This window comes from Streptomyces sp. NPDC058221, assembly GCF_042882365.1.
Taxonomy (GTDB): Bacteria; Actinomycetota; Actinomycetes; order Streptomycetales; family Streptomycetaceae; genus Streptomyces.
Map to the genome: position 1 here is coordinate 1 of NZ_JBHVWF010000003.1, position 54095 is coordinate 54095.

The 54095-nt window shown below is 71.1% G+C and carries 57 protein-coding genes and 2 pseudogenes (1 of these 59 running past the window's edge); 30 read left to right on the forward strand and 29 right to left on the reverse strand.

Going from position 1 to position 54095, the window contains the following annotated elements:
* Positions 1-228 precede the first annotated feature (228 nt).
* The 3 genes from ACFVW8_RS01635 to ACFVW8_RS01645 form a co-directional block, all read right to left on the reverse strand.
* On the reverse strand, positions 229-1599 hold the full coding sequence (locus tag ACFVW8_RS01635; RefSeq protein ID WP_389685551.1) for an NAD-dependent succinate-semialdehyde dehydrogenase: 1371 nt from the start codon (positions 1597-1599) through the stop codon (positions 229-231).
* Between the two features lie 73 nt (positions 1600-1672).
* Positions 1673-2110, reverse strand: coding sequence for a GFA family protein (locus tag ACFVW8_RS01640; protein WP_389685552.1), 438 nt, complete (start codon positions 2108-2110; stop codon positions 1673-1675).
* Between the two features lie 68 nt (positions 2111-2178).
* Positions 2179-3390 (reverse strand): MFS transporter, encoded by a 1212-nt coding sequence (locus ACFVW8_RS01645; protein ID WP_389685553.1) that lies wholly within the window; start codon positions 3388-3390, stop codon positions 2179-2181.
* 191 nt (positions 3391-3581) lie between these two features.
* On the opposite strand from ACFVW8_RS01645, the gene ACFVW8_RS01650 reads away from it, so the two are divergent.
* The gene (locus ACFVW8_RS01650) at positions 3582-4562 is read left to right on the forward strand and encodes a helix-turn-helix transcriptional regulator (protein WP_389685554.1); all 981 of its coding nucleotides are present in this window, start codon (positions 3582-3584) and stop codon (positions 4560-4562) included.
* Between the two features lie 301 nt (positions 4563-4863).
* Here ACFVW8_RS01650 and ACFVW8_RS01655 read toward each other — a convergent pair whose 3' ends face one another.
* The 6 genes from ACFVW8_RS01655 to ACFVW8_RS01680 form a co-directional block, all read right to left on the reverse strand.
* Positions 4864-5256 (reverse strand): hypothetical protein, encoded by a 393-nt coding sequence (locus ACFVW8_RS01655; protein WP_389685555.1) that lies wholly within the window; start codon positions 5254-5256, stop codon positions 4864-4866.
* 103 nt (positions 5257-5359) lie between these two features.
* Positions 5360-6562 (reverse strand): MFS transporter, encoded by a 1203-nt coding sequence (locus ACFVW8_RS01660; RefSeq protein WP_389685556.1) that lies wholly within the window; start codon positions 6560-6562, stop codon positions 5360-5362.
* 5 nt (positions 6563-6567) lie between these two features.
* Positions 6568-7128 (reverse strand): GNAT family N-acetyltransferase, encoded by a 561-nt coding sequence (locus ACFVW8_RS01665; RefSeq protein WP_389685557.1) that lies wholly within the window; start codon positions 7126-7128, stop codon positions 6568-6570.
* The gene (locus ACFVW8_RS01670; RefSeq protein ID WP_389685558.1) at positions 7125-8315 is read right to left on the reverse strand and encodes a type III PLP-dependent enzyme; all 1191 of its coding nucleotides are present in this window, start codon (positions 8313-8315) and stop codon (positions 7125-7127) included. Before ACFVW8_RS01670 ends, ACFVW8_RS01665 begins: the two co-directional genes overlap by 4 nt.
* Positions 8316-8420: 105 nt before the next feature.
* Positions 8421-9551: a protein phosphatase 2C domain-containing protein gene (locus ACFVW8_RS01675; RefSeq protein WP_389685559.1), complete on the reverse strand. Its 1131-nt coding sequence runs from the start codon at positions 9549-9551 to the stop codon at positions 8421-8423.
* 89 nt (positions 9552-9640) lie between these two features.
* Positions 9641-10039: a hypothetical protein gene (locus ACFVW8_RS01680; RefSeq protein WP_389685560.1), complete on the reverse strand. Its 399-nt coding sequence runs from the start codon at positions 10037-10039 to the stop codon at positions 9641-9643.
* Positions 10040-10158: 119 nt separating this feature from the next.
* On the opposite strand from ACFVW8_RS01680, the gene ACFVW8_RS01685 reads away from it, so the two are divergent.
* From ACFVW8_RS01685 to ACFVW8_RS01705, 5 genes are all read left to right on the forward strand, one after another.
* Entirely contained in the window at positions 10159-11082 is a 924-nt protein-coding gene (locus ACFVW8_RS01685) for a hypothetical protein (RefSeq protein WP_389685561.1), read from the forward strand.
* Positions 11079-11312 (forward strand): hypothetical protein, encoded by a 234-nt coding sequence (locus ACFVW8_RS01690; RefSeq protein ID WP_389685562.1) that lies wholly within the window; start codon positions 11079-11081, stop codon positions 11310-11312. Before ACFVW8_RS01685 ends, ACFVW8_RS01690 begins: the two co-directional genes overlap by 4 nt.
* A gap of 94 nt (positions 11313-11406) precedes the next feature.
* Positions 11407-12366: an NADP-dependent oxidoreductase gene (locus tag ACFVW8_RS01695; protein ID WP_389685563.1), complete on the forward strand. Its 960-nt coding sequence runs from the start codon at positions 11407-11409 to the stop codon at positions 12364-12366.
* 65 nt (positions 12367-12431) lie between these two features.
* Positions 12432-12683, forward strand: coding sequence for a DUF2630 family protein (locus ACFVW8_RS01700; RefSeq protein ID WP_389685564.1), 252 nt, complete (start codon positions 12432-12434; stop codon positions 12681-12683).
* A gap of 25 nt (positions 12684-12708) precedes the next feature.
* Positions 12709-14664 carry an FUSC family protein gene (locus tag ACFVW8_RS01705; protein ID WP_389685565.1) on the forward strand — a complete coding sequence of 652 codons (1956 nt, stop codon included), beginning with the start codon at positions 12709-12711 and terminating at the stop codon, positions 14662-14664.
* Positions 14665-14758: 94 nt separating this feature from the next.
* On the opposite strand, the gene ACFVW8_RS01710 is transcribed toward ACFVW8_RS01705, so the two are convergent.
* Entirely contained in the window at positions 14759-15160 is a 402-nt protein-coding gene (locus ACFVW8_RS01710; protein ID WP_389685566.1) for an RNA-binding S4 domain-containing protein, read from the reverse strand.
* Positions 15161-15449: 289 nt separating this feature from the next.
* Here ACFVW8_RS01710 and ACFVW8_RS01715 point away from each other — a divergent pair, with 289 nt between their 5' ends.
* Positions 15450-16826 (forward strand): VWA domain-containing protein, encoded by a 1377-nt coding sequence (locus tag ACFVW8_RS01715; RefSeq protein WP_389685567.1) that lies wholly within the window; start codon positions 15450-15452, stop codon positions 16824-16826.
* Here ACFVW8_RS01715 and ACFVW8_RS01720 read toward each other — a convergent pair.
* Positions 16775-17079: pseudogene (locus tag ACFVW8_RS01720) on the reverse strand (ATP-binding protein); the annotation flags it as partial. The gene ACFVW8_RS01715 and the pseudogene ACFVW8_RS01720 overlap by 52 nt on opposite strands.
* Positions 17007-17345: pseudogene (locus ACFVW8_RS01725) on the reverse strand (response regulator); the annotation flags it as partial. The pseudogenes ACFVW8_RS01725 and ACFVW8_RS01720, both read right to left, overlap by 73 nt.
* A 57-nt stretch (positions 17346-17402) precedes the next feature.
* Here ACFVW8_RS01725 and metG point away from each other — a divergent pair.
* From metG to ACFVW8_RS01740, 3 genes are all read left to right on the forward strand, one after another.
* Positions 17403-19013, forward strand: coding sequence for a methionine--tRNA ligase (metG, locus tag ACFVW8_RS01730; protein ID WP_389685568.1), 1611 nt, complete (start codon positions 17403-17405; stop codon positions 19011-19013).
* Positions 19014-19681: 668 nt separating this feature from the next.
* Positions 19682-21550 (forward strand): bifunctional metallophosphatase/5'-nucleotidase, encoded by a 1869-nt coding sequence (locus tag ACFVW8_RS01735; RefSeq protein ID WP_389685569.1) that lies wholly within the window; start codon positions 19682-19684, stop codon positions 21548-21550.
* A gap of 166 nt (positions 21551-21716) precedes the next feature.
* Positions 21717-22610 (forward strand): phosphatidylinositol-specific phospholipase C domain-containing protein, encoded by an 894-nt coding sequence (locus tag ACFVW8_RS01740; RefSeq protein ID WP_389685570.1) that lies wholly within the window; start codon positions 21717-21719, stop codon positions 22608-22610.
* A gap of 9 nt (positions 22611-22619) precedes the next feature.
* On the opposite strand, the gene ACFVW8_RS01745 is transcribed toward ACFVW8_RS01740, so the two are convergent.
* Positions 22620-23897 (reverse strand): amidohydrolase, encoded by a 1278-nt coding sequence (locus ACFVW8_RS01745; protein ID WP_389685571.1) that lies wholly within the window; start codon positions 23895-23897, stop codon positions 22620-22622.
* Positions 23894-25312 (reverse strand): MFS transporter, encoded by a 1419-nt coding sequence (locus ACFVW8_RS01750; RefSeq protein WP_389685572.1) that lies wholly within the window; start codon positions 25310-25312, stop codon positions 23894-23896. The genes ACFVW8_RS01745 and ACFVW8_RS01750 overlap by 4 nt, the downstream gene beginning before the upstream one ends.
* A 107-nt stretch (positions 25313-25419) precedes the next feature.
* Between ACFVW8_RS01750 and ACFVW8_RS01755 the strand changes: the two genes are divergently transcribed.
* Positions 25420-26439, forward strand: coding sequence for an Lrp/AsnC family transcriptional regulator (locus ACFVW8_RS01755; RefSeq protein WP_389685573.1), 1020 nt, complete (start codon positions 25420-25422; stop codon positions 26437-26439).
* Between the two features lie 51 nt (positions 26440-26490).
* Here the strand turns inward: ACFVW8_RS01755 and ACFVW8_RS01760 are convergent, their stop codons facing one another.
* The 7 genes from ACFVW8_RS01760 to ACFVW8_RS01790 form a co-directional block, all read right to left on the reverse strand.
* Positions 26491-27897, reverse strand: coding sequence for a sensor histidine kinase (locus tag ACFVW8_RS01760; protein ID WP_389685574.1), 1407 nt, complete (start codon positions 27895-27897; stop codon positions 26491-26493).
* Positions 27894-28622: a response regulator transcription factor gene (locus ACFVW8_RS01765; protein ID WP_389685575.1), complete on the reverse strand. Its 729-nt coding sequence runs from the start codon at positions 28620-28622 to the stop codon at positions 27894-27896. Before ACFVW8_RS01765 ends, ACFVW8_RS01760 begins: the two co-directional genes overlap by 4 nt.
* Before the next feature lie 82 nt (positions 28623-28704).
* Complete coding sequence (locus ACFVW8_RS01770; RefSeq protein WP_389685576.1) at positions 28705-28905, reverse strand: hypothetical protein; 201 nt, start codon at positions 28903-28905, stop codon at positions 28705-28707.
* 10 nt (positions 28906-28915) lie between these two features.
* Positions 28916-30073, reverse strand: coding sequence for a S1C family serine protease (locus ACFVW8_RS01775; RefSeq protein WP_389685577.1), 1158 nt, complete (start codon positions 30071-30073; stop codon positions 28916-28918).
* A 111-nt stretch (positions 30074-30184) separates the two neighbouring features.
* Entirely contained in the window at positions 30185-30871 is a 687-nt protein-coding gene (locus tag ACFVW8_RS01780; protein ID WP_389685578.1) for a DUF4232 domain-containing protein, read from the reverse strand.
* A gap of 194 nt (positions 30872-31065) precedes the next feature.
* Positions 31066-32112: a LacI family DNA-binding transcriptional regulator gene (locus tag ACFVW8_RS01785; RefSeq protein WP_389685579.1), complete on the reverse strand. Its 1047-nt coding sequence runs from the start codon at positions 32110-32112 to the stop codon at positions 31066-31068.
* Between the two features lie 24 nt (positions 32113-32136).
* Positions 32137-32940, reverse strand: coding sequence for a response regulator transcription factor (locus ACFVW8_RS01790; protein WP_389685580.1), 804 nt, complete (start codon positions 32938-32940; stop codon positions 32137-32139).
* A gap of 302 nt (positions 32941-33242) precedes the next feature.
* Here ACFVW8_RS01790 and ACFVW8_RS01795 point away from each other — a divergent pair, with 302 nt between their 5' ends.
* The 8 genes from ACFVW8_RS01795 (at position 33243) to ACFVW8_RS01830 (ending at position 39148) form a co-directional block, all read left to right on the forward strand.
* Entirely contained in the window at positions 33243-34139 is an 897-nt protein-coding gene (locus ACFVW8_RS01795) for an alpha/beta hydrolase family protein (RefSeq protein WP_389685581.1), read from the forward strand.
* A gap of 61 nt (positions 34140-34200) precedes the next feature.
* Entirely contained in the window at positions 34201-34455 is a 255-nt protein-coding gene (locus ACFVW8_RS01800) for a MoaD/ThiS family protein (protein WP_389685582.1), read from the forward strand.
* 10 nt (positions 34456-34465) lie between these two features.
* Positions 34466-35944, forward strand: coding sequence for a hypothetical protein (locus ACFVW8_RS01805; RefSeq protein WP_389685583.1), 1479 nt, complete (start codon positions 34466-34468; stop codon positions 35942-35944).
* A gap of 171 nt (positions 35945-36115) precedes the next feature.
* The gene (locus ACFVW8_RS01810) at positions 36116-36805 is read left to right on the forward strand and encodes a DUF2993 domain-containing protein (protein ID WP_389685584.1); all 690 of its coding nucleotides are present in this window, start codon (positions 36116-36118) and stop codon (positions 36803-36805) included.
* Positions 36806-37183: 378 nt separating this feature from the next.
* Positions 37184-37291 carry a putative leader peptide gene (locus ACFVW8_RS01815; RefSeq protein ID WP_353962123.1) on the forward strand — a complete coding sequence of 36 codons (108 nt, stop codon included), beginning with the start codon at positions 37184-37186 and terminating at the stop codon, positions 37289-37291.
* Positions 37292-37448: 157 nt separating this feature from the next.
* Positions 37449-38294 carry a sulfurtransferase gene (locus ACFVW8_RS01820; protein WP_389685585.1) on the forward strand — a complete coding sequence of 282 codons (846 nt, stop codon included), beginning with the start codon at positions 37449-37451 and terminating at the stop codon, positions 38292-38294.
* A gap of 50 nt (positions 38295-38344) precedes the next feature.
* Positions 38345-38632 carry a DUF1416 domain-containing protein gene (locus tag ACFVW8_RS01825; RefSeq protein ID WP_018490348.1) on the forward strand — a complete coding sequence of 96 codons (288 nt, stop codon included), beginning with the start codon at positions 38345-38347 and terminating at the stop codon, positions 38630-38632.
* Positions 38633-38788: 156 nt separating this feature from the next.
* Entirely contained in the window at positions 38789-39148 is a 360-nt protein-coding gene (locus tag ACFVW8_RS01830) for a DUF3099 domain-containing protein (protein WP_389685586.1), read from the forward strand.
* Between the two features lie 51 nt (positions 39149-39199).
* Here ACFVW8_RS01830 and ACFVW8_RS01835 read toward each other — a convergent pair whose 3' ends face one another.
* Positions 39200-39562, reverse strand: coding sequence for a DsrE family protein (locus ACFVW8_RS01835; protein WP_389685587.1), 363 nt, complete (start codon positions 39560-39562; stop codon positions 39200-39202).
* Positions 39563-39937: 375 nt separating this feature from the next.
* Here ACFVW8_RS01835 and ACFVW8_RS01840 point away from each other — a divergent pair, with 375 nt between their 5' ends.
* From ACFVW8_RS01840 to ACFVW8_RS01850, 3 genes are all read left to right on the forward strand, one after another.
* Complete coding sequence (locus ACFVW8_RS01840) at positions 39938-40510, forward strand: FABP family protein (protein WP_389685588.1); 573 nt, start codon at positions 39938-39940, stop codon at positions 40508-40510.
* A gap of 88 nt (positions 40511-40598) precedes the next feature.
* Complete coding sequence (locus ACFVW8_RS01845; protein ID WP_389685589.1) at positions 40599-41060, forward strand: Fur family transcriptional regulator; 462 nt, start codon at positions 40599-40601, stop codon at positions 41058-41060.
* 21 nt (positions 41061-41081) lie between these two features.
* The gene (locus ACFVW8_RS01850) at positions 41082-42047 is read left to right on the forward strand and encodes a YgfZ/GcvT domain-containing protein (RefSeq protein WP_389685590.1); all 966 of its coding nucleotides are present in this window, start codon (positions 41082-41084) and stop codon (positions 42045-42047) included.
* Between the two features lie 28 nt (positions 42048-42075).
* Here the strand turns inward: ACFVW8_RS01850 and dtd are convergent, their stop codons facing one another.
* Positions 42076-42525 carry a D-aminoacyl-tRNA deacylase gene (gene dtd / locus ACFVW8_RS01855; RefSeq protein WP_389685591.1) on the reverse strand — a complete coding sequence of 150 codons (450 nt, stop codon included), beginning with the start codon at positions 42523-42525 and terminating at the stop codon, positions 42076-42078.
* Positions 42526-42642: 117 nt separating this feature from the next.
* Between dtd and ACFVW8_RS01860 the strand changes: the two genes are divergently transcribed.
* From ACFVW8_RS01860 to ACFVW8_RS01870, 3 genes are all read left to right on the forward strand, one after another.
* A complete protein-coding gene (locus tag ACFVW8_RS01860) occupies positions 42643-43266 on the forward strand; it encodes an ABC transporter substrate-binding protein (RefSeq protein ID WP_389685592.1) in 624 nt (207 codons plus the stop codon).
* Positions 43267-43311: 45 nt separating this feature from the next.
* Complete coding sequence (locus tag ACFVW8_RS01865) at positions 43312-44295, forward strand: asparaginase (RefSeq protein ID WP_389685593.1); 984 nt, start codon at positions 43312-43314, stop codon at positions 44293-44295.
* Positions 44296-44381: 86 nt separating this feature from the next.
* A complete protein-coding gene (locus ACFVW8_RS01870) occupies positions 44382-45635 on the forward strand; it encodes a GNAT family N-acetyltransferase (RefSeq protein WP_389685594.1) in 1254 nt (417 codons plus the stop codon).
* Between the two features lie 22 nt (positions 45636-45657).
* On the opposite strand, the gene ACFVW8_RS01875 is transcribed toward ACFVW8_RS01870, so the two are convergent.
* Entirely contained in the window at positions 45658-45828 is a 171-nt protein-coding gene (locus ACFVW8_RS01875; RefSeq protein WP_389685595.1) for a hypothetical protein, read from the reverse strand.
* A 245-nt stretch (positions 45829-46073) separates the two neighbouring features.
* On the opposite strand from ACFVW8_RS01875, the gene ACFVW8_RS01880 reads away from it, so the two are divergent.
* From ACFVW8_RS01880 to ACFVW8_RS01890, 3 genes are all read left to right on the forward strand, one after another.
* Complete coding sequence (locus ACFVW8_RS01880; protein ID WP_389685596.1) at positions 46074-46946, forward strand: winged helix-turn-helix domain-containing protein; 873 nt, start codon at positions 46074-46076, stop codon at positions 46944-46946.
* A gap of 134 nt (positions 46947-47080) precedes the next feature.
* Positions 47081-47812, forward strand: coding sequence for an HAD family hydrolase (locus tag ACFVW8_RS01885; protein ID WP_389685597.1), 732 nt, complete (start codon positions 47081-47083; stop codon positions 47810-47812).
* A 126-nt stretch (positions 47813-47938) separates the two neighbouring features.
* Complete coding sequence (locus ACFVW8_RS01890; protein ID WP_389685598.1) at positions 47939-49003, forward strand: phosphotransferase; 1065 nt, start codon at positions 47939-47941, stop codon at positions 49001-49003.
* Between the two features lie 13 nt (positions 49004-49016).
* Here the strand turns inward: ACFVW8_RS01890 and ACFVW8_RS01895 are convergent, their stop codons facing one another.
* Positions 49017-49751 (reverse strand): ABC transporter permease, encoded by a 735-nt coding sequence (locus ACFVW8_RS01895; protein WP_389685686.1) that lies wholly within the window; start codon positions 49749-49751, stop codon positions 49017-49019.
* Positions 49752-49821: 70 nt separating this feature from the next.
* Positions 49822-50775 (reverse strand): ATP-binding cassette domain-containing protein, encoded by a 954-nt coding sequence (locus ACFVW8_RS01900; RefSeq protein ID WP_389685599.1) that lies wholly within the window; start codon positions 50773-50775, stop codon positions 49822-49824.
* 62 nt (positions 50776-50837) lie between these two features.
* Here ACFVW8_RS01900 and ACFVW8_RS01905 point away from each other — a divergent pair, with 62 nt between their 5' ends.
* Both ACFVW8_RS01905 and ACFVW8_RS01910 read left to right on the forward strand, forming a co-directional pair.
* Entirely contained in the window at positions 50838-51671 is an 834-nt protein-coding gene (locus tag ACFVW8_RS01905; protein WP_389685600.1) for a TetR/AcrR family transcriptional regulator, read from the forward strand.
* A gap of 42 nt (positions 51672-51713) precedes the next feature.
* A complete protein-coding gene (locus ACFVW8_RS01910; protein WP_389685601.1) occupies positions 51714-52388 on the forward strand; it encodes a TetR/AcrR family transcriptional regulator in 675 nt (224 codons plus the stop codon).
* A gap of 33 nt (positions 52389-52421) precedes the next feature.
* Here the strand turns inward: ACFVW8_RS01910 and ACFVW8_RS01915 are convergent, their stop codons facing one another.
* The 3 genes from ACFVW8_RS01915 to ACFVW8_RS01925 all read right to left on the reverse strand — a co-directional run.
* Positions 52422-52880, reverse strand: a complete 459-nt coding sequence (locus ACFVW8_RS01915) for a DUF2199 domain-containing protein (RefSeq protein ID WP_389685687.1) — start codon at positions 52878-52880, stop codon at positions 52422-52424.
* Positions 52881-53034: 154 nt separating this feature from the next.
* Complete coding sequence (locus ACFVW8_RS01920; RefSeq protein ID WP_389685602.1) at positions 53035-53568, reverse strand: pyridoxamine 5'-phosphate oxidase family protein; 534 nt, start codon at positions 53566-53568, stop codon at positions 53035-53037.
* A 68-nt stretch (positions 53569-53636) separates the two neighbouring features.
* Positions 53637-54095 carry the 3' portion of an MFS transporter gene (locus ACFVW8_RS01925; protein ID WP_389685603.1) on the reverse strand. 1086 nt of this gene lie beyond the right edge of the window, so only the last 459 of its 1545 coding nucleotides appear in the window; its start codon lies beyond the right edge, outside the window — the gene reads right to left on this strand; the stop codon is at positions 53637-53639.

Here is a 54095-nt window from a genome sequence, read left to right on the forward strand (position 1 = left end):
CCTCCGGTGCGGTGCAGTCCTAGACAGCTCCACCACACCGGAGGTCTTCGCCTTTGATCAAGACCCTGGCGTCAACAACGCTCGTGGTTAATACAGCTAGCCGCTCGGCTGGAGGTGGCCACGACGACTGTAAGCCTGGGAAGCAGATCGCTGTGCCACGGAGATGCGCTGTCCGTTGAAGCCTGGCCCGGCCGCGAGCCGCCAGGCCAGGCATTGGTCGAGAGAGCGCTACGGGGCAGTCCTCACCAGCTTGCGGTTAACGAATTCTCCGATGCCCAGTTCTGACAGCTCGCGTCCGAATCCGGAGTTCTTGACACCCCCGAAGGGCAAGTTCGGGGAGTCGGCGAAGCAGGAGTTGATGTACACCATGCCGGCTTCGATGCGGGTCGCCACCTGCTGGGCATGTTCGACATCGGCGTCGAAGACGTAGCTGCCCAGGCCGAACCGGGTGGCGTTGGCCAGCCGGATGGCTTCGTCCTCGCTTCCCACAACGTAGAAGGACAGCACCGGGCCGAAGGCTTCTTCGTGGAAGAGCGGGTTGTCCTCGGTGATGTCGGTGATGATTGTCGGTTCGAGGTAGAAGCCAGGCCTGTCGACGCGATTGCCGCCGTACACGATGCGGCCACCGGCGTCCTCCGCTTCCTGGATCTGCCGGAGCAGCCCTTCCAGGGCGCGTTCGCTCGCCAGGGGGCCTACGTCGGTGTCGTCGTCCTTGGGATCGCCCACCTTGATCTCGGCGAAGCGCTTCTTGAGTGCGGTCAACATCTGCTCACCATGTTCGTGGCCGACCACGATGACGCGCTTGATGTTGACGCAGCCTTGGCCCGAGTTGTAGGTGCGGCCCATGACGATCTGCTCGACCGCGTGATCCAGGAGTGCGCCTTCCAGGATCAGGGCCGGGTCGCTGCCGCCCAGTTCGAGGACAGCTTTCTTGAGGTTACGGCCGGCGCGTTCACCGACCGAGGTGCCCGCCCGTTCGCTGCCGGTGAGAGTGACGCCACGCACCCGGAAGTCGTCGACCAGCTTGCCGATCTGCTCGATGCTGCAGAAGAGGTTCGTGTAGGCCCCTCGCGGAGCCCCCGCCTGTTCGAAGAGGCGGGCGAAGGCCAGCGCGGACTGGGGGACGCTCTCGGCGTGCTTCATCAGCACCACATTGCCCGCGACCAGCTGGGACGCGGCGACGCGGGCCAGCTGGTAGTACGGAAAGTTCCACGGCTCGATCGCGAGGATGACGCCGACGGGTTCGGTGAGCAGCTTCGCGCCGGGCTCACCGGGCAGTTCCTGCTCGGCGAGGAACTTCTCTCCGTGCTCGGCGTAGTAGTCGAGGATGTCAGCCACCAGGTCGACCTCGAAGTAGCCGAAGCGGGTCACCTTCCCCATCTCGAGGGTCAGGTATTCCACATACTCGTCGCGCTTCTCTCGCAGGATTTCTGCTGCGCGGGCGACGATGCGGGCGCGTTCCGCGACCGGCCTGAACTTCCAGTCCTCGCGGTAGAGCCGGTGCGCCGTGTCCAGAGCCGCGAAGACCTCCTCGTCCGGCTGGAGCGGGTATTCCTTCACCAGTTCGCCGGTGGCCGGGTTGATCGTTTGAAAGCTCATGGTGTGTTCCTTGCCTGTGGGAGGTTGGACGGCGTCGCTCCCCTCGGGGGCGCGACGCCCAGGATGAGTTCTGCTACTCCGCGTCGCCATCGAACCGCGCCCGATGCTCGCCCGGCGCGACCCAGTCCTGGGCGCGGCGCAGCCAGACCTCGGCGGACGGCTCGATGCCGGTGTGGTCGTCGAAGGTGCCGGCCTTGACGATCATGAGATCGGGCCGCTCGTGCAGGACGGTGAAGATCGGCGTACCGCAGTCGCCACAGAACAGCCTGTCGCGCAGGTTGCCGTTCTCCACTCCGATCGTCCGGTAAGACCTCGGTGCTCCCTTGATCGCCAGGGAGTCACGCGCGATCAGGACGTTCACCGAGAACGCGGAGCCGGTGTGACGCTGACAGTGGCCGCAGTGGCATACGACGACGGCCTCGGGCTGTGCGTCGAACCGGTAGCTGATCGAGCCGCACAGGCAGTGTCCGGTTCGCACGTGGCTGGCGGATGCAGGATCGGTGGTGCTCATCTTCTTGATTCGCTTTCACTTGGATGGCCGGGTTGGCCCGGATCGTGGGAGCGGCGTGTGCCGCGACATCACCTGCTTGCCGGGAAGGCATGCCGCTTACCGCTGATGACCGTGACGGCCGCGGCGATGAGGAGGATCAGAGCCGCCCAGGTCAGCGAGGCGGTGCCAAGTCCGGCGATGAGCAGACCGCCCAGGAAGCTGCCCACGGCGATGGAGGCGGAGAAGACTGTGATGGTGATCGACTGGGCGACATCGGCGGCATCCGAGGTGGCGTTCATGGCTGCCCCGACGAACAAGCTGGGGGAGCTGCCGAACGCGAAGCCCCACGCGGCGACCGCGACGTAGACCAGGACCGGGGCCCCTGACACCGCGCCCAGGACGAGGACGCCGACCCCGAACACCACAGTGCTGCTCACCGTGAGCTTGCGCAGGTGACGGTCGATGTGCGCGCCGACCACGAGCACGCTCAGCACAGAGGTGACGCCGAAGGTGAACAGCACCCAGCCGGTCTGGCCGGCCATCCCCATGTAGGACAGCAGGTCCGTGACGTAGGTGTAGAGAAGGTTGTGCGCCACCATGTACGCGGCCAGCGCGAACAGGATGGGACGCAGCCCGGGGATGACCAGGACCTGCGACAGCTTCAACCGGCTCTCGACCGGCTGACCGGGAAGATTCGGGACAGCCACCAGCACCCAGGCCATGGACAGCGCCGTCATGGCCGCCGCGGCGTAGAAGGCCGACTCCCAGCCGCCCACGCTGCTCAGCAACGTCCCCAGCGGGATTCCAAGGGCCAGGCCGATCGGGGTGCCCGCCAGCGCGATGGCGATCGCGCGGCCCTGCCGTCCTTCCGGCGCGAGGCGCGCGGCGTAGCCGCCGAGCAGCGGCCAGATCAGTCCGGTGCCCAGGCCCGCGACGAAGCGGAGCACCATGGTCAGCGTGTAGTCGCTGGACAGCGCGGTGAGCGCGTTCGTCACGGCGACGACGGCCAGGGCGAGCTGCAGCACGTGCTTGCGCCGCCAGGTTGCCGTCACCCGAGCCAGGGGAATGGCGCCCAGGGCGGTGGCCAGCGCATAGAGGGTGACGGTCTGGCCGGTCAGCGAGATGCTCGTGCCCAGCGTGCGGCTCATCTCCGGCAGCAGACCGGCCGGGAGGCACTCGGTGAGGATGCTGATGAATCCGGCCAGGAAGAGGCCCAGCAGGGCCTTGATCGGAAGAGGGCTGTGGCGCGCAGGCGCCGAGACGGGTACCGGAGCTGGGGATGTGGCGAGGGTGTCGGTCATGGTGCTTTCCAAGCGGTGAGGGAAGCCCTGACGGGCGGGCCGTACCTGAAGGGGGCTGAAGCCGCCTATCAGGACAATTCGAGAGTCCCTCGAGCGCACGGGGTTAGCCAGACACCCATCTCGTCTACGTTTCGCGGAGCTATCACTCACAGGGACAGGCTGAGCTGCAAAAACCGCGTGATACTCGGAATATGGCAACCCACCACGCTGCTGGCACCGGCACATCGGGAGCGGCGAATTCAGGCCCGCGACCAGAAGAACCTCAGGAACAGCGATCTGAGGGCATCGACCCGCGCGCGGAACTGAGCGAATTCCTGCGTACTCGCCGGGGGCGCCTCAAGCCGGCCGATGTCGGCCTCACCGACCACAGCCGACGGCGCCGCGTGCCGGGACTGCGGCGCGAGGAACTGGCACACCTCGCCGGGGTCTCTGCCGCGTACTACACGCGGTTCGAGCAAGGCCACGCACGCAACGTCTCACGCGAAGTGATCGACGCCCTCTCCCGCGCGCTGCAGCTCTCCGACCCCGAGCACGCCCACCTGCTGCGTCTGGCTCAGGCTGAACGGACCCGGCAGCAGCCGAAGCCACCGCGCCAACAGGTCAGGCCCCAGTTGCAAGAGATGCTGACGGCCATGGAAGGCATGCCGGCCTACATGTGGGGCCGGCGCAGCGATGTGCTGGCATGGAACCAGACCGCATCCGCCCTCTTCGGGGACTGGGCAGCACGCACCCCGCAAGACCGCAACTGGGGCCGGATCCTGTTCCTGGACCCGGCATCGCGGAAGCTGTTCGCGGACTGGGAGACCACGGCGTACGACGTCGTGAGGCAACTGCGACTCGGAGCCGGCCAGCACCCGGACGACGCGCTTCTCGCGTCGCTGATCAGCGAACTCGCCATGAAGAGTGACGACTTCCGCAGACTGTGGGCAGCCCACGACGTCAAGGGCTACACCCACGGAGACGTACGTTTCTCCCACCGCCTGGTGGGAGAACTGACGCTGCGCTACCAGACCTTCGCACTCGCCGACGACCAGGAGCAGTACCTGACCACCTACCACGCCGAGCCCGGCTCACCCTCGCAGGAGGCGCTACACCTGCTGTCCTGCTGGGGAGCCGACGCCGCACACGAGCGGGCACACCCCTCTGCAGAGGAAGAAGCCCCAGACAGCTGACACGCGCAAGGACGCCCAGAGCCCGACCACTGTCTTGTGTGAGCAGGGCCTGATTCGTCGCTCGGCCAACGAGACCGCGCCATGCCGAGGAAGCGAGGTACTGCCGGACCGTCGGTGTGGGTGATCTCTTTCTGCGCTCCGGCGACGCTGGGTAGGACGCCCGCACCGTGGTGACCAGCAGCGCCTTGCCGGCGCGGTCGACGAATGCCTCCTCCACGGTGCCATCGGGCGCTTGCGGCGGTGGAGGCGCGGGCAGGCCGCGAAGCCGGCCACTCGACGGCAGCGAGATCGTGTACGGGGCTCACGCCCCCCTGAGCGGACCGCCATGTGGCGATGTGGCGACCCACCTCCGTGCCCCGCCCGCCTCGGTGCGTACGAGAACTGGCGGCTTTCCCAGGCTGGCCGGAGCCTCGATGACCCCCTCCCACCCGGTGCGCGCGGAGAAGAAGCCGACATCGGCCCATCCTCCGCGGAAGAGAGTGACCTCCAACTCCGCGCTTTCTGCGCCCACGATGCGCACCCCGACCGAGTCCGGATCCCGTACCCGGCCTCGGTCCGTCTCCAGCGGCTGAGGCCACGTGGCAGCTTCGTCCCGCCAGGTGACCGCCCCCACCTCAAGTCCCGCCCCGGCCCACACACCGCGCCGGCGCTCGATCTCGGTGGCGGCCGCGTCCAGATCTACGATGCGCTCCACGCAACCATTCTCCCCCGCACGCCCACCGCGAACGTCGGCCGGACAGCGCCTCCGGGTTCCGCAGACCGAGCCGGTGCCGGGATGCAGCGGCAGGTGAGAACGCTCAGGCGGCGGGGGCGTTCTCCGGGACGGGGGCGGTGCCGGCTTTCGGTGCCGGCCACTGGATGCGGGTGCTGCACAGGGCCACCACGTAGGCGGCCCCCGCCACGCAGGCGAATCCCCACAGCAGGCTGCCGGCGCCGGCCACGAACCCGATCAGCGGAGGACCGGCCAGCAGGCCCGTCGTCCCCATGGCGGCGACGAGTGTGAGCGCGTTTCCACCCTGCTGGGCCGCCGCCACGTAGACGCAGGGAGTGACCGCCGCGACGCCGAGGCCGACACAGGCGAAGCCGAGGAAGGCCGGCCAGGTCCCGCCCGCCACGAGCGCGAGGGCGAGCCCGCTGCCGGCCAGGGTGCTTCCCGCGAGGACCACCCGGCGGTCGCCCCAGCGCTCGCGCCAGTTGTCCGCGCGCAGGCGGGCGAGGACCATGACGCCCGAGACGACGACGATCCCCAGCGGTGCGACCTGTTCGGAAGCGTCGGCGACGTCCTTCAGGTAGAGAGCGGACCAGTCGTTCATCGCGCCTTCCACGATCGTCCCGAAGACCATGGCGCAGCACATCCACCACACGGCCGCGGTGGGCAGGGACCACCGGCGCGGTCGTGCCGGTTCTGCCGGCACGGCGGCCGCCGGTTCCTCGGTCTCGGCGAGGAGCCCGGTCGAGGCGCCCGCGGCGAGGAGGACCAGGAGTACGGCGGCGACGGCGAAGTGCGCCGTGAGCGAGGAGGTCACCAGATGCACCGCTGAGGCGAGTACTCCCGCGAGGAAGGAGCCACCGCTGAAGACGGCGTGCAGCTTGGCCATCGTGTGGCGCTCGTGCCGGGCCTCCAGCGCGGCCCCCTGCGCGTTCATCGCCGTGTTGAGGCAGCCGACGAAGACACCGTCGACGCACACCACCAGGAGCGCGACGGGGTAGTTGGGGGCGACGGCGAGAGCGAGGAGCACGACCGCCAGCGCCGTGGTCGAGGTCAGGGCGAGGAGACGCGAGCCCAGGCGCCGCATCAGCAGTGCGACGAGGGGGAAGGCCACGCAGGAGCCGACACCCGCCGCCATCAGCAGGAAGCCGACCTCGGCGGCGTTCAGCCCGAGTCCCGACTTGAGCGCGGGTATGCGGGAGGCCCAGGTGGCGTACTGGAAGCCGAGGGCGCAGAAGAGGGCGGCGGTGGCGAACTGCCCGCGCCGGAAGGAGGGGAGAGAGGAGGGCACGGGGGTCAACTCCGTGAGTGAGGAGGCGAGAGGACGGGGGTGTTGTGGAGACCGGGCAGCCGCCCTTGCGGCCTGAGAGAGCGGGACATGTACACGGCCGCTGCGTCGTAGTCGGTGACTGCCACGAGTGGTTCGGCCGAGTAGCCGCGCGCGGCCCAGAAGCGGTCGGCACCACCCACGGCGACGAGCGAGACCGACGTGTGGCCCCGGCCGCGCGCGGCGTCCTCCAGGTGGCCGACGAGCCGGCGCGCGAGGCCGCGTCCGCGCAGGAGCGGGCTCACGACGAGGTCGTGGATGTGCAGGTTCTCCGAGACGACGCGGCCCCCCTCCGCGCGCCCCCACGTCGGAGGCAGCCGCGGCGGGCTGGGCAGTGCGAGCAGGTATCCGCCGACCGTCGCCTCCTCGGTCCGCAGAACGAAGCACGTGCCGGGTGACGCCGCCGCCTTCGAGCGCAGGACCGCCTGGTCCTCCGAGAGGCCGAGCGGCGCGTACGCCTCGCGTTCGAGGGCGAGGATCCCGCCCCAGTCCGCCGCGGTGAGGCCGCGTATCACGGGGTGAGCCGTCATCTGCCGTCGCTCTCCGGGGCCGGCGGCGCACCGGTGAAGGCGACGGGCAGGGGGGAGAAACCGTTGAATCCGCGCGTGGTGTAGCTCAGCGCGTAGGCCCCGCACGAAAGGACTTCCACGGGGTCGCCCGAACGGAGGTCCTCGGGAACCTCGACATGGCCGCGATCGTGCGCGTAGGAGTCGTCGCTGTCACAGGTCGGCCCGGCGACGACCGCCGGCACCCGGGGCCCCGCCGGACGCGTGGGGAAGCGCAACCGGTACTGGATGGCGTCCATCTCGTACAGGCCGTTGAACTTCCCGCAGCTCAGGAAGAGCCAGCGCTGGCGTGTGCCGTCCGGCATGCGCCGTTGCGTGAGGCGGACGACGCGGGCGTGGATGGTGCCGTGATCGGCGACCATCCAGCGTCCGGGTTCGACGACGATCCGCAGGTGCGGGCCGTGGACGGAGCGGAGGTGCTCGATGCCTTCGCGGAGCGTGGCGAAGATCTTGTCCAGTGGCGGGTCGAGAGGCACGCCGTCGGCGTCCAGGTAGCCGCGTGCCGGCAGTCCGCCGCCGAGGTTCACGTGGTCCAGGACGACGCCACGCCCGGCCAGGGTCTCCAGCACCGCCGAGAGCCGTTCGAAGGCGTGCCGCCAGGCGTCCGCGTCCATCTGCTGCGACCCCACGTGCACCGAGAGCCCTGAAGGCACGAGACCGAGGGAGCGCGCCTCCTCCATGAGCTGTGCGCCCTCGTCCGGGGAGCAGCCGAACTTGTGCTTCAGTCCCCACAGCGCGCTCCCGCTCTCCACGGCCAGGCGGCAGAAGACGCGCGCGCCGGGAGCGTGGCGTGCGAGGGCCGCGAGATCCTCCCGGCTGTCCGTCACGAAGAGGCGGACGCCCAGGGCGTAGGCCTCCGCGATGTCCTTGTCGGACTTCACGGTGTTGCCGTAGTGCGTGGCCTCGACAGGGACACCGGCGCGCAGGGCCTGCCGCAGTTCCTGTGGACCTGCGGCGTCCACCCCCGCACCGACGGCCACGAGAGCCCGCAGGATCTCGTCGTCGGGTGCCGCTTTCAGGGCGAACCGGACGGTGACCCCAGGGATTTCACGGCACAGCTCCGCATACCGCGCGCGCACGCCGTCAAGGTCGTAGACGAGCCGGTCGTGGCCTCCCGGGTCCCCCGGGCGTGGTTGCTGCGTGCTCTTCATGCGTCCTCCCCTGCGGCACGAAGCCGCGTCGGCCCGGGGGGGGGCGCCCCCGCCCCCCCGGGGGGCGGCCGCCGCCCCCCCCGGGGCGCCCCCGCCCCGGTGCCGTCACAGCGCCACGACGTCCGCCACCGCGCAGGCCACGTTGTCGGGGGCGCCCGCCGCCCCGGCCAGTGCGAGCAGTTCGCCGACCGCCGTGCCGGGGCCGTCCGCCCCGGCGAGCACCCGGGCCAGGTCCGTACCCTCGACGACCGCCGAGAGCCCGTCCGAGCAGAGCAGATAGCGGTCACCGGGCCGGGCGTCCCGCACGTCCAGATCGGGTCCCGCTCCCGCCGGACCGCTGCCGCCCAGCGCCTTGAGCAGCATCGCCCGCTGCGGGTGCGAGAACGCCTCCTCCTCGGTGAGCGAGCCGTCGTCGATCATCGACTGGACCAGGCTGTGGTCGTGCGTGATCCGGAACAGTTCGCCGTCGCGCAGCAGATAGGCCCGCGAGTCCCCGATGTGTACGAGCCCCAGCTGCGAGCCCGTCCACACCATCGCGGTCAGTGTGGTCCCGGACTCGTCCGGTGCCCCGCTTCCGACGCTGCCCGCGACCGCGTCCCGGACCGCCCGCGCGGCCTGCTCCGCCGCGTCGTGCAGCACGTTCAGCAGTTCCGCGGCCGGCACCGCGCCCCGCGCCACCGGTTTCAGGGCGTCGATCGCCGCCGCGCTGGCCCCCGCCCCGCCTTCCCCGAACCCGTCGGCGACCGCGAGCAGCCGGGCCCCCGCGTACGCCGCGTCCTGGTTGGTCTCCCGCACCGCACCGATGTCGGTGCCTGCCGCGTACCGGATTCCGAGCGTTCCCACCTGTGCCATGACTTCCTCCGTCGACAGCTGGTCGATGAGGAAGGCCGCGAGGTCACGCCGGGCTGCCGTTTCGGCCTCCACCTGCGCCCAGTAGGCCCGGATCGCTGCGGCGGCCGCCCCGGAGTCCAGCGCGATCACCTCCGTGATCCGGGCGAGCGGCATCCCGATCCGGCGCAGCCAGGCCACCAGCCTGGCGGTCGGTGCCTGCGCAGGGTCGTAGTACCGGTAGCCGTTCGCCGGGTCGACCAGGGCGGGCGCCAGCAGGCCGAGCTCGTCGTAACGGCGCAGCGCCTTGGCGGACAGCCGGGACAGCCGGGCGAACGCCCCGATCGTCATCAGCGCCGCTTCGGGCCGCCGCCCCTGCCCCTGGTCCGTCACCTCGTGCCTCCTCATACCGGGCGGTGCTCGCCCGGCACGCCGATCGTTGGCCTTCCCCTGTGGAGAAGGTCAAGGATGGCTCATGGAGGGACGTGGCGGGGCGCTCAGTCCTCGTGGGTGTAGAAGGCGTAGAACGCGGCCAGCAGCATGCCCGCCCCCGTCAGCAGGCCCAGCACCGAGGCCGCGAGCACGCTCTTGTCGGAGAGGCTGTAGAGGAAGCCGATCGAGCCGCCGAACAGGGCGCCGTAGGACGCTGCCGCGAGCACGGTCGGCAGCCGCTTCTGTACCCGGCCCAGGCCGAAGCAGAGCGCCGCGAGAACGGCGCCGGAGATCAGTCCGAGGGCCAGCTGCCCGCCGGTGAGCACACCGCCGCCCCGGACGATGGACGTCGCGTACCAGCCGAGGATCACCCCGAGCGTGACGGGCAGGGCCCAGCTGAGGGTGGAGTGGTGCCGTGCACGGGCGCGCGTTCCGCGTGCCTGCACCGAAGCGTGTGCGGCCATGGCGGGAAGCTCCTTCCGTCGCCCCCTCTTTCCTCCAGAGCACACCTGGCCGGGCCGACCGGCAACTCGAATGGCTCATGGCCCGGGCGCCCCCGGCCCATCCGGGATTCCCTGGTGGGGTGCGGACCTACTTCTCGACGGCGCTCTCGGCGGCACTGCTGGTGCTGCTCGCCGTCCTGGTGCCGTTGAGCGCGCTCTCCGCCTGGGTGGATCTGGAGATCGACGACACGGACCGTTACGTCGCCGCGGTGGCCCCGCTCGCCTCCGACCCCGATGTGCAGAACACCGTGGCCGATCTGATCACCGACGAGGCGATGAAGCAGATCGACGTCGGTCCGCTCAAGGACACCGTCCGCGACTTCCTGCACCAGGCCGTCGAGTCCTTCACCACCACGGACGCCTTCCGGGCCGCCTGGAACGCCGCCAACCGCACCGCCCACGAGGCCGTCACCGCCGCGCTGGACGGCCGCAGCGGCGAGAGCGTCACCATCGACCTGGCGCCCGTGACGGAGCAGGTGCGGCAGAACCTGCTGGACAACGGGGTGCCGTTCGCCGACCGGGTCCCCGTCGAGCACACCGACATCCAGATCATCTCCGCCGACCGGGCGGACCAGCTGCGCCAGAGCTTCCGATGGCTGCGGGCCGCCAGTATCTGGCCGGCGGTCGGCACGCTGGTGTTCGCCCTGCTGGCCGTGGTGCTGGCCTGGGTGCGCGGCGGGCCAGGACGCCGGGGTTCCGCACTGGCCGCGCTGTCCGCCACGGCCGTCGCCGGCACCGGCTTCGCGCTCGGCGCGCTGCTGCTGCGCGGGGCGCTGGCCTTCGCCCGCAACCGGGTGCTCGCCGAGGTGCCGGGCAACGAGACGGACGGCGCGGCCGCGGTCTACGACGCGCTGACGGCCTCGCTTCGCACCACGGTGTGGATCGTCTTCGGTACGGGTCTCGCCCTGGCGGTATGCGCGGTGGCGGCACGGATCTGGGCCCAGCGGGTCCTGCCGGCGCCCGCCCCGGTGGCACCGGTGGCGCCGGTGGCACCCGACGCATGACGGTTCCACCCCGGCGTACGACGGCTCCGCCATGGCGGAGCGACGGATCGACCGCGCAGGTCCGGGACGGTGCCGCTGCGCCGCCGACTCGCGTTCTGCGGGGCCGCGCCCGGATCGACCATGTGCTGGTCGGCGGCGACTTCTCGGTGCGCCCCGCCCGCTTCCTGCGGCTGGCCGGCACCGACCACCGGGCGCTGCTCGTCGCCCTGGAACTGCACGACGGCCGCTGAGCGACCGGGCCCGCGGGCGCCGACGTGCGGGCGCGGGCAGGCCGGGGAAGAGTGGATTGCGTGCACTGCCGGGGGCGACTGGAAGGTGTTCCGTATGCGAGCCGTCGCCGTCGGCGCCTTCCGGGCCGGCCCCGCACTGGTCGAGGTCCCCAAGCCTGAACCGGCGGCCGGCGAGGTGCGGGTGCGGGTCGAGTACGCCGCCCTCAACCCGTACGACTGGCAGACCGCCGACGGCTCGCTGGACGGACAGGTCCCGCATGTCTTCCCGCTGGTCGTCGGCGTGGACTTCGCCGGCCGGGTGGACATGATCGGCAGCGGCGACAACCGTTTCCGGGTCGGCGACCGGGTCTTCGGCCGGGCCGGGCCGCCGGTCGGCGCCGGTACGTACTGCGACTTCGTCTGCGTGCCGCAGGACGCCGCCATCACACTCGTCCCGCGCGGCCTCGACGCCCGGATCGCGGCGGCGCTGCCGTCCGCCGGGATGGCGGCCGCGCAGATCCTTGAGGCGGCCGTGCTCCGCGGCCACGAGAGCCTGCTGATCATCGGTGCGGCCGGTGGCGTCGGCAGCTGCCTGACCCAGCTCGCCAGGGCCCGGGACGTACGGGTGGTCGCGGGGGTGCGCGGCGACGAGCGGTCCAGGATGGGGTCGTTGGGCGCCTCGGTCACCATCGACACCACCCTGGGCCCGACCGCCGACGCGATACGCGCGGTCTGTCCGGACGGCATCGACGCGCTGGCCGACCTGGTCTCCGACACCCCGGAGGCGTTCGCCGGCCACGCCGCGCCGCTCCGGCCGGCCGGCGTCGCGCTCAGCACCCGCGGCGTCGCGGCCGGGGCGGCGCTCCCCGACGGCGTGCGCGGCATCGACTTCAGGCTCGACCCGAACCCCGTCCTGCTGGACGTGCTGGCGGCGGGCGCCGCGGAAGGCGTGCTGCGCGTGCCCATCGACATCGAACTCCCGCTGGAGAAGGCCCCGCAGGCCCTGGACCGCAACCGCACCGGAGGGGCCCGCGGCAAGACCCTCATCGTGCTGCGGAACCACGGACACCGCTGAACCCCACGGGCGCCCGCGTACCGAACGGCAGAGAACAGAGAAACGAAGAGGACGAAGGGGACACCATGGACGACCAGGAGCGGGACATCATCGGGTCCATCGACGGACTCGTCGCGGAGGAGCGCGGCCTGCGTGACCGCAGCGGCAAGGATCCCGGCCTCACCGCCGAGGAACAGGCACGGCTGCGTACGGTTGAGGTCAGGCTCGATCAGTGCTGGGACCTGCTGCGGCAGCGCCGCGCACTGAGCGAGTTCGGCCAGGACCCGGAGCAGGCGCGGGTCCGCCCGGCCGACGAGGTCGAGGACTACCGCAGCTGACAGCCGAACACCACAGGGGGACGCATTGGCCGGTACCGGGTCCGAGGCGGCTCCGCGACGGGGCACACCGCCCGTCTGGCTCCGCTACGGACTGCGCCCGCAGCCCACGCCCGTCCCGTGGGCGGCCGTCGCCCGCGCTTCCGTCGCCCTGGCCGCGCCGCTCGCCGCCGGATTCGCGGTCGACCGGCCGGTGTACGGGGCGCTCGTCTCCATGGGCGCGCTCTCCGGCGTGATCGGCGACACCGCCGACGCGTACCGGATGCGCATCCTCAACATCGCCGTGCCGCAGCTGTTCGGCGCCCTCGGCGTCATGATCGGCACGCTCGTGTTCGGGACGGGCTGGGCCGCCGTCGCCGTGCTCACGGCCGTCGGGCTGGTCTCCGGGATGATGTCGACGATCGGCGCCGTGGCCTCCGTCTCCGGTCTGCTGCTCCTGCTCAACTCGGTGGTGGGCGCCGGACTTCCGATGCCGAACCCCTGGTGGGTGGCGCCGCTGCTGCTGACGGTCGGCGGCCTCTTCGTCCTCGTCCTGACCCTGCTCGCCTGGCCGTTGCGGCGGAAGGCGCCGGAACGGGTGTCGGTCGCGGGGACGTACTGCGCGGTCGCCGATCTGCTCGCCGCCGCCGGCACCGACGCGTACGAGGAGAAGCGGCAGTCCGTCACCCACTCCCTGAACACGTCCTACGACCTGATCCTGGCCCGCCGCGCCCGCTACCACGGCCGCAGCGGGGCCATGGTGCGGTTGCTGTCCCAGCTCAACGTCGTCATCCCGCTGGTCGAGGCGGCGCCGGCCGTGCACGTACGGCGGATCACGCTGCCTCCCGAGATCCCGGCGGCGGTACGGAAGCTGGCCGACGACATCGAGGAGAGCCGCACCGGCGACGGCGAACCCGGCCTGCCCGCACCGGACTCGCCCGCCACCCGGGCGGTGGACAGCGCCCTGCGGCACGCGGCCGCCGTCGTCCACAAGGCCGAACCCGACCCGTACAACGTCGACGACCGGCTCGGCCGGCCCGCCGCACTCGGTGTACGCATCCGGCGCGCCACCCGCAACGTCCTGCTCTCCGGGCCCTCGTGGCGGTACGGGCTGCGCCTCGCGCTCTGCATCGGCCTGGCCCAGTCGCTGACCTCACTGGTCGACGTACCGCGCTCCTACTGGGTGGCCCTGACCGTCACCTTCGTGCTCAAGCCCGACTTCGGTTCGGTGTTCTCCCGTGCCGTGCTGCGTTCGGTGGGCACGGCCGCGGGCCTCGTCATCGCGGCGCCGGTCCTGGCGGAGGTGCCGATCGGCTGGTGGGACGTGCCGGTGATGACGCTGCTCGCCGCGCTGATCCCGGCGTTCACGGCGAAGGGTTACGCGTTCCAGACCGCGGCCGTCACCCCGGTGATCCTGCTCCTGTCCGACCTGCTGAACCACCAGGGCGTGGACCTGGTCCAGCCACGCTTCCTGGACAGCCTGATCGGCTGCGGCATCGTGCTGGTGGCCGGATACCTGCTGTGGCCGGAGAGCTGGCACACCCGGATCGGCCACCGTCTGGCGGACGCGGTGGCCGACATCGCGGACTATGTGGCCTACGCCTTCGAACCGGAGACACCGGGCGACCGGGCGGAGCGGGTGCGGGCCAGGCGCCGCATCTACCGCGATCTGTCGTCCGTACGCTCCGAGTTCCAGCGCGCCCTGACGGAACCGCCCCCGACCGGCCGCCGGGCTGCGGCCTGGTGGCCCCTGGTCGTCGCGGTGGAACGCATCGTGGACGCCACGACGGCGGCCCGGGTCCGCGTCAACCACGGGGCTCCGGAACCGGAACCGGCGGAGGTGGCCGAGGTGCAGCAGCAGCTCCGCGAACTGGCGGCGGGTATCAGGGCGAGCAAGGTCCTGGTGGAGGTACGCACCGAACTCCCGGGCGACGAGGAGGGCGTACTGGCCCCCCTGCGCCAGGAGGTAGCGGCAGCAAGAGCAATCGCCTCCCCACAGCCGTAACCACCCGCCCAATCAAGCCCGCCCGGCGATTGAGGGCATCTTTTCAAGCCCGTCCGGCGATTGAGGACACAGCGGCCACACCGGACGCCCCCGGTCACTCGACAGGCGGCTCCCCCCGCAACCGCTCCATCTCCCGCCGATCCCGCTTCGTCGGCCGCCCCGCCCCCCGATCCCGCACCGGCACCTGAATCGCGGTCTCGCGCGGCGGCGGAGGCGGGCTGTTGTCGACGAAGCACTCCGCCGCCACCGGAGGACCGACCCGCTTCTTCACGATCTTCGACACGACCACCACCCGGTCCCGCCCCGCATGCCGCAACCGCACCTCGTCGCCGACGCGCAACGCCTGCGCCGGCTTGGCGCGCTCACCGGCGACCCTCACATGACCCGCACGACAGGCCGCGGCCGCCTGCGCACGCGTCTTCGTCAGCCGGACCGACCAGATCCAGACGTCGACCCGAACGCTGCCCGCCGCCTGCGGCGCCTCACCGGAAACCATGCTTCCGACTCTAGTGCGCCGACCGCACAGGGACCCCCGGCTGCTCGTGTCAACCCGTCAACCCGGTAACCCGGCACTACAGGAGTACAGGTGAATGACGTACAACAGGCCACCACGGCACGGTGACAGGACTCGGTCCGGGATCGGTTTCGGCTCAGTTGTCCCACAGGTGGGCCGCGCCAACGAACGGCCGGATCCGGCCGCTAACCTTACGTATCCGCCCTGGCCAGGGATCAATTCCCGCAGTACGGACATTCATCGCACCCAACTCACGCGAAAGGCCTCGCCCATGGGCATTCGGAGCTTGCTGCGCAAGGTGTTCGGCCGTGACGCCACGGAGCAGGACGGCCCGACGACGGGTACGGTCCCGCCCCAGGCCGAGCGCACCCGGCCCACGGAGTCGGAGTCGGTGTCGGTGGACGAGCCGGTCGCCCGGCCCGATTCGGAGACCGAACCCGAGCCGGCCGCCAAGGCGTCGGTACCGGCCCCGGCCTCCTCCACCACGTCCCGGCCCGCAGCGTCCCCGTCCGCCAAGGACGACGGCGACCGGGCGACGGACCTGGTGGCGGCCGCCTTCGACAAGGCCGCCACTCCCGCACCCAAGGCCACTCCCACGGTTCCGTCGCAGGGCTCCGGGCCCAGGACGAAGGCCGCGGAGGCAACGGCGGAACCGGCCGAGGCCAAGGCGGTTGCCGAAGCCGAAGCCCCCGCCGCCGAGCCGGTCACCGCGGACACCACCGCCGAACCGGTCGCCGCCGACCCGGCCGTCACGGAGACCACCCCCGAGCCGATCACCATCGACATGGACCCGGAGCCCGAACCGGCACCGGAGCCCGAACCCGAACCGGCCGCTGCGGCAGCCCCCGCGCCCGCCCCGGAACCGGAACCCGCGCCCGCTGCGGCCGAGTCCGCACCCGAGCCGGCACCGGAACCTCTCACCGCGGCGACCACCGAAGCCGCTCCGGCAGCCCCCGCGGCCCTCGCCGACGGCAAGCCCGCGCTCCCCCTCGCCCGGGTCAAGACCCGCGCGCCGGAGCTCGTCGCCCCGTACAAGGCCGCCCAGGCGGCGCTGAAGGCGCACGGGCTGACCGGTCTGCGGGCCACGGTCTACCTGGTCCTGGACCGCTCCGGCTCCATGCGGCCGTTCTACAAGGACGGCAGCGCCCAGCACCTGGGCGACCGCACCGTCGCGCTCGCCGCGCACCTCGACGCGAGCGCGGCCGTCCAGGTCGTCTTCTTCTCGACGGACATCGACGGCACCGGCACGGTCGAGCTGGACGGCCACGCGGGCCGGATCGACGAGCTGAACGCGGGCCTCGGCCGGCTCGGCCGGACGAACTACCACCGCGCCGTCGAAGAGGTCGTCGCACTTCACGAGAAGTCCGGGGGCACCGGCCCGGCGCTGGTGATCTTCCAGACGGACGGCGCGCCGGACGCCAAGCAGGCGGCCCGGCAGGCGCTGACGGAGGCCGCACGGCTACCGCTGTTCTTCCAGTTCGTCGCGTTCGGCGAGCAGGACGCGAAGGGCTTCGACTTCCTGCGGAAGCTGGACGCCCCGAACGCCGGCTTCTTCCACGCCGGCCCCGCCCCGCGCGAGGTGCCGGACGCCGCGTTCTACCGCGAGGTGCTCGCCGCGCTGCCCGCCTGGGTCGCCGCCGGCGCCTGATCCACCGGCAGACGCACGGTCACGGCGAGGCCGCCCTCCGGGCCCGGCACCGCCGTGACCGTGCCACCGTGCGCCACCGCTATAGAACGTATGATCGAAAACCCGAGTCCCGAGCCGGGCCCATCCGGTCCCCCCGCACCGCGCACGGCACGGTCTCCACGGTCACCCCCGGATGCCGCCCCGCCTCCTCCGCCACCACCTGGGCCAGGTCCACGGCCTCCCGCTCGCCCTCGGCGAGCCCAGGTCGAGCCCGGAGACCCGGTCCTCCATGGACCCGGCGGCGGTGAGCATCAGGATCCTGGTCCGGGAGCCGGAGGCCACGAGTCCGCGGGCCACGTCGTCGCCGTGCACCCGGGGCAGATCGCGGTCCAGGACGACGACGTCGTAGTCGTGCAGCCCCAGATAGGCCTGGGCGGCATCACCGCTGTACACCGTGTCGACGGCGAACCCGGCCCGCCGCAGCCCGGTGGCGACCAGCTCCGCCAGGATCTCCTCGTCCTTTCGCAAAGCTCTCCGCATCCGCTCCCACGTTTATCGGTGTGAGTGGATCTCCCACGGACCGTTAGGATTTCGACCATGGCGGCCACTGGATCAGAGAAGCAGGGGGGCGAGGACGTGAAGAGTTTCTACGTCTCCACCCCCATTTACTACGTCAACGACGCTCCTCACCTGGGCCACGCCTATACGACCGTCGCAGGCGACGTGCTCACCCGCTGGCACCGCCAGCGCGGCGAGAAGGTGTGGTACCTCACCGGCACGGACGAGCACGGTCAGAAGATCATGCGCACGGCCGAGGCGAACAACGTCACGCCCCAGGCGTGGTGCGACAAGCTCGTCGAGGAGGCCTGGAAGCCCCTCTGGGAGCACCTCGACATCGCGAACGACGACTTCATCCGTACGACGGAGAAGCGGCACACCGACCGTGTGCAGGAGTTCGTGCAGGACCTCTACGACAAGGGCGAGATCTACAAGGGCGGGTACGAGGGCCCCTACTGCGTGGGCTGCGAGGAGTACAAGCTCCCCGGCGACCTCATCGAGGCCGAGGACGGCACGAAGCTGTGCCCGATCCACAAGAAGCCGGTGGAGCTCCTCAAGGAGGAGAACTACTTCTTCAAGCTCAGCGAGTACGGCCCGAAGCTGCTCGAGTTCTACGCGGCCAACCCCGGGTTCATCCAGCCCGAGTCGGCGCGCAACGAGGTCGTGAACTTCGTGAAGCAGGGTCTCCAGGACCTGTCGATCTCACGCTCGACCTTCGACTGGGGCGTCCCGGTGCCGTGGGACGACAAGCACGTCATCTACGTGTGGGTCGACGCACTGCTCAACTACGCGACGGCGGTCGGCTACGGCGCCAACCAGGAGAAGTTCGACTCCACGTTCCCGGCCGATGTGCACCTGGTCGGCAAGGACATCCTGCGCTTCCACGCGGTGATCTGGCCCGCGATGCTGATGGCCCAGGGTCTGCCGCTGCCGGGCAAGGTCGTCGCCAACGGCTGGCTGATGGTCGGCGGCGAGAAGATGTCGAAGTCGAACCTGACCGGCATCAAGCCGCAGGACCTGACCTCGCACTTCGGCGTGGACGCCTACCGCTGGTACTTCCTGCGGGCCATCGCCTTCGGCAGCGACGGCTCGTTCTCCTGGGAGGACTTCACCGCCCGCTACACCTCCGAGCTCGCCAACGACTACGGCAACCTGGCCTCGCGCCTCGCGGCCATGGTCGGCAAGTACTACGGCGGCGTGCTCCCCGAGGCCACGGCCGCGGGCGAGGCCGAGCAGGCCGTACGGGACGGGCTGACGAAGGCCGTCGCCGCGGCCGACCTGAAGATCGGCGAGGAGCTGGACTTCCAGGCCGGCATCCTGGCGATCTTCGACTTCGTGAAGCAGGTCAACGGCTACATCACGGAGCAGGAGCCGTGGAAGGTCGCCAAGGACGAGTCGCCGGAGGGCCGGGCCCGTCTCGCGACGATCCTGTACACGGCCGCCGAGGCGCTGCGCGGTGTCGCGGTCCTGCTGAACCCCGTCATGCCGGACACCTCGCAGAAGCTGTGGGAGTGCCTGGGCGCCGAGGAGTCCCTGGGCGCGCTGTCCGACCAGCTCGTGCGGGAGGCCGCCGACTGGGGCCGGCTGTCGCCGGGCGCGACGGTGACGAAGGGCGCGGTGCTGTTCCCGCGCCTGGATGAGAAGCCGTAGGCCCCTTCGGGGCCGGGTCTTCGGGTGGGGCGTCGGGCCCCGTGTCGTTTGCCCCCTTCCGGGGTGCGGGGTTCCGTCCTCAATCGCCGGACGGGCTTGGTTGTGCGGGTGCCCCGCGAGGGCGCCTGCCCGGTGGGTGGGGGTTCGGGGTCCCTCCGGGGCGTCTCCTCAAACGACGAACGTTCCGCGGGTACGCGGAGGACCCGGGTATCTGTTCGTCGTCCTGCGGGGACTCCCCTGCACGCCCCCGAACCCGCCCGTCGCGCGTCTGCGACAGTCGCGAAGCCGGTGTGCAGACGCGAGTGGCGCTGGGGTGGGGACGTGCAGGGGAGTCCCCGCAGGAAATGGCGTACGACCCGGCCCCCCTCTCGGACCCGGGTGAACACGCCATTTTTGAGGAGACGCCCCGGAGGGGCACCGCCCCCCACCCACCGGGCAAGGCGCACCCCGCGGGGAACCCAATCAAGCCCGTCCGGCGCTTGAGGACAAAAGGCCGGCACCCCGGAAGCCCGCCCCCGTATGGGTGAATGGCCCCGTTCCGATCGGGCGGCAACCAGTTCGTAACCCCGGACACCTGTTGCGCTACGCGCGTTGACTCTAGGCTGCGGCACGCAGTCTCCAGACTCGTCACCACTCCCACAACTCCCGCTGAACTCACAAGGGGACCGATGTCAGCGACACCGCAGAAGAACCGTGCGTCCCGGCGGGTGCTCGCCGCCGCGGCCGGTCTTGCCACCGTCGGAGCACTCGTCGCGGCCATGCCGGCCGGCGCGCAGGAGCGCGGGCACGGGCACGGCAAGGGCCACGGCCATCACGCGCCGGCCCGGACCGTCGACGTGCAACTGCTGTCCTTCAACGATCTGCACGGCAACCTGGAGCCGCCGGCCGGCTCGGCCGGCACGGTCGACGAGACGCAGGCCGACGGCACGACGAAGGCCGTTCCGGCCGGGGGCGTCGAGTACCTCGCCTCCTCACTGCGCACCGCGCGCAAGGGCCACCCGTACTCGATCACCGCGGCCGGTGGCGACATGGTGGGGGCGAGCCCGCTGCTGTCGGGGCTCTTCCACGACGAGCCGACCATCGAGGCACTCAACAAGATCGACCTCGATGTGACGAGCGTCGGCAACCACGAGTTCGACGAGGGCGCCACCGAGCTGGCCCGCCTCCAGAACGGCGGCTGCCACCCGGTCGAGGGGTGCTACGAGGAGGGCAAGACGTTCAAGGGCGCCGACTTCCCGTACCTGGCCGCCAATGTGACGGACGAGAAGACCGGGAAGCCGATCCTCAAGCCGTACACGGTGTGGAAGAAGAACGGCGTCAAGGTCGGCTTCATCGGGGTGACCCTGGAGGGCACGCCGGACATCGTGACGGCCAACGGCGTCAAGGGCCTGAAGTTCCACGACGAGATCGAGACGGTCAACAAGTACGCCAAGGAGCTGGACCGGCAGGGCGTGAAGTCCATCGTCGCCCTGATCCACGAGGGCGGCGCCCCCGCCTCGTCGTCGTACAACTACGACTGCGACAGCCCGGGTGCCGGTGACGGCGTCTCCGGACCGATCACCGACATCGCCAAGGGCATCTCGCCGAAGGTCGACGCGCTGGTGACGGGCCACACCCACCAGGCGTACGTGTGCACGATCCCGGACCCGGCGGGCAATCCGCGCCTGGTCACCTCGGCCTCGTCGTTCGGCAAGCTGTACACGGACACGACGCTCACCTACGACCGTCGCACCAAGGACATCGTGCGCACCGCGGTGAAGGGTTCCGGCACCGCCTCAAAGCACCCCGCGCCCGCCAACCCGGTCTCCGCGAACCACATCGTGAGCAGGGACCAGGCGCCGGCCACGGACCTGACGTCCCTCATCGCGCGCTGGAACACCCTCGCGGCGCCGATCGCGAACCGGCCACAGGGTTACATCACGGCCGACATCAACGGCCGCGGCTCCACGGCCCCGGAGAAGCCGCTCGGCGACCTGATCGCGGACGCGCAGCTGGAGGGTCTCGCCCCGGCGGACAAGGGCGGGGCGGTCCTCGCCCTCATGAACCCGGGCGGCATCCGTGCCGACCTGGTGCACAAGGCGTCGGGCAGTGAGGGCGACGGTGTGGTGACGTACGGGGAGTCGTTCACCGTGCAGCCCTTCACCAACATGATGAACGTCCTCGACCTGACCGGTGAGCAGCTGGTCACCGCGCTCCAGCAGCAGGTCAGCGGCTCGAACGAGGCCAGCCCGAAGATCCTTCAGGTGTCCAAGGGCCTCACGTACACGCTGGACATGACGAAGTCGGGCGCCGACCGGGTGGTCACCGACACGGTTCGGTTGAACGGCGAGGCGATCGACCCCGCCAAGACGTACCGCGTCGCGATGAACGAGTTCCTGGCGGGCGGCGGCGACGGCTTCGCGGCGCTCGGTGAGGGCACCGACAAGCTGGTCGGCGCGTCCGACCTGGATGTCTTCAACGACTACCTGGCCGCGCACTCCACGGCCGACGCGCCGCTCGCGCCCCCGGCGACGGACCGGATCACGGTCGTTCAGTAGGGCGTGCCGTACGACGGATGCGCGGGCCGGGCGGTTGCTCCGGCCCGCGCATCCGTCGTTCCCGGGCCGCTCGCGGGCGATGCAGGCCACGCCCTGTTCCCGTCCTGTTGTGTACGGGTCATAATCCGGGGGCTGACCCCCACACGGCACCCGGAGGCGTCCCCGCATGAGCCCGTACACAGCCAACCGCCGGAACTTCCTGGCCGGCGCACTGGCCGTCTCGGCCACCGCACTTCTGGGCGGGGCACCTGCCCACGCCTCGACCCGGCAGGCCCTGACCACGCAGGACTGGATGAGCGGTATCGCGGACGCAACCGCCTTGCAGCGCCTCACGATTCCCGGCTCGCACGACTCCGGCGCCCGTTACGGCGGGCCCTGGACCGAGTGCCAGAACACGACGATCGCCGAGCAGCTGAACAGCGGGCTGCGCTTTCTCGACGTGCGGTGCCGGATCACTGACGGCTCCTTCGCGATCCACCACGGGGCCTCGTACCAGAACCTGATGTTCGGCGATGTGCTGGGCGCCTGCTGGGACTTCCTGGCGGCGCACCCGACCGAGACCGTGCTGATGAGGGTCAAGCAGGAGTACTCGGAGGAGAGCGACGCGGCGTTCCGGGCGGTCTTCGACGACTACCTCGACGGCAGGGGCTGGCGGCCGCTGTTCCGCATCGACTCCGCGCTGCCGGCGCTGGGCGAGGCGCGCGGCAAGGTGGTGCTGCTCGCCGACAACGGCGGTCTGCCCGGGGTGCGTTACGCCGACCCGGCGCTGTTCGACATCCAGGACGACTACATGGCGGAGCCGTTCGCCAAGTACCCGAAGATCGAGGACCAGTTCCGCAAGGCCGCCGCGGAGCCGGGGAAGCTGTTCATGAACTACGTGAGCACCGCCGCCCTGCTGCCGCCCCGCTCGAACGCGGACCGGCTCAACCCGCAGGTCCAGTCGTTCCTGGACGGTGCGGAGGCGTCCGGATGGACCGGTCTCGGCGTCGTCCCGCTGGACTTCCCCGCGACCCGGTCGGGGCTGGTGGAGTCGCTGATCCGGCACAACCCGACTGGCTGAGCGCGGAGTTCACAGGGCGCGGGGCGGGCGCGCGGGGCGGTGCAGCTCGCGTTGACGAGCGGCGTGAGGATCCCGTGGGCGGCCGCGCTGTGGAAGGGGCTCCTCCCCCGTGCGGACGACTGCCTCTCGGGTCAGCCGGGCGCGCTCCGCCTGATCCAGCGCGGCACGTGCCGCGGTCAGGGCGAGGCCGAACGCTCCGTCGAGGATCGCCTCGTCCGCGGACGGCGACGTGCCGTGGTCGGCGAACGCGGCGGTGTGCGGCGTCGCGTCGCCCACCTCGTACCCGAGAAGCGGATGGATGGCCGGGACGACATGGGACACGTTGCCCATGTCGGTCGACGCGACCGCGGCGTCGGTCAGCTCGACGGTCCGGCCGCGGGCGGCCATCGCGTCCCGGTAGGACAGGGCCAGCGAGGTGTCCTGGCGGAGGTCGGCGAAGTCGTTGCCGACCCGGGCGAGCTCCATGGTGCAACCCGTCGCGAGGGCACCCGCCTCCAGGCAGGCGCGCACGCGTTGCTGGATCACTCGCAGGCCCTCGATGGACGGCGACCGCATCTCGATCGACGCCCGGGCCCGCTCGGGGATCACGTTGACGGCACGGCCGCCCTCGGTCGTGATCGTCGAGACGACGGAACGCGGAGGGAGCTGTTGCCGGGCCAGGGCGATGGCCGTCTGCGCGATCACGAGGGCGTCGAGTGCGTTGACACCGCGGTCCGGCGCGGCCGCGGCGTGGGCGGGAGCCCCGGTGAAGGTGACGTCCCACTGGCACAGGGCGAGCGAGCGTCCGCCGACGGCGTCGTGGTCCGATGCATGGGCCATCATCGCCAGCGCCACGTCGTCGAAGTGGCCGCTGTCGATCAGACTGGCCTTGCCGCCGAAGGTCTCCTCCGCAGGGGTTCCCAGGACCTTCACGCTCACATCGAGCGCCTCGGCGAGCGGGCCGAGGACGAGAGCCGCGCCGACCGCGGTGGCGGCGTTCACGTTGTGCCCGCACGCATGGCCCATGCCCGGCAGAGCGTCGTACTCGACGCAGATGGCCACCACCATGGGCGCGTCGCCCTTCCGGAAGCAGAACGCGGTGGGGAGGTCCGCCGGTGTCGGCTCCTGCGCGAAGCCGGCGTCGCTCAGCAGCGCGCTGATGCGCTGTGCCGCGCGGACCTCATCGCCACCGAGCTCGGGGTCGGCGTGCAGGGCGTGGCTCAGGGCGACGAGCGGCTCGCGGTGCTCGTCGAGGAGGGCGGAGACCCGGTCGACGATGTCGTCCGGCACGCCGGCGAGGCCCGTCACGCGATCACCTCGTCCCCGCCGACGGCCGTGGGCCGGGCGTAGCGCAGGCCTATCAGGGAGGCGACCAGCGCACCGGCCGCCAGCGTCGCCCAGATCGCGACCAGTCCGCGCGAGGTGATGTGACCGTCTGACAGGAAGGCCGACGACAGCAGTTTGACGACGGCGGCGCCGACCGCGATGCCTATGGACAACGCCAGTTCATTGATGCCGGCAGCGGTGGCGGTCAGGCCGGCAGACACACCTTCCACCGAGAGGGCACGGGTGCAGGCCTGGTACAGGCCGAGGCCGATACCGAAGAGCGCGAGCCCGGCGCAGTACCCGGGCAGCGAACGGTGGAGCAGAGCCATCGTCGCGAACGCTGCGCACAGCACCAGTCCGGAGCCGGCCAGGGTGGGACGCTCGCCGGCCCGGCGCATCAGCCGGGTGGTGAGCAACGAGGCGGCGAAGGACGTGGCGGACACGACGAGGAACAGGGAGGCGATCTGGAGTGAGCTGAGCCCGAACCCGTAGCCGGCCTCTTCGGAGTGGGAGAAGAGGAAGAGGGCGTTGGTGCTGATGTAGCTGATCGAGGCGAAGCCGAAGAAGAACGTCGCACCCGACACCACACGCACCTGCGGCAGCTTGAACATCGACAGGTCGACGAAGGTGCGCTGCCGCGTGGAGTCCCACCGTGCCCAGACCGCGAGCAGCAGGATTCCGCCCACGCCCGACGCGACGGTGCGCGGATCCGTCCAGCCCCAGTCCGAGCCCATGGAGATGGCCGTGACGGACCCGATGAGGCCGAGCGAACAGGCGAGCAGGGGGACGACGGCGATGGGTTCGTGAGTGCCGGCGCCGACGTCGGGCACGAGCCGGACGAGAACGAGTGCGAGGACGGCGAAGGGAACGGCGACCCAGAACCCGTGGGTGGGCGTGTGTCTGCCCACCAGCCCGGCGAGCAGCCCGCCGAGGCCGACGGTGGCCATCAGGACCGCGATCATCGCGCTGACCCCGGTGCGCGTATGGCGAGGTCCTGCCGATCGCACGATGCCCAGCATGAGCGGGATGAACCCGACCACGCTGGAGAGCAGGACGACGCCGGTCATGACGGTCCACAGCCTGGGGTACACCGCCATCAGGACGACCCCCACCGTCACCAGCACGATGTTCGCCCGGAGAACCGGGCGATATCCCCAGGAGTCGCCGAGCTTCGAGATGATGGGCGTCAGCACGGCGAAGCCGAGCTGCGACAGCAGGAAGATGCCGTTGATCGTGGCGTCGTTGATCGACAGCACGGGGCCGAGCGCCGGCAGAAGCGGATTGATGTAGCCCTGCGTGATGCCGCTGAGAGCCTCGATCAGGGCCATCGCCACAATGACGGTGCCGATACTCCGGCTGATCGGCAGTCGTGCGTCGGCCCGGGGTTCTGTCCCCATCGCGTCCTCACTCTCACTCGTCCGGCTGTGGTAGAAGGAGTGCCAAGCTAGGTCGCCGCCCATAGGAATCCGGAAATCCGACGAGAACAGCCATGGGAAGCCGCAGGATGCAAGAATCAGCCAAGCTGTCGGAACTGGATCTCGCGATCGTCAACGCGCTGCAGATCAGTCCGCGCGGTGAGTGGTCCCGCATCGGCGCGGCCCTCGGCATCACGGGTGCCACCGCGGCACGGCACTGGGAGCGGCTCACGCGGGAGGGCCTCGCCTGGATCGCGACCATGCCAGGACCCCGGTTCGCCGACGACGGGACCACCGCCCATGTCTTTCTCTCGGCCGAACCCAAGTACCACGTCGCACTCGCCGAACGGCTGTGCGAGGAGCCGGTCGCTGCCACGGTCGCACGCGTCACCGGTGGACACGACTTCCGCCTCGACTGCTTCACCCGCAGGCAGGAGAGCCTGGATCAGATCATTTCCGAGCGGCTCTCCGGGCTCCCGGGCGTCACGCGTACGGAGACCGCGTACGTCACCCGGGTGCACCGGCAGAGTTCCTCATGGCGCAGCGGTGTACTCGACCAGCAGCAGTCACGGTCGGTGGCCGTCGCGTCTCCGGCCACGCACGGCCGGCGGGCGGCCTTCGACTCGGTCGACTCGGCCCTGCTCGACGCGCTCGGCGGTGACGGCCGTCTCAGCTGGGCAGAGCTCGGCGCGTGCTGCGGCGTCTCCCCGCAGACCGCACGCAGGCGGGTGGAGCAGCATCTGGCATCCGGCCACCTCGCCCTGCGCTGCGAGTTCGCGGCGTCGGCCGCCCGTCCCGTCCGGGAGGCGAGCCTGATCCTCAACGTCCCCGCGAGCCGCCTGGAGGACGTCGGCCGGTACGTGGCCGGCCTGCCCAACTGCCGGGTGAGCGTCCAAGTCCTCAGCGTGCACAACCTGGTGGCGACGTTCTGGGTCCACGACCTGAACGAGATCCACGCGTACGAGACGGAGATCGAGGCCCGCGCTCCGGGAACGGTTGCGATCTCCCGGAGTGTGACCGTACGCACCTACAAGCGCGTCGGCCACCTCCTGGACCGGGAGGGCCGCAGCGTCGGACGGGTGCCCCTGCCGATGTGGCGGCCGGAATGAACCGGCCTCGGGACCCCGGACTTCCCACATCGGAAGCATCCCTCGCCGCGCTCACCCCTGCGGCGTCTCCGGTGGCGGCTGGGGTGCCCCCGGCAGGCTGATCGAGGCCTCCGTGCCGCCGCCCGGCGCCGGGCGCAGGCCGATCTCGCCGCCGGCCTGCTGGACCGTACGCGCGACGATCGACAGGCCGAGGCCCGAGCCGGGGAGCTGGCGGGCCGACGGGGAGCGCCAGAAGCGTTCGAAGACGTGCGGGAGCTCGTCGGACGGGATGCCGGGGCCGTGGTCGCGGACCGTCAGTTCGCCCCGGTGCAGGACCACGTCGATCGTGCCGTGGGGCGGGCTGAACTTCACCGCGTTGTCCAGGACGTTGACGACCGCACGCTCCAGCGCGGCCGGTTCGGCCCGTACGTACCAGGGGGCCAGCTCCGCCGTGACGGTCAGCTCGGGGCCGCGCAGGCGGGCCCGCTGCAGGGCGGTGCGGGTGATGTCGTGCAGGGCGACCACCTGGAGCGGCCCGGGCTGGGTGGCGTCCGGGCGGGCCAGTTCCTGGAGGTCGCCGATGAGCGCGGCCAGCTCGGTCATCTGGGCCTTGACCGAGGACATCAGCGCCTTGCGGTCGTCCGGCGGGATCGCCCGGCCGGTGTCGTCGCTGCGGGCGAGGAGCTCCACGTTGGTGCGCAGCGAGGTCAGGGGGGTGCGCAGCTCATGGCCTGCGTCCGCGATCAGCTGGGCCTGGCGGTCCCGGGAGGTGGCGAGCGAGGCGGCCATCGAGTTGAAGGAACGGGACAGCCGCGCGATCTCGTCCTCGCCCTCGACCGGGATGCGGACGGTGAGGTCCTCGGTGCGGGCCACGTGTTCGACGGCCTCGGTCAGTTCGTCGACGGGACGCAGTCCGGAGCGGGCGACCCAGAGGCCGGCGGCGCCGGCGCCGATGACGCCTATGCCGGAGACGAGGAGGAGGACCCAGGCGAGGGTGGAGAGCGGTTTGTCGATCTCGCTCAGGGGACGGCCGATGGAGACGGCCAGATCGGTGGGCCCCTTCACGGGGGTGGTGTAGACGCGCATCTTCACGCCGTCCGCGTCGGTCACCGTCTTCAGCGTGTTGGGCCGCTGGTGGTTCACCACTGCGAGGTCGGCCCCGCTCACCGGGAGCTCCGACGAATCAGGAGCGAGACAGACCGTCCCCTGGGAGTTGATGAGCTGGACGGTGAGACCGGAGTACGGCCGGGGTGGGCTCGGGGCGGCGTTCTGGCAGTAGTTGTACAGCTGGGTGAGGTAGCGCTCGTCGACGCTGGAACCCCGCAGCGTCGTATCCCGCTGCTCCTCCAGCTGGCCCTTCGTCACGAACCAGCACGCCACCGCCACCGCCGCCACCGCCACCGCCACCGCGGTCGCGACGAGCAGTGCGAGCCGGGAACGGAGTGGCAGGGCGCGGATGCGCTGCAGGGGTCCCGTCATCCGTCCCCACCCCCGGACCGCAGCGCGTACCCCACGCCCCGGACCGTGTGGACCAGGCGCGGTTCGCCGCCCGCCTCGGTCTTGCGGCGCAGGTACATCACGTACACGTCCAGGGAGTTGGAGCTCGGTTCGAAGTCGAAGCCCCACACCGCCTTGAGGATCTGCTCGCGGGTCAGCACCTGGCGCGGGTGCGCCAGGAACATCTCCAGCAGGGTGAACTCGGTGCGGGTCAGCTCCACGCGGCGGGTGCCGCGGGTGACCTCGCGGGTGGCGAGGTCCATCTTCAGATCGGCGAAGGACAGCACGTTGTCGTCGGGGAGGGGGCCCGCCGCGGCCGCGTACGAACTGCGGCGCAGCAGGGCCCGGATGCGGGCGAAGAGCTCGTCCAGCTCGAAGGGCTTGACCAGGTAGTCGTCGGCGCCCGCGTCGAGTCCGGTGACGCGGTCGCCGACGGTGTCACGGGCGGTGAGCATCAGGATGGGCGTGGTGGTGCCCGTGGAACGGATGCGGCGGGCGGCGGTCAGCCCGTCCATCCGCGGCATCTGGATGTCGAGGACGATGAGGTCGGGGGTGTACGACTCCGCCTTGGCGAGGGCGTCGAGGCCGTCGACGGCGACCTCGGTGCCGTATCCCTCGAACGCGAGGCTGCGTTGCAGGGCCTCGCGCACGGCGGGCTCGTCGTCGACGATCAGGATGCGCTGCGGATCGTCTTCGGCGGGGCTCATCGCTGCTGCGTCCTCTTCTCGTTCCGTGCCGGGGCGGCACCGTGGTGCTCCGCCCCAGGGCCTCTCGTTCGGCCCGGGCCTCTCAGCCTCGCACGGCCGTGGCGCGGCGTCGCGCGGCACGGCGTCTGCGGCTGCCGCCGGTACGGAGCTCCGCGGCGCGGGGCTCCCCGTCGGCGTTGCGCTCCGTGTCCCGTTCCGCGGAGCGCTCGGCGAGGTACGCGACGAGCGCGAGCGGCAGGGTCAGCCCCGCGGGTCCCGCGGGGCTTTCGTCCGGGTGGTGCATGGCTGTCTCCTCAGGAGCTGTCGCCGGCCCGCAGGGCGTCGAGGTCGGCCTTGAGGGTGTTCACCGGGATGGCGAAGCCGAGGCCGACGCTTCCCGCGCCGGAGCTCTCGGAGCCCGAGGACGAACTCGCCGAGTACATCGCGGAGTTGATGCCGATGATCTCGCCGTTCATGTTGATCAGCGCGCCGCCGGAGTTACCCGGGTTGAGCGAGGCGTCGGTCTGGAGGGCCTTGTACGTGGTGGTGGACTCGCCGGTGTCGCCGTTGAACTGCTTGCCGCCGAACTCGAACGGCCACTCCTGTCCGCCGCCCTGGCCGCCCTGGCCCTGTCCCTGCTGCTGGCTCTGGCTGTCGCCGTCCTCCTTGGCGACCGTGACGTCCCGGTCGAGCGCGGACACGATGCCGCTGGTGACGGTGCCGGTGAGGCCCTCGGGTGAGCCGATCGCGACGACCTGGTCGCCGACGGCGACCTTGGAGGAGTCGCCGAGCGTGGCCGTCTTCAGCCCGCTCGCGCCCTGGAGCTTGATCAGCGCGAGGTCCTTGTCGGGGTCGGTGCCGACGACGTCCGCGGTGTACGTCTTGCCGGTGCTGAGCGTCACCTTGACCGAGGAGGAGCCCGCGACGACGTGGTTGTTGGTGATGATCTCGCCGTCGGACGTGATGATCACGCCGGATCCGGTGGACTGGCCCGCGGTCGAGGTCGCGCTGATCTCGACGATCGTCGGTGACAGGGCCGCGGCCACGCCGGAGACGGTGCCCTTGCTGCTCTGCGAGACCGTGGTGCCGGGGATGACGCCGCTGCTGGTGCCGGCCGTGCCGTGGTCGGTGAGCTGCCCGATCACGGTGGCGGTGCCGCCGCCCACGATCGCCGCCGCGACGGCCACCGCCGCGAGGAGCGCGACCGGCCGGCGGGCCCGGCGCCGGGAGGCGGGCGGCTCGGGTGCCGGCTGCGTCGGCCCGGGGCCGTGGAGACCGTCACCGCCGCCGTGGCCCGTACCGCCGGTGTCGTGCCCGTCGGCGTTGCCGGGGGCGGGCCACACGGTGGTTCCGGGGCCTGTGCTGACCGGCTGCACGGGCTGGTATGACGGCGGCGGCGGGTAGGCCGCGTCGCCGTTGCCGTACGAGGGGTACATCGGGTACTCGCCGCTCGGGCGCTGGCTCTCTGTCATGTCTACGAGGATGTCCAGCCAAGATGAGAGGAGCGTGAGTACGCCCTGAGAAGCCCGGCAGAACCTCGTATGCCCGATATAAGGACCCGCCGGGCGAGGCTGGTGCCGGACCTACTTGCCGGAGCCGGTGTGGTAGCCGATGGGGTCGACGTAGACGTCGGGGGAGTGGCCGCTGCCGGCGGCGACGGTGATGGCCAGGTTGTCGAGATTCACGATCTCCGAGACCTTCTCGTTCGGCGGGGTGACGGAGAGCCGGGTGTAGGTCTTGTTGGAGCCGTCGGCGGCCGGGATGTAGCGCAGCAGGAACTGGGTCTCCTCGCCGGACCCGATGGTGACGGTCGACCCCGAGGTGTCGGTGCGGGCGGCCTCCGGCCCGGTGTCACCCAGGCCGTCGGGGCCCACGAGCTGCACACCCGGGAAGCCGTGCATGCTGCACTTGCCGGAGCCGGTGTTCTTCAGGTTGACGGCCAGCTGGTTCTTGTCCTCGGTGGCGGACGTGCTGAGTGCGAGGTTGTCGGTCTTGCACATGGCGGCCGATGTCGCGGACTGGGACGTGGAGCCGAGCGCGCTGCTCTTGCCGGAGCCGGAGCCGGAGCCGGAGTCGGCGGAGGACGGGGAACCCGACGTGGCCGAGGCCTGGCCGTCGGTGGAGCTGCTCGCGTCGGCGGAGCTGTTCGCCGAGGCGGACGAGGAGGTGTCGGCGGCGGCGCTCGATCCGTCGCTGCCGCCGCACGCGGTCAGCGAGAGGCCGGCAGCGGCGACGACGAGGGCGAGGGCGGACATCTTCTTGACGCGCATCGGAACTCCTGAGAAGCGGTGTGGGGGTGACGCCTGTTCCGGCTGAACGGGCGTGTCGCTTCATAGGACATCTATCGGCGGGCGAGACGTTGCGCGATGAATTGGATCAAGACGCCGCTGTGACATACGGGTCGACGCCTCGTTACGGGAAAGCGGAGGTAGGGGGACAGAGCACCCCGCCCACCTGGCCTTTCTCAGCCTCGCTGGGCTGCCGGGGGCTCCCCGCAACCGCAGGAGCGCCGCACCACGAGCGCCGAGGGGAACTGCTTCAGCCGCTCCCGCCGCGAGCCCGACACCCGCAGCGAGTCGTCGAGCACCAGGTCCACGGCCGCCCGGGCCATCGCCGGACGGTCCGAGAAGACCGTTGTGAGCGGCGGATCGGTCAGCCCGGCTTCCTTCACGTCGTCGAAGCCCGCCACCGCGAGCTCGCCCGGCACATCGATGCGCAGCTCGCGTGCGGCCCGCAGCACGCCGATGGCCTGGTCGTCCGTCGCGCAGAAGATCGCCGGGGGCCGGTCCGGGCCCGCGAGGAGCTCCAGTGCCACCCGGTAGGCGTCGTAACGGTTGTACGGGGCCTGGAAGAGCCGCCCCTCGGTCGAGCGGCCCGACTCGTGCATCGCCCGGCGCCAGCCCTCGACGTGGTCGGCGACCGGGTCGCCCACCACCGGGGTCGACTCCACGCCGCCGAGGCACGCCACGTACTCGTTGCCGTGCTCCAGCAGATGACGGGTGGCGAGCTGGGCGCCGCCGACGTCGTCGGTGACGACCGCGACGTCGTCGATCGCCTCGGGCCGCTCGTGCAGCAGCACGACCCGGGCGTCCCACGCCTCTATCTCGGCCGCGGCCCGCTCGCTGGGGCCCTGGCTGACCAGGATCAGCCCGGAGACCCGCATGCCGAGGAAGGCCCGCAGATAGTGGACCTCGCGCTCGTCGCGGTAGTCGGAGTTGCCGACGAGCACCATTTTCCCGCGCTCGGCGGCGGCCTGTTCGACCGCGTGCGCCATCTCCGCGAAGAACGGCTGCCGCGCGTCCGGCACGATCATCCCTATGAGATCGGTCCGCCGCGAGGCCATCGCCTGGGCGACCCGGTCGGGCCGGTAGCCCAGCTCCTTGATCGCGGCGAGTACCCGCTCGCGCGTGGCCGGGGCGACCGGCCGGGGTCCGTTGTTGATGACGTAACTGACCACTGCGGTCGACGTCCCCGCCAGTCTCGCCACATCGTCCCGCGTCACCTTGGCCACGCGCGGCAGTCTACGCGGATATACCTACCTCTTGGCAGGCCGGACCGGGGCTTCTTCCGGTACCTCGGCAACCTCCGGCTGCTCCGAACGGGTGAGGGATTCGGTCGTCGCGTTCGCGGCGGCGGCCTTGGCCTCCTCCGCGGCGGCCCGCTCCACCTTCTCCGGCGCGACGAAGCGGTAGCCCACGTTGCGGACGGTGCCGATGAGCGACTCGTGCTCGGGGCCGAGCTTGGCGCGCAGCCGGCGGACGTGGACGTCGACCGTCCGCGTGCCGCCGAAGTAGTCGTAGCCCCAGACCTCCTGGAGCAGCTGGGCGCGGGTGAAGACCCGGCCCGGGTGCTGCGCCAGGTACTTGAGCAGTTCGAATTCCTTGAAGGTCAGGTCCAGGACCCGGCCCTTGAGCTTGGCGCTGTAGGTGGCCTCGTCGACCGACAGATCGCCGTTGCGGATCTCCATCGGGGAGTCGTCGGACGTGATCTGCTGCCGGCCGGTGGCCAGCCGCAGCCGCGCCTCGACCTCGGCGGGACCCGCCGTGTCCAGCAGTACGTCGTCGATCCCCCAGTCCGCGGTGACGGCCGCGAGGCCGCCCTCCGTGACGACGAGGATCAGCGGACAGCCGGGTCCGGTGGACCGCAGCAGCTGACAGAGCGAGCGCACCTGGGGCAGGTCGCGCCGTCCGTCGACGAGGATGACGTCGGCACCTGGGGTGTCGACGAGAGCGGGGCCTTCGGCAGGCGCGACCCGCACGCTGTGCAGCAGGAGGCCGAGGGCGGGAAGCACCTCCGTCGACGGTTGGAGGGCATTCGTCAGGAGCAGCAGTGAACTCATCGCCGCCCACCTGCCTGGGTCGTCGGTCGATGATCGTGCACGGTTGGCTCGCCCATTACGTCGGTCCTCCTCGTTCCCTGCGAGAGGGGCACTCCCGGGCGGGGCCCGGGGGAGTATGCGGCACTGCTTCGTACGCTTATTCGTGTTGTTCCGTACGACGTTTCGTCATACGGGTTTTACCGGTGCGGCCCCGCGCCCAGGACCGCTGAGCTTGTCGAAACGTCGTCGTAACAACGTGCGGAAAGCACAAAAGGACCCGGGGGCTGCATTGCCCGGATCCTCTTCCCAGCAGAATAGCCCACATGAGTTCTGTGTCCGAGGGGCGATTTCGGAGTTCCTCTGTTCCCTTGATCACGCGCGGGCCGCTGCGGACCGCGTTGCGGGCCGATGACGGGGTCCTGATCGAGGCGGTGTACGACCCGTGTACGGGAGATGACGGCGCCGGCGCGGAAGCCGGTGACGCCGGTACGGCGATCGTCGTCGCGCACGGATTCACCGGTTCGGCGGACCGCCCGGCGGTGCGGCGTGCCGTGGCGGTGTTCTCCCAGCGTGCGGCGGTGATCACGTTCTCCTTCCGGGGGCACGGCGGCTCCGGCGGACGCTCCACGGTGGGCGACCGCGAGGTGCTGGATCTGGCGGCCGCGGTGGCCTGGGCGCGGTCGCTCGGGCACCGGCGCGTCGTTACGGTCGGGTTCTCCATGGGCGGTTCCGTGGTGCTCCGGCACGGGGCGCTGTATACGGATCCCGCGGCGGACGGCGGAGAGCTCCGGCCCGTTCCGGCGCGCGGGGGGCGCACAGAAGCGCACAAGGGGGCGTACGCGGATGCGGTGGTGTCCGTGAGCGCTCCGGCACGTTGGTACTACCGGGGGACGGCCCCGATGCGCCGCCTGCACTGGGTGGTCACCCGCCCGGCCGGCCGGCTGGTCGGGCGCTACGGCTTCCGGACCCGGATCGACCGGAACGACTGGGACCCGGTCCCGCTCTCCCCGGTCGCGGCGGTCCCGCTGATCGCCCCGGCGCCGCTGCTGATCGTGCACGACGACCGGGACCCGTACTTCCCGCTCGACCACCCGCGGATGCTCGCCGACGCGGCGGACGGGGCCGCTGAGCTGTGGCTGGAGCGCGGCATGGGGCACGCGGAGAACGCGGCGGACGAGACCTTGCTCACCCGCATCGCCGACTGGGCGACGGGCCGATGACGCCGTGAACGATGATGGACAGCCGATGCGTGAGCCGACGAGAGACGAGAGGAGCGCCGCCATGCCTGCGGGAACGATCCGTTACTGGGCGGCAGCCAAGGCCGCTGCCGGGACGGCGGAGGAGTCGTACAGGGCTGCGACGCTCAAAGAGGCGCTCGACGCCGTGCGCGAGCAGCACCCCGGTGAGCTGACCCGAGTGCTGCAAAGGTGTTCGTTCCTCATCGACGGTGACCCCGTCGGGACCCGGAGCCATGAGACCGTACGCCTTGCCGAGGGCGGCACGGTCGAGGTGCTCCCGCCGTTCGCAGGAGGGTGAACCGCAGACCATGAGCAGCAGCGATCAGCAGCAGCCGTACCCGCAGCAGCCGCAGCCGTACGGGGAGCAGCAGCCGTACGGCCAGCAGCCGCAGCCGTACGGGGACCAGGGACAGGGCCAGCAGGGCCAGGACCCGGCCGCGTACGGGCAGCAGCCCTACGGCGGCCAGGGGTACGGCGAGCCGCCCTACGGGCAGCAGACCCCGTACGCGGGTGACCCGGCCACGTACCCGCAGCAGGCGCCGCAGGGCACGTACGACCCGCAGCAGGCCGCCCAGCAGTCGTACGAGCCCCAGCGACCGTACGAGCCCCAGCAGTACCCCCAGGCTCCGCAGCCCCAGCAGGTGGCGCAGCACCGGTCCCCGCAGCAGCCCGGGGGCGACTGGCCGGCCGAGGAGCCGGCCGTCGCGCAGACCTGGGAGGGCCAGACCTGGGACACCCAGTACCAGCCCACGATCCAGCGGCGGCAGCCCGCGCAGCAGCAGCCCGCGCAGCCGCCGGTGCAGGCTGCCGGGCCGGCGCAGCCCGGCCGGCCCGTCCAGCAGTCCGCCGCCGACACCGCCTATCTGCCGCAGCAGGGTGCGTCCGGCGGCTATCCGCTGCCCCCGGAAGCCCCGTCCGCGCCCGGGGCCCCTGCCGCCCCGGAGGCCCCGTCCGCTGCCCCCGCCCCGGTGCCTGCCGCCACGCAGGACGACAGCGGGTACAGCGCGCCCACGACGCTGGGCAACAGCCGCATCACCGACGCCCAGCGCGCCCGCGCCGAGGGCCGTTCGCCGATCATCGCGCCCGGGATGCAGCCGGCCGCGATCACCGCGGGGCTCGGACTGCTGCTCGCGCTCGGCGCGGCCATCGGGTCCTACGCCCTCGTCGTCCCGCTGGTCCTGCTGCAGGCCGTGACCGCGGCCGGGTGGTTCCGGCTGAACGGCATGTGGCCGGCCCGGCAGGGCATCGCGCTCGCGTTCGCCGGCGGCCTCGTCGCCGATGTGGTGCTGCTGGCCGCGGGCCGGGAGCACGGCCCGGCCGCGAACCTCGGCACGCTCGGCGTCTGGGTGCTGCTCACCGTCGTCCTCCAGCTGCGCAGCCGGGCGGGCGCCGACGAGCGGATGCAGGGGCTGATGGCCACCGTCGCCTCGGCCGCGCTCGCGGTCCTGGCCGCCGGGCACCTCGCGGCGGTCCCGGACGCCGTGACGGTCGGCGGGGTCGCCGTGGCCCTCGCGGTGCTCGCGCGGGCGCTGCCGCTGCCAGGACCGGCCTCGGTCGTGGCAGCGCTGGTCGTCGCCGCGGGCGCCGGTGGAGCGGCGGGTGCCGTCACCGATCTGGGTGCGCAGGGCGCGCTGCTCGGCCTCGCGGCCGGTGTCTGCGCGCTGATCGGGCTGCGGGTGGCCAGCTACGACTACCCGTCACGCTTCGTGCACATGACCGCCGGAGTGGCGCTCCCGCTCACCGCGGCCGCCCCGGCCGTGTACCTGATCGGCCGCGCCATCTCGTAACCCCGCACGTCCCTTCGCACCTCCCGCCTCATGCGTCACAGTCGGGCCGAAGCCCTCCACGGGGAACCGATGGGGGGCTTCCGCTCGTCGATCACCCGGGACGTGACGTGTGGCCGCAGTAGGCTCACGGGCGCCAGCGGTCCGAACGGACGCGGTGGGGGAGGAACAGTCATGCGTGCACTGCGAATACTGCTGGTCGTCGTGGTGGTGCTGGCCGGCGTGTTCATCGCCGTCGACCGCGCGGCGGTGTATTTCGCCGAGTCCCAGGCGGCGGACCGGGTGAAGGTCTCCGGCGCGGAGATCGGCTCGACGGACATCTCGATCAAGGGCTTCCCGTTCCTGACCCAGGTCGCCGGTTCGGAGCTCGACGAGGTCGATGTGAAGATCACCGGCATCGAGACCAGCGCGGGCGGCCGCAAGCTCCGGATCAGCAGGATGGACGCCGACCTGCACCAGGTGCGGCTGACCGACGGCTTCTCCGGCGCCACCGCCGCACGGGCGACCGGCACGGCGCTCGTCTCGTACGCGGACCTCACCGAGGCGGCCAGCGAGGACGTCGCCGTCGAGTACGGCGGCAACGGCAAGGTGAAGGTGACCGGCGCGGTCAACATCCTCGGCCGTACGGTCTCGCGCAGCGTCCTGTCCACCGTCACCCTCGTCGACGGTCACACCGTCCGGGTGCACGCCGACAAGGTGCCGGGCGAGGGAATCCCCGGCCTGGAGGGCCTGGTGCGCGAGAAGACCGACTTCGAGCGCGAGGTCGGCGGACTGCCGAACGGTCTGAAGCTGCAGAAGATCGAGCCGACGGCCGCAGGCCTGGAGATCTCGGTGACCGGTACCGAGGTCGACCTCGCAGGCTGACCCGCCCGACGACCCGCCCGACGACCCGCCCGACGACCCGCCCGACGACCCGCCCGACGACCCGCCCGACGGATCGCCTGCGGCTCACCGGATGACCGATCGCCGCATCCCTCGCGGGATAACTCCCACCGCGACCGGGTAGTGGCCCAGCAGGATCGTCGTGCACCCGGTTCGCGTGCTGCACACGACCCCTCCCGGCCGTCGCGCCACATACTGAGACGGTCGCGTCCGTTCCGTAGATGCCCGACCGGCGCCACGCTCCCGGGATCGGCCCGGGGAAGGGCGCGACCTTCATCGAATCCCGCATGGTGGACGATCGCGTCTCAATGGGCGACACGGCGGTGACATGTCCGCCCGTACGTCCCTACGATCGGTCCCATGCAGTGCTCTATTAGCGGTCTCCCACAGCGGGGACGGGCGGATCTCACGAAGCGGCGGGCAGTGGACCTGTGCCGCGTCGCCGCCATGCTCTGTCGCACTGTCTGAGCGGGTTCTTCGATTTCCCGCATTCCCGGCCCTTCGACCGTTCGTCGGGGCCACCCCGATGCCTCTGTGCTCGCGCCGCACCGCACCGCGCTCCGTACATCCGCATCCCGCACCATCTCGCATCATCTCGCCGCAGACTGCCCCGGAGGAGAACAGAATGAGCCGCAGTGACGTCCTGGTAGACGCTGACTGGGTCGAGGCCCACATCGACGACCCGAAGGTCGCCATCGTCGAGGTCGACGAGGACACCTCCGCGTACGAGAAGAACCACATCAAGAACGCGATCCGGATCGACTGGACCAAGGACCTCCAGGACCCGGTCCGCCGCGACTTCATCGACCAGGCGGGCTTCGAGGAGCTGCTGTCCGGCAAGGGCATCGGCAACGACACCACGGTCGTCCTGTACGGCGGCAACAACAACTGGTTCGCGTCCTACGCGTTCTGGTACTTCAAGCTCTACGGCCACCAGGACGTCCGCCTGCTCGACGGCGGCCGCAAGAAGTGGGAGCTCGACTCCCGCGACCTGGTCGACGGCGAGCAGATCCCGTCCCGCCCGGCCACCCAGTACAAGGCCAAGCCGCAGGACGAGTCGATCCGCGCCTACCGCGACGACGTCGTGAAGGCGATCGGCACCCAGAACCTGGTCGACGTGCGCTCGCCCGACGAGTTCAGCGGCAAGCTGCTCGCCCCGGCCCACCTCCCGCAGGAGCAGTCGCAGCGCCCCGGCCACGTGCCGAGCGCCCGCAACATCCCGTGGTCGAAGAACGCCAACGACGACGGCACCTTCAAGTCGGACGACGAGCTCAAGGCCCTCTACGAGGACGAGCAGGTCGACCTGGCGAAGGACACCATCGCCTACTGCCGCATCGGTGAGCGCTCCGCGCTCACCTGGTTCGTGCTGCACCAGCTGCTCGGCCAGGAGAACGTCAAGAACTACGACGGCTCGTGGACCGAGTACGGCTCCCTCGTGGGCGTGCCGATCGAGCTCGGCGCCAACAAGTAACTCCGCACGACCCGGACCAGTACGACCCCCGACCAGAAGGACAGAACACCATGTGTGGAGCAAAGGCCGGCGGCCCCGACGCTTCGACGATCAAGCCCGGTGAGACCACCATCCAGGGCAGCGTGACCCGTGACGGCGAGCCCGTCACCGGCTACGTCCGCCTGCTGGACTCGACCGGTGAGTTCACCGCCGAGGTCCCGACCTCGGCGACCGGACAGTTCCGCTTCTACGCGGCCGAGGGCACCTGGACGCTGCGCGCCCTCGTCCCCGGCGGCAGCGCCGACCGCACGGTCGTGGCACAGACGGGCGGCCTCTCCGAGGTGGCCATCGCCGTCTAGGGGCTGTGCCACCGCTCCACCGATGACAGGCCGAAGGGCCGTACCCCTGGGGCTGGACGCCCTACTGAACCGGGGTACGGCCCTTCGCGCCGTCCGGACGTGAACCGGTGCGGTCCAGGACCGGCCGAGCGGCAGGATCGGGCCTACGCTGGAGACATGTACCGCCGACGCCGGCGCGCCTATTTCCTGCTGATGGGCGTATGCCTCGTCCTCTTCGTCTCGGCCTGGGCCTTCGTGAGGCTCTGGTCGATACCCGCCGCCATCGCGATGTGCGTGGTCGCGATGGTGATTCCGCCCGTCGCGGCGATGGTCGCCAACCGGAAGGGACCGGAGGACCGCTGGTGGGACGACCCCGCCCCGGGCACCGGGCCCCCGACGCCCCCGGCCCCGCCCCGGGACCGGCCTCAGCCGCCGCCCCGGTCCAGGACAAGGTCCGGGCCGGGCAAGGACGGACCGACCGGCGATCCGGAGTCCGACGAGTGGTGGGACGAGCTCGACGGCAGGAAGCGCCGGTGAGGCGCGGGCGGCACGCCCCACTCGGCCGGCGCGTCAGTATCAGCCGGCGCGTCAGTAGACGAGTGCCTGGACGCCGTCGGCCATGATCTCGCTGACGAAGACCTGGGCCCCCGCGATGCGTACGCCTTCCAGGACGTCCTGCTCGGTGATGTCGCGACGGGCCGCGCACTGGGTGCAGAGAGTGATCCGGCCGCCCGCCTGAATCGACTCGATCAGATCCGGCAGCGGCGCCGCATGCGGCAGTTCGAACTCGGCGGCCCGCCCCGGCAGGGCGAACCAGGCGGACTCCCCGGTCAGCCAGAGCGAGACCTCCACCCCACTGGCTACGGCCACCGCCGCCACCGTGAACGCCTGCGAGCAGCGCTCGGCGGAGTCGGCACCTGCGGTCACCTTGATCACGAGCTTCTTCTGCATGTGCCGAACTGTAATCCTCGGCCGTACGGCCTCGACGGCGCGTGGCGGGTCAGCCGGACGCGCGGGCGAGGGGAGCTTCGGGGCCGGTCCGGACCCGCCCCGCGGCAAACCCCGAACCGACGGGCCGGGCCCCCACCCATTAGGCTGGGACCCGGCCCGTACTGCTGCCATACCGCTCGTTCAAGGAGCCCCCGTGCTTGAGGCATTCTTCACCACCCTGCTGGTCCTGGTCTGTGTCGGCACCCTCGCCTTCGCCGGCGTGACCGTGAAGAAGCTGTACCAGGGTCAGCGCTAGCCACTGCGCTTCGCGCGGTACCGGTTCGCGGTGCCCCTCGCCTCCCCGTCCCCCCGCCTCACAGATCGTCTGAGCCGCTCATGATCGAGATTCCGTCCGACCTCCACCCGGACCTCGTCCCGCTGGCCTTCCTCCTGGGCAACTGGGCGGGCGCGGGCGTGTCCGACTTCCCCGGCGCCGAGAAGTGCAACTTCGGCCAGGAGGTCTCCTTCAGCCACGACGGCCGTGACTTCCTGGAGTACGTCTCGCACTCCTGGGTGCTCGACGCCAAGGGCGAGAAGGTCCGGCCGCTGGAGTCCGAGTCGGGGTACTGGCGCATCGACAAGGACCGCAAGGTCGAGGTCGTGATGGTCCGCGACCAGGGCGTCATCGAGATCTGGTACGGCGAGCTGGCCCACCAGAAGCCGCAGATCGACCTGGTCACCGACGCGGTGGCCCGCACCGCGGCCTCCGGCCCGTACAGCGGTGGCAAGCGGCTCTACGGCTATGTGAACAGCGACCTGATGTGGGTCGGCGAGAAGTCCACCCCCGATGTGGAGCTGCGGCCGTACATGTCGGCGCACCTGAAGAAGGTCGTCACCGCCGAAGACGTCGAGGCGATGGCGAAGAGCCTCGGGGACCTGCCGGACGACGGGATCGCGTTCTTCAAGTAGGCGAGCCAAGTAGGCGAGCGCTCATGGCTGAGCGCTCACTTCCTCACTCCGCTGGGGGCGGGCGGCCGCCGGACCTACACTGGGGCCTGTGGTGAGCACCGACTGGAAGACCGATCTTCGGCAGCGCGGCTACCGGCTGACGCCGCAGCGGCAGCTTGTCCTGGAAGCCGTCGACGCGCTGGAACACGCGACGCCCGACGACATCCTCTCCGAGGTGCGCCGGACCGCGTCCGGCGTGAACATCTCGACCGTCTACCGGACGCTGGAGCTCCTGGAGGAGCTCGACCTGGTCAGCCATGCCCATCTGGGGCACGGGGCCCCGACGTACCACCTGGCCGACCGCCACCACCACATCCATCTGGTCTGCCGGGACTGCGGAGACGTCATCGAGGCGGATGTCGACGTCGTCGCCGAATTCACCGAGAAGCTGCGCGGCACGTTCGGTTTCGAGACGGACATGAAGCACTTCGCGATCTTCGGCCGCTGCGCCGACTGCGCGGCCAAGGGTGCCGGGACGGCCGCTGAACCGGCTGCCGGGCCCAAGCTCTAGACCGAGTCGTACGCTGGTCGCATGAAGAGCCCCCTGCTGACCCTGCCCGGCGCCGTCCCCGCCGAGGGCCGCGACGAAGGCGTCGCCGCGCACTACGGCGACCTGTTCCGCGAGCAGCGTGCCCTCGCGAATGGTTCCGGCCTCGTCGACCTCTCGCACCGCGGCGTCGTCACCGTCACCGGGAGCGACCGGCTGGCGTGGCTGCACCTCCTGATCACCCAGCACGTCAGCGACCTCGCGCCGGGTCAGGCCACCGAGTCCCTGATCCTCACCGCGAACGGGCACATCGAGCACGCCCTGTACCTCGTCGACGACGGCGAGACCGTGTGGATGCACGTCGAGCCGGGCACGCAGGGCGAGCTGATCGCGTATCTGGAGTCCATGAAGTTCTTCTACCGGGTCGAAGTCGCCGACCGCACCGAGGACTTCGCGGTCGTGTATCTCCCGGCCGGTTCCATCGCCGGGGCGCCGGAGGGTGCCGCCGTACGGGAGACGCCGTACGGCCGCGATCTCTTCCTGCCGCGCGCCGGTCTGGAGACGTACGCGGCGGAGCACGGTCCGGCCGCCGGAGTGCTGGCCTACGAGGCGCTGCGCGTCGAGGGCCACCGCCCGCGCCTCGGTTTCGAGACCGACCACCGCACCATCCCGCACGAGCTGGGCTGGATCGGTACGGCCGTCCACCTGCAGAAGGGCTGCTACCGGGGCCAGGAGACGGTGGCCCGGGTGCAGAACCTGGGCAAGCCGCCCCGGCGTCTGGTCTTCCTGCACCTGGACGGCAGTGAGGTGCTGCTGCCCGGCCACGGCACTCCGGTGCGGCTCGCCGCGGACGGGGCCGAGGGCCGTCAGCTGGGCTTCATCACCAGCTCGGCCCGCCACCACGAGCTGGGGCCGATCGCCCTGGCGCTGGTGAAGCGGAACGTGGCGGTGGACGCGGAGCTGCTGGCGGGCGACACGGCGGCCGCCCAGGAGACGGTCGTCGAGCCGTAGGGCGTGTCCTGGGGCTCCGGCCGCCGGATCAGACCTCGACGACGACGGTGAACGGGCCGTGGTTGGTGAGCGAGACGCGCATGTCCGCCCCGAACCGGCCCGTCTCCACCTGGGCTCCCAGCGCCCGCAGCTGTGCGACCACCTCGTCGACCAGCGGCTCGGCGATCTCGCCGGGGGCGGCCGCGTTCCAGGTGGGGCGGCGGCCCTTGCGGGCGTCCCCGTAGAGAGTGAACTGCGAAATCACCAGAAGCGGTGCATTCACATCGGAGCAGGACTTCTCGCCCTCCAGGATGCGGACCGACCAGAGCTTGCGGGCGAGCTGCGCCGCCTTCTCCGAAGTGTCCCCGTGGGTGACTCCCACCAGCACACACAGGCCCTCGCCGACGATTTCACCGACCACGGCGGGTCCGCTGCCCTCGCCGTCCGCGTCGGTCACCGTGACGCTCGCACCGTCCACCCTCTGTACCACTGCACGCATACAGACCAACCTATCTTGGGCTGAACGGGTACAGAGCATCTCCACCGGCACCCTCGGAGTGGCACCATGCTCGGGAGGCGGTGCGCCGACGCACCGGTCGAGGGGATGGACACAAGCATGAGCACCCATGGAACCGGGCAGTCCCCGGGCACCGTGCCGGTCACGCGTGCCGGCGTCGACAGCAGCACGGGTACGAGTACGAGCACCATGCGCCCACCCGTGCAGCGGACCGGACACGGACCGGACGACGGTCCTGGCGCGCTCCCGCCCGAACTGGGCGCCCTGCGGCTGCCGGAGCTGCGCACACTGCGCCGCGACTCGCAGCGCGACGAGGCCGACCTCAGCTATGTGCGGCGGCTCGTCCAGGGGCGCATCGACATCCTGCGGGCCGAGCTGGCCCGGCGGCGGGACCCGGAGTCACCGGTGGTGGACCGGCTCTCGGAGATCCTCGCCGACACCCCGTCGCTGCACCGCTCCTCCGCCCGGCACGTCACGCTGAGCACGCCGCGCAGCGACGAGTACCGGCAGCTGGCGGCCGAGACCCTCGCCGAGGTCGAACTCTCCGACCTCGACGCCCGTACGGACGAAGAGCTGCACACGGCCATGGGGCGGCTGGTCCGCTACGAGCAGCAGGTCTCCCGGCGCCGTCACCGGCTGCAGCGCACCGCGGACGACTGCAGCGCGGAGATCGCTCGCAGGTACCGTGACGGGGAAGCACAAGTAGACGACCTGCTCGCCTGAGGCAATCCCTCCGGGGGCGGGTTCCGCCCGTCCCCGGAAGGCACCATGACCTCCAGCGCAGCTCCGTCCGCCCTGTCCGACCCGATACCCGTCCCGCCCGTGCTGGCCGAGGTCGTGCGATCCGGTTTCGTCGAGGGCCATCACCGGGGGTCGCTGGTCGTCCTGGCCGCCGACGGCAGCGTCGAGCTGTCCCTGGGTGATCCGGCGGCGCCGGTCTTCCCCCGGTCCTCGAACAAGCCGATGCAGGCCGCGGCGGTGCTGCGGGCCGGGCTCGACCTGTCCGGGGAGCGGCTGGCGCTGGCCGCCGCGAGCCACTCGGGCGAGGGCTTCCACCTCGCTCTCGTACGCAAGATGCTCACCGAGCACGGACTGTCGCCGGACGATCTGCAGACCCCGCCCGATCTGCCGCTCGACCCGGCCGAGGCGGAGACGTATCTCGCCGCGGGCCATGTCCGGGAGCGGATCACGATGAACTGCTCGGGCAAGCACGCGGCGATGCTCGCGGTGTGCGGACAGAACGGCTGGGACCCCGCCACCTATCTCGATCCGGCCCACCCGCTCCAGCAACTGGTCGGGCAGGTGGTCGAGGAGGCGGCGGGCGAACCGGTCGCGGCGGTCGGCACGGACGGCTGCGGGGCACCGCTGATGGCGATCTCGCTGGTGGGTCTCGCCCGGGCGTTCCGTACGTTCGTCACGGCGGCACCGGGCACGGCGGAGCGCCGGGTGGCGGATGCGATGCGCGCCCATCCCGAGTACGTGGCGGGGACCCGCCGCCCCGACACCTGGCTGATGCGCGAGGTGCCCGGCACGCTGTCCAAGATGGGCGCGGAGGCGGTCCAGGCGGTGGCCCTCGCGGACGGCAGGGCGCTGGCCTTCAAGATCGATGACGGCTCGACCCGGGCGCTCGGCCCGGTCCTGGCCCGTGTGCTGGGCCTGCTCGGTGTGGACGCCCCGGTGGTGTCGCGGATAGGCCGGGCGCCGCTGCTGGGCGGCGGCGCGGAGGTGGGGGAGATCCGGGCGGCGTTCTGACCGGCGTTCCGACCCGGGCGTACGGCACTCCCGGTGTGCGGGAAAACCGGGCGACAGTCCGATCCGCCGTGTCTAGCGTGGGGCGCATGACCAGCCTTGACGTCCGTACCATCGCCGAATCCGAGCTCCATGACTGGCTGCGCGCCCTGAACACCGGGTTCCTGCGCGCGCCGACACCGTCGGACGAGGAGGTGACGGGGCGTCTGCCGTATCTGGACATGGCGCGCGTGCAGGGGGTGTTCGACGCGGGGCGGTGCGTGGCGACGTTCCGCTCGTTCGCTCAGGAGCTGACGGTGGTCGGCGGCGCGACGGTGCCGGCCGACGCGGTCACCAACGTCACGGTGTCGCCCACCCACCGGCGTCGCGGGCTGCTCTCGCGGATGATGGCCACGGACCTGGCGGCGGCCAAGGAGCGCGGCGATGTGGCGGCCACCCTGATCGCCGCCGAGTACCCGATCTACGGGCGGTACGGGTTCGGTCCCGCGGCCTGGACCACCGAGTGGGAGATCGACGTCCCCCGGACGGGCCTCGATCCGCGCGGCCGGGTCCCGTCGGCCGAGGACGGCGGCCGGATCGACCTCGTGGACGCGCCGGAGGTGCGCAAGCTGGGCCCGGCGCTCCATGACCGGCTGCGGGGCCGGCAGCACGGGGCGGTGAGCCGCGGCGAGCGCTGGTGGGACCTCGTCACCGGTGAGGTGCTCTTCCCGCACGACAGCTGGACGGAACCGTTCTACGCCGTCTACCGCGCTGCGGACGGCAGCGTCGACGGGCTGCTGATCTACCGCGCCGACGACCACTGGGGCGACGCGAAGCAGCCGCTGAACCGGGCGACGGTGCGCAGCATGATCGCGGTGACCCCGGCGGCGGAGCGGGCGCTGTGGCACTTCCTCTGCTCGGTCGACTGGGTGACCACGGTCCGCACCGGCAACCGCGCCCCCGACGACCTGCTCCCCCTGCTTCTCCCCGACCCGCGTGCGGCCCGTGTGGTGACGCACGCGGACTTCATGTGGGTGCGCGTCCTGGATGTCGTACGCGCCCTGGAGGCCCGCACCTACGCGGTACCCGGCTCCCTGGTCCTGGACATCCACGACGCCACCGGCCTCACCGCGGGCCGCTTCCACCTGGACGCCTCACCGGACGGCGCCACGTGCACCCCGACGACGCGTTCCGCCGATCTCGCCATGGACGTACGCGAGCTGGGCACGCTGTACCTCGGCGACGAGTCGGCCCAGCGGCTGACGGCCCTGGGCCGCGTCGAGGAGCTGGCCCCGGGCTCGGCGGCACTGGCGGACGTGGTGTTCCGGGCGGGGCGGCGGGCTTGGTGCCCGGATGTGTTCTAGGGCGGGCCGGTTCTGGCGGTTCTCAGTGATGACCGCCGGAGCCGAGGATCAGTGCGAGGCCCGTGCAGCCGATGATCATGCACTTGGTGTTGCCCAGCTTGTAGCCGGCCGCCATGAGGGACGCGCTGGCTCCGCCCACCAGGCCGAGCTTCCATTGGACGACTTGTTCGATGGCAAGGGTGATCCAGGGCATGGCGGTCCCTCCTCAGGAGGTGGGGAGCGAGGACGCTCGGGGAAATCTGCCGATGCGCGAGCAGCACCCGTACGACGGTGGACGGGCGAGCGGGGGTGCGGGTGCTCAGATCAGGACCGTGATCGAGAGGCCGCGTATCCGTACAAGGTTGCGACCAACTACCTGAGTTGTTCCCAGTTGGTGCCATCTCATAAACAACTCTTCAACAACTCCCGTTGGATGGTGAGAAGTTGTAGCGTTCTGTTGTGACTCCTGAGCGCACAGCGATGAACGGCAGCCGCAAGCCCTCGCCCGAGGATCTGGCGGACGCGCTGCGGACGCGTATCCGTACCGGCGAGCTGAAGCCCGGTGACCCCCTGCCCACCCAGGCGGTGCTGGCCGAGGAGTTCGGTGTGGACCGGGGTGTCGTCCGGCTGGCGCTGCAGCGGCTCCAGGGGGACGGTCTGCTGACCGCGATCACCCGCGGGGCGCCGCCGAGGGTGGCGAATCTGCCGGACACCCAGGTGCCCCAGCAGACGGCTGCGGTGCTCGGGCACCGGGTGCTGCGCGCCTTCGAGAGCGACGAGGTGACCATCGACGCGCTCTGCCTGACGGCGGAGTCGTTCGTCCCCGCGCTGGCCGAGCCCCTGACCCGCATCAGGGCGGGGGAGCCGGCGCCTCGTTCGGTGAAGGTGCGGGTGCTGCTGCCCGCCCGCGACATCGAACTGGCCTTTCCCCGGCGCGCCGAACCCCGGGACGGCGACGAGTCGGTGCACGAGCGCTGGCTGAGGCTGCGCAACCTTCAGGGGCAGGTGCTGCGGCAGAACCTCGAATCGCTGCGCAGCACCAGTGAGCTGGGGGCCGAAGTGGTCATGAGGGCGCTGCCGTTCACCCCGCCCGTGAAGCTGTATGTGCTGAACGGCTCCGAGGCACTGTTCGCGTACTACACGCTGGAGGAGCGCGAGGAGGTGATCGACAAGGTTCCGACCCAGCTCTTCGACGTTCTCGGCAGCCGCTCGACGCTCTTCCGCTTCGAGAGTTCCGCCGGGGTCCGGGACCAGCTGTTCGTGACGCAGTCCGCGGAATGGTTCGAGAGCCTGTGGAACACCATCGCGACTCCGGTGGATCTGGAGGGCTGACGCTCGCTCTGCCCCAATTGTCGTGACAGGTGCGGTGATTGACGCCCCAGGGCCCATGTTGTTCCGGGCGGCCGAAGGCACTATGGAGGGTGGAATTCTCCAGCGACTGCCGCACTCCCGACGGACGGAGCGATGTGACCCACCCGCACCCGAGGGAGTTGCAGACCCTCTTCGCGTCCGCGAAATGTGTGTTCCTCGACTTCGACGGACCCGTTTGCGATCTCTTCTCCGACCACACGTCCGTCCTGATCGCGGACGTTCTGGTCCAAGAGCTGGTGGCGCTCGGGGCTGATCCCGCACTGGTTCGCGCGCACGAGGGCGGACACGATCCGCTGGCCATACTGAAGGCGGTCGCCGACGCCGGTGCGGGCAGGGCGCTGGTCGCAGGGCTGGAGAGCCGGCTCACGGACGAGGAGACCAGAGCGGCGAAAAGCGCCGATCCCACCCCGGGCGCCGACGAGTTGATACGGCTGCTGCACGAGGCGGAGTACAAGCTGGCGGTGACGACCAACAACTCCGCCCAATCGGTGGCGCGCTACCTCGACAGGCAGGGCACGGCGGACTTCTTCGGTACGGAGGAGCACCGGCGCATACACGGCCGGACGGCCCACCCCATGCGGCTGAAACCGGATCCGGACTGTCTGTTCCGCGCGCTGGAGTCGACCGGATCGGCCGCCGCCGACGCGCTGATGATCGGGGATTCACGGGCCGACCTGCTGGCGGCCGAGGCGCTCGGGGTGCCGTTCATCGGGTACGCGAAGAACGACCGGAAGAGGGCGCAACTGGGCTTCGGGACGGGTGTGGTCGTGCGTCGGCTGCACTCGCTGGTGGAGGTGGTGCGGTGCGCTGTCGCCGAACAGCACTGAGAGAGGGCCGGGGGCGTCCGCCACGCGAGTGGTACGGGCGGATGACTTCGCTGTGAAAAGTACGCGCCCCGCCGAGGGCGCGAGTAGCTTTCCCTCAGCACTCCGTACCACCGAAGGCACCGATACATGGAGGCCGGGCTGTCCGCCGCCGACCCTTCGATCGAGGGCCCGCTCAAGGGCCATCACCACGACACGTATGTCGTCGCGCCCCCCGGCAGCCGCACCCGCGTCAAGCTCCGGGAGCCCCGCAAGGGGCTGCTCTGGTTCGACCGCCGGTGCTTCGCGTCGGAGGAGGAGCTGCTGCGTACGCTGCACGGGCGGGTGACCCGCATCCCCGAGATCATCGAGATCGACCGCGGGATGCTGCTGCAGGGCTTCATCGAGGGGCGCACGCTGGGGCACGGCGTACTGCCGAGCAAGGCCCTGTCCACCAGGCACCGGGCGCAACTCGGCTGCCTGTTCGCCGAACTGACCTCGTTCGACATCCGTGACATCGACGCTCAGCGGCTCTGCGACGGCGCGGACCGCCCCCCGGACGGGGACTCCTGCGGATTCCTCAACCGGCTGCTGCACTTCACCGAGCAGCGGGTGTACCGGGAGCACGGCGCCCCCTACCGCTCGCTGTTCGACGATCTCGGGGTGCGGGAAGGCGCTCTGGACGGTCTCGCGCGGCGCGCCGAGTCGCTGACTGCCCGTTCCTTCTCGCTCGTCCACGGCGATCTGCACCGGCGCAACTTCATCGTCGACGCCGCCGGGGACCTGTGGACCATCGACTGGGAGCTCGCCATGATCGGTGATCCGCTCTACGACCTGGCCACGCATCTGCACCTGATGCGGTACTCGGCCAAGGAGGCGGTCCGGATCGGCCGGCTCTGGCAGCGGTCGGTCGAGGAGCGGCGCCCCGAGTGCGTCAAGGGCTGGGACACGGATCTGGAGGTCCTGCTCGCGTACAAGCGGGCGCAGTCGGTGTACACGGATGTGATCCGGGCCGCGCTCGCCCTGCGTGGTCCGGACGGTGAGCCGAACCTGCGGCAACTGCCCCGGCTGTCCTGGCGGATCCGTGCGGCGCTGGGGGCGGCGCACCGGACCCTCGGGCTGACGCGGGAGCCGGCTGTCCATGAGGTGGCCGCCGCCTGTGTCCGGTGGCTTCGGACCGCGCCGCCCGCAGCGGCGCCGTCCCGATCCGCGTAGCCGGAATTCGGCGTCACCGCGTCCGCACCCTGAACAGCACCCCCGACAGCGCCATCGCCCCCAGCAGGATCCCGCCGGCCCAGGCCAGCGCGATCCAGGGGGAGTTGCCCACCGGCTGGTCCAGCAGGAGGCCGCGCATGGACTCGATCGCCGGGGTGATCGGCTGGTGGTCGGCGAAGCCGTGGAGCCAGCCGGGCATGGAGTCGACCGGGACGAAGGCGCTGCTCGGGTAGGGCAGGAACAGCATCAGGAAGGTGAATCCACCGGCCGCTTCCGGCGTTCTGGCGAGCAGGCCGATCGCCGCCGACAGCCAGGACAGCGCGACGATGTACGCGATCAGGACGGCGAGGGCGGCGAGCCCGCCGGCGAGGGTGGCGGTGGGGCGGAAGCCGATCAGGAGGGCGATGCACAGGACCAGGGCGGTGGAGATCAGGTTGCGGGCCGTGCTTGCGGCGACGTGGCCGGCGAGGATCGGCGTTCCGCCGATGTCGAGGGTCCGGAAGCGGTCGATGATGCCGTTCTTCATGTCCTCGCTGACAGCCACCGCGGTGCCGGCGGAGCCGAAGCCGGCGCACAGGAGCAGGACGCCGGGAACAACGTAGGTGACGTAGGTGAGGTGCGGTACACCGGTCTCAATGGCGCCGCCGAAGAAGTAGACGAAGATCAGCATCAGCATGACCGGCAGCATCAGCGAGGTGACCAGGGCGTCGGTGTTGCGCCGGCTGATGCGCAGTGAACGGGCGGTCATCGTGCCGGCGTTGACGAGCGGGGTCGTGGCTCCGGACAGGGGCCGGGGCGCGGCGGCGGTGGTGAGTGCGTCAGACATGGGTGGCCGGTGTCTCCTTCGTCGCGGTCAGGGCCAGGAAGACGTCGTCGAGCGTGGTGCTGTGCAGGGCGAACCGCTCGACCGCCGTGCCGTCCGGGTCGATCTCGTCGAGCAGCGCCCGCACCTGGGCCGCCGAGCCGTCCGTGGGCAGCCCGAGGGTGAGGGTCCCGGGCGAGTGGTGCACGGCGCGGTGGGTGAGCCGGAGGTAGCCCGCTCGGTCGGCCATGACCAGGTCGAGGCGGTGTCCCCCGACGCGTGACTTCAGCTCGTCCGCGGTGCCCTCGGCGACCTTCCGGCCCCGGTCGAGGACGGCGATGCGGTCGGCCAGCCGGTCCGCCTCGTCCAGGTACTGGGTGGTGAGCAGGACCGTGGCGCCGTCGGCCGCCAGGTCGCGGACCACCTGCCAGAGCTCCTGCCGGCTGCGCGGGTCCAGACCGGTCGTCGGTTCGTCCAGGAAGAAGACCTCCGGCTGCGGACTGCCGACCAGACCGGCCGCCAGATCGAGCCTGCGCCGCATGCCGCCGGAGTAGGTGCGGACACTGCGGCGGGCCGCCGCGGTGAGGCCGAACCGTTCGAGGAGTCCGGCGGCCCGGCGGCGCGCGTCCGCCCGGGAGTGGCCGGTCAGCCGGGCCATCATGCGCAGGTTCTCCTCGCCGGTCTGCGTCTCGTCGACGGCGGCGTACTGGCCGGTGAGGCTGATCGCGCGGCGCACCCGGCTCCGGTCGCCGACGACGTCGTGCCCCGCGACCCGGGCCGTGCCGCTGTCGGCGGTGGTGAGCGTGGCCAGGATGCGCACGGCGGTGGTCTTGCCCGCACCGTTGGGGCCGAGCAGGGCGAAGACGCCGGCGCGGTCGACCCGCAGGTCCAGGCCGTCCAGGACGGGCGGCGCGGCCCCTCCGTAGGACTTGGTCAGGCCGTGGGCCTCGATCATGGTGGCCGGGGGCATGGCTGTGCCTCCTTTCTGCGTACTGCGTACGCGTTATTGAGTAAGGGTTACGCATAACTAGGATGGCCGTCAAGGGAAGGTGGGTTCAGGTGACGGAAGAGAACGGTTCGCAGGGCGGTACGGGCCTGCCGGCCAGCATCGAGGCCGCCTGGGGGCTGCGGGCACGCCCGGTGAAGGGGCCCAAGCCGGGGTTGAGCCTGGAGCGCATCGTGGACGCCGCGGTGGCGGTGGCGGCGTCCGAAGGGCTCGGCGGGGTGTCCATGGGCCGGGTCGCCAAGGACCTCGGCTTCTCGACGATGTCGCTCTACCGGTACGTGGCGGCCAAGGACGAGCTGTATGTGCTCATGCAGGAGGCGGCCATGGGCCCGCCGCCCCCGCTGCCCGCCCTGGAGGAGGGCGCCGGCTGGCGGGAGGCACTCTCCCAGTGGGCGTGGGCGCAGCGCCGGGTCTACCACCGCAATCTGTGGATGCTCCGCGTCCCCATCTCCGGACCGCCCGCGAGCCCGCACTCCGTCGCCTGGTGGGAACAGGGCCTCCAGGCCCTGGAAGGCAGCGGTCTGGGGCCGGGAGACGCCGTCTCCGTCATCCTTCTGGTCAGTGGTTTCGTGCGGAACGAGGCGCTGCTGATGGGTGATCTGGACGCCGTCGTCGAGGCGCGCGGCGTACCGGCGCAGGAGGTCATGGACGGCTACGCCCGCACGCTGACCCGGCTCGTCGACCCCGAACGGCACCCCGCGCTGTCCCGGCTGATGGAATCCGATGTGATGTGGGTCCCGGACGCGCCCGATCACGAATTCCGGTTCGGACTCGCACGGGTGCTGGACGGGATCGACGCCCTGATCCGGGAGCGGGCGCGGGCGAAGCGCCCGGAGGGCGGCGGGGGCGCGGAACGGTAGCGGTGGACGTCAAGTCCGGTTGAGGTCAAGGGCGTACGCTTCATGGTCATGAGCGGAGAGAAGCCCAGGTCCGGTGCGGCGGCGGGCGAGGATGCGTCCCGTGGGCCGAACGCACCCATGAGCCTGCGTGAGCGGAAGAAGCAGCTGACCTATCAGGCCGTCTCCGACGCCGCGATCTCGATGTTCCTGGAGCGTGGTTTCGACAAGGTCTCGGTGGCCGAGGTCGCGGCCGCCGCGGACATCTCCAAGCCGACGCTGTTCCGGTACTTCCCGTCCAAGGAGGACCTGGCCCTGCACCGGTTCGCCGACCACGTGGACGAGTCCGCCCGGGTGGTCGCCGCCCGCGCGGACGGCGAATCCCCGCTGGACGCGCTGCGCCGCCACTTCCTGGACGGCCTGGAGCGGCGCGATCCGGTCACCGGCCTCTGCGACGTTCCGGGGGTGCTGGCGTTCCACCGGCTGCTGTACGGGACACCGTCCCTGGTGGCCAGGCTCTACGCGTACCAGAGCCGGTCCGAGGCCGCTCTCGCCCGCGAGCTGGGTGACCGGGTGCCCGACCGGCTGGCCGCGGGCCAGATCGTCGCGGTCCTGCGCATCCTGGCCATGGACAACTGGCGGCTGATCAGCGAGGGACGGAGCGCGGACCAGGTGTACGGGGGCGCGGTCGAGGCGGCGGAGCTGGGCTTCGTACAACTGCGCTCGGGGCTGGGGCAGTAGGCGGCCCCGGCCGCGCAGTCCGAACGACAGGCCCTAAGGGCTGTCCTCGGCGTGCTGCACCGCTTCGGCTATCTCCCGCACCCGGTCCAGCGTGATCCCGTTCCGCTGTTCCACGGCCAGCGGGTGGTCGGTCGGCTCCAGCTCGATGAGCGGGCGCCGGCCGATCGGGCGGGTGTGCGCGTTGGTCTTGAGATTGGTCGTACGGGGTGAGTAGAGCCCCAGTTCGGTGGTCAGCCAGCCGAAGTACGGCTTCTCGGACTCCCGGCCCGGGGTCTCCCACCTGTCGAGGGCCCGGCCGAAGTTCTCCCGGCTCAACGACACCCAGACACCCCAGGAGAATGGCTCCTGGCTGCCCGCCACGGGTATTTCGATCAGGCCCTTGATGAAGTAGTGCTCGTGTCGGACGATGCACTGATCCGTCGAGAGCATGCTGTCCGGGTCGCTCTCCAGGCTCGCGTCCCAGACGTCGGGCGCCATGGTCGAGTACCCCATCGGGAGTTCCGTGTGGTGTCCGCCGCAGCGGGAGCAGGTGTAGCCGGGGTCGGATGCCATGGGCGGGATCCTAGAGCCTCTCCGCCGGGCGCAGGTGCCGCATGGGCGTCCATACCCGGCGCGGGGGGCTCCCTGCCGTCCCCGCGCCACGTGTTCACTGCGCGGCGGGCATGTCCAGCGCCGTTCCGTACAGCCGGGAGACGCGGAGCCGGATCACCACGCGCCGGTCCGCGACCACCTGGGCCAGGAAGGCCGCCTCCTCGGCCGGGTCCTCGAAACCGGGGGTCATGGCGAGCAGTTCGCGGCTCACCGCGTCGCCCGGTTCGGCGGCCGGCTCCGACACCTCGGCCGTGCCCTCCGCGACCGCGAACGAGAACACGTCCGGGCCGCTGACATGCAGTGCGGCATGCGGATCGGTGCGCAGCAGGCGGGGCTTGAGGCGGTCGGCGGTGCTGGACACGCGCACCACGCGCTCCTGGGCGTCCCAGGTGTAGTGCACGGTCGTCAGATGAGGGTGCCCGGTGCGCCGCACGCTCGCCAGGACTCCGAACTGCTCCTCCCGGAGCAGCCGGGACAGTTCGGCGTCGGTGAGTACGCGCGGGCCGGGGCCGGTGCCGGGGCCGTGCTGCGCTCCGTTCTCGTCGGGCGCGGCCTGCCGGGTGGTGGGGGCGGGCTGTTGTCCGGTCATGGGATCAGGTCCTCGATCGGTCTTCGTGCACGGGCGGACGGGTCGTGGGTGGCGGACGGCGCCCCCGGTCAGACCGTGGTCGTGGTCGTGTCGGTGCGGTGGGCGGTCCCGGACTCCGGCCCGCCCACCCGGTGTTCGGATTGGGGCCGGGTGCCGGGCTCCGGCCGCCTGAGCACCGTGAACGCGACGACGAAGGCTGCCGTGAGCAGTCCGCCGCCGACCGCGAACGCCAGGTGGTAGCCGCCGGTCAGCGCCTCCGCCCGGTCGCGCCCCTCCGCGAGGAGCGTGTCGGTGCGGGAGGCCGCCAGGGTGGAGAGGACGGCGACGCCCGTCGCCATGCCGATCTGCTGCGTGGTGTTGAACAGGCCCGAGGCGAGCCCGGCGTCCTCCTCGCCGGCCCCGGACATGCCGAGCGCGGTGAGCGCCGGGAGTGCGAGGCCGAAGCCCGCGGCGAGGAACATCAGCGGCAGCAGATCGGTGACGTAGTGACCATGGGCGGGCACCCGGGTGAGCAGGCCGAGCAGGGC

Bases quoted from the DNA above. Each gene is read 5' to 3' on its own strand.
- ACFVW8_RS01805 (WP_389685583.1), top strand. From the start codon at position 34,466: ATGAGCAGCAGCGATCAGCAGCAGCCGTACCCGCAGCAGCCGCAGCCG.
- ACFVW8_RS01820 (WP_389685585.1), top strand. From the start codon at position 37,449: ATGAGCCGCAGTGACGTCCTGGTAGACGCTGACTGGGTCGAGGCCCAC.
- ACFVW8_RS01870 (WP_389685594.1), top strand. From the start codon at position 44,382: ATGACCAGCCTTGACGTCCGTACCATCGCCGAATCCGAGCTCCATGAC.
- ACFVW8_RS01775 (WP_389685577.1), bottom strand. From the start codon at position 30,073: ATGACAGAGAGCCAGCGCCCGAGCGGCGAGTACCCGATGTACCCCTCG.
- ACFVW8_RS01795 (WP_389685581.1), top strand. From the start codon at position 33,243: ATGAGTTCTGTGTCCGAGGGGCGATTTCGGAGTTCCTCTGTTCCCTTG.
- ACFVW8_RS01780 (WP_389685578.1), bottom strand. From the start codon at position 30,871: ATGCGCGTCAAGAAGATGTCCGCCCTCGCCCTCGTCGTCGCCGCTGCC.
- ACFVW8_RS01835 (WP_389685587.1), bottom strand. From the start codon at position 39,562: ATGCAGAAGAAGCTCGTGATCAAGGTGACCGCAGGTGCCGACTCCGCC.
- metG (WP_389685568.1), top strand. From the start codon at position 17,403: ATGGCGGCCACTGGATCAGAGAAGCAGGGGGGCGAGGACGTGAAGAGT.
- ACFVW8_RS01650 (WP_389685554.1), top strand. From the start codon at position 3,582: ATGGCAACCCACCACGCTGCTGGCACCGGCACATCGGGAGCGGCGAAT.
- ACFVW8_RS01840 (WP_389685588.1), top strand. From the start codon at position 39,938: ATGATCGAGATTCCGTCCGACCTCCACCCGGACCTCGTCCCGCTGGCC.
- ACFVW8_RS01715 (WP_389685567.1), top strand. From the start codon at position 15,450: ATGGGCATTCGGAGCTTGCTGCGCAAGGTGTTCGGCCGTGACGCCACG.
- ACFVW8_RS01680 (WP_389685560.1), bottom strand. From the start codon at position 10,039: ATGGCCGCACACGCTTCGGTGCAGGCACGCGGAACGCGCGCCCGTGCA.
- ACFVW8_RS01850 (WP_389685590.1), top strand. From the start codon at position 41,082: ATGAAGAGCCCCCTGCTGACCCTGCCCGGCGCCGTCCCCGCCGAGGGC.
- ACFVW8_RS01750 (WP_389685572.1), bottom strand. From the start codon at position 25,312: ATGGGGACAGAACCCCGGGCCGACGCACGACTGCCGATCAGCCGGAGT.
- ACFVW8_RS01675 (WP_389685559.1), bottom strand. From the start codon at position 9,551: ATGAGGAGGCACGAGGTGACGGACCAGGGGCAGGGGCGGCGGCCCGAA.
- ACFVW8_RS01765 (WP_389685575.1), bottom strand. From the start codon at position 28,622: ATGAGCCCCGCCGAAGACGATCCGCAGCGCATCCTGATCGTCGACGAC.
- ACFVW8_RS01640 (WP_389685552.1), bottom strand. From the start codon at position 2,110: ATGAGCACCACCGATCCTGCATCCGCCAGCCACGTGCGAACCGGACAC.
- ACFVW8_RS01895 (WP_389685686.1), bottom strand. From the start codon at position 49,751: ATGACCGCCCGTTCACTGCGCATCAGCCGGCGCAACACCGACGCCCTG.
- ACFVW8_RS01690 (WP_389685562.1), top strand. From the start codon at position 11,079: ATGACGGTTCCACCCCGGCGTACGACGGCTCCGCCATGGCGGAGCGAC.
- ACFVW8_RS01800 (WP_389685582.1), top strand. From the start codon at position 34,201: ATGCCTGCGGGAACGATCCGTTACTGGGCGGCAGCCAAGGCCGCTGCC.
- ACFVW8_RS01645 (WP_389685553.1), bottom strand. From the start codon at position 3,390: ATGACCGACACCCTCGCCACATCCCCAGCTCCGGTACCCGTCTCGGCG.
- ACFVW8_RS01865 (WP_389685593.1), top strand. From the start codon at position 43,312: ATGACCTCCAGCGCAGCTCCGTCCGCCCTGTCCGACCCGATACCCGTC.
- ACFVW8_RS01905 (WP_389685600.1), top strand. From the start codon at position 50,838: ATGGCCGTCAAGGGAAGGTGGGTTCAGGTGACGGAAGAGAACGGTTCG.
- ACFVW8_RS01875 (WP_389685595.1), bottom strand. From the start codon at position 45,828: ATGCCCTGGATCACCCTTGCCATCGAACAAGTCGTCCAATGGAAGCTC.
- ACFVW8_RS01755 (WP_389685573.1), top strand. From the start codon at position 25,420: ATGCAAGAATCAGCCAAGCTGTCGGAACTGGATCTCGCGATCGTCAAC.
- ACFVW8_RS01670 (WP_389685558.1), bottom strand. From the start codon at position 8,315: ATGAAGAGCACGCAGCAACCACGCCCGGGGGACCCGGGAGGCCACGAC.
- dtd (WP_389685591.1), bottom strand. From the start codon at position 42,525: ATGCGTGCAGTGGTACAGAGGGTGGACGGTGCGAGCGTCACGGTGACC.
- ACFVW8_RS01770 (WP_389685576.1), bottom strand. From the start codon at position 28,905: ATGCACCACCCGGACGAAAGCCCCGCGGGACCCGCGGGGCTGACCCTG.
- ACFVW8_RS01825 (WP_018490348.1), top strand. From the start codon at position 38,345: ATGTGTGGAGCAAAGGCCGGCGGCCCCGACGCTTCGACGATCAAGCCC.
- ACFVW8_RS01665 (WP_389685557.1), bottom strand. From the start codon at position 7,128: ATGACGGCTCACCCCGTGATACGCGGCCTCACCGCGGCGGACTGGGGC.
- ACFVW8_RS01910 (WP_389685601.1), top strand. From the start codon at position 51,714: ATGGTCATGAGCGGAGAGAAGCCCAGGTCCGGTGCGGCGGCGGGCGAG.
- ACFVW8_RS01740 (WP_389685570.1), top strand. From the start codon at position 21,717: ATGAGCCCGTACACAGCCAACCGCCGGAACTTCCTGGCCGGCGCACTG.
- ACFVW8_RS01790 (WP_389685580.1), bottom strand. From the start codon at position 32,940: ATGAGTTCACTGCTGCTCCTGACGAATGCCCTCCAACCGTCGACGGAG.
- ACFVW8_RS01810 (WP_389685584.1), top strand. From the start codon at position 36,116: ATGCGTGCACTGCGAATACTGCTGGTCGTCGTGGTGGTGCTGGCCGGC.
- ACFVW8_RS01860 (WP_389685592.1), top strand. From the start codon at position 42,643: ATGAGCACCCATGGAACCGGGCAGTCCCCGGGCACCGTGCCGGTCACG.
- ACFVW8_RS01915 (WP_389685687.1), bottom strand. From the start codon at position 52,880: ATGGGGTACTCGACCATGGCGCCCGACGTCTGGGACGCGAGCCTGGAG.
- ACFVW8_RS01900 (WP_389685599.1), bottom strand. From the start codon at position 50,775: ATGCCCCCGGCCACCATGATCGAGGCCCACGGCCTGACCAAGTCCTAC.
- ACFVW8_RS01815 (WP_353962123.1), top strand. From the start codon at position 37,184: ATGCAGTGCTCTATTAGCGGTCTCCCACAGCGGGGACGGGCGGATCTC.
- ACFVW8_RS01700 (WP_389685564.1), top strand. From the start codon at position 12,432: ATGGACGACCAGGAGCGGGACATCATCGGGTCCATCGACGGACTCGTC.
- ACFVW8_RS01710 (WP_389685566.1), bottom strand. From the start codon at position 15,160: ATGGTTTCCGGTGAGGCGCCGCAGGCGGCGGGCAGCGTTCGGGTCGAC.
- ACFVW8_RS01635 (WP_389685551.1), bottom strand. From the start codon at position 1,599: ATGAGCTTTCAAACGATCAACCCGGCCACCGGCGAACTGGTGAAGGAA.
- ACFVW8_RS01920 (WP_389685602.1), bottom strand. From the start codon at position 53,568: ATGACCGGACAACAGCCCGCCCCCACCACCCGGCAGGCCGCGCCCGAC.
- ACFVW8_RS01695 (WP_389685563.1), top strand. From the start codon at position 11,407: ATGCGAGCCGTCGCCGTCGGCGCCTTCCGGGCCGGCCCCGCACTGGTC.
- ACFVW8_RS01890 (WP_389685598.1), top strand. From the start codon at position 47,939: ATGGAGGCCGGGCTGTCCGCCGCCGACCCTTCGATCGAGGGCCCGCTC.
- ACFVW8_RS01760 (WP_389685574.1), bottom strand. From the start codon at position 27,897: ATGACGGGACCCCTGCAGCGCATCCGCGCCCTGCCACTCCGTTCCCGG.
- ACFVW8_RS01735 (WP_389685569.1), top strand. From the start codon at position 19,682: ATGTCAGCGACACCGCAGAAGAACCGTGCGTCCCGGCGGGTGCTCGCC.
- ACFVW8_RS01830 (WP_389685586.1), top strand. From the start codon at position 38,789: ATGTACCGCCGACGCCGGCGCGCCTATTTCCTGCTGATGGGCGTATGC.